Consider the following 57096-nt stretch of genomic DNA (forward strand, 5'->3'; position numbering starts at 1 on the left):
TTCCCCATCATTGTCTCTTCATCGTATACATCAATAGTGAAACTGTTATCATAATCGGCGCTATTAACAAGATGGTTTAAGATGGATATTCCAGAAAATCCCCCGCCAATAATGGCTATTCTTCGCTGTTGTTTCATTCTCATATTCTCTCCAGTTATAAGTGTATGATAACATTATAAAGGTATCGCTTAGAATTTGCATAAGACCAGATTATATTGTCGGAGGGAATAGTTTGAAAAAATATATCTGCATATCACTTGGAGCCATGGTGGGTGCCTCTCTCCGGTTTGCCATCTCCATGGCAGCTGCTTCTCTCATGATCCCTTTTTTCATCGGAACGTTCGCTGTGAATATGGTGGGTGCTTTTGCTGCTGGCACACTGTTCGCCATGCTCCATGGACAGAAGGGGCATGTACGGGATTTTCTCATCACCGGTCTGCTTGGCAGTTTTACCACCTTTTCACTATTGACCTATGAGCAGTACGTGCTGCTGTCCAACGGAGAATATTTTACTTTCATCTTATATGGTGCATTGAACATGTTCGGTGGACTATGCTTTGTACTGATGGGATGGAAGGCAGGTGGATCCAGAATATGATGAACATCATACTCATATCTTTCGGTGCAGCAATCGGCGCATCGCTGAGAGGATTCATCACTTCACTGAAGATTTTCGATCGTTTCAGTCTGCCCTATGCGGTATTTGCAGTGAATGTTACAGGGGCCCTGCTCATGGGAGTTGCCATGCCACTGGTCGTACAAAGCGGTCTGCTCTATTTCATGATCATTTTCGGTTTTCTTGGCGGCTTTACAACATACTCGGCATTCTCCATCGAACAGCTTCAGCTATTCCAACAGCGCGAATTCAAGAAACTGATCAAGTACACCTTCATGATGATTTTCTTCTGTCTCGTTTCACTTGCGCTCGGACTGCTGATCGGCGTATCCATAGCGACATGACAAAAGGGCCGCAACTGAAGTTGCGGCCCTTTTGTTCGATACTATATTCTCATTGAGGTGATCTTTGTTTCCAGATAAGGCTCGATTCCTTCCGGTCCGCCTTCACGGCCCATGCCGCTTTCTTTCAGGCCTCCGAATGGAATATGTGCTGCACTTGGCTTGCCATTGTTCCAGCCGAGTACACCGAAGTTGAGTCCTTCCTGCAATCTGATGCCGTCACGATAGCTTTCAGTAAAGAAGTAGGCTGCGAGACCATATTCCGTATCATTCGCCTTTTCTATCGCATCATCAATGTCCGTAAATGTCTGGATCGGTGCGACAGGGCCGAATGTCTCTTCATTCATGATGATCATGTCATCAGTAGCACCTGTAATGACAGTCGGTTCGATGAAGTACCCGGAATCCTTGTTGCCGTCGCCCCCTGCTATGATACGGCCACCTTTATCCTTCGCATCATTGATATGCTTGAGAACCTTATCGTAGCCTTCTTCGTTGATCATCGGTCCGACTTTGACATCTTCATCCATGCCATTGCCGACTTTCAATGTCTTCACCTGTTCTGAGAACTTCTCACTGAATGCTTCCGCAATGTCTTCGTGTACGTAGAACCGGTTGGCACAGACGCATGTCTGACCGGAATTTCTGAACTTGGCTGCAATGGCATGTTCCACTGCAACATCAAGGTCTGCATCCTTATGGACGACCAGTGGTGCATGGCCGCCGAGCTCCATCGTAATATTCTTTACAGTCGAAGCCGCACCTTCCATCAATGTCTTGCCGACGGCAGTCGATCCGGTGAATGTCAGTTTCATGACTTTTTCAGATTTGGAGAACACTTCTCCTGCTTCTTTCCCTGAAGCCGTAACATACTGGATGACACCTTCTTCAAATCCTGCTTCAAGTGCAAGGTCCAGAAACTTGATCGCTGATAATGGTGTTTCACTTGCCGGTTTGACCAGGAAAGTACAGCCCGCAGCAACTGCTGGCGCTGCCTTTCTTGCCATCATGGCCACAGGGAAGTTCCACGGTGTTATGGCCGCCACTACGCCGATCGGCTGCTTTGTTACAACGAGACGGACATCATCTTCGTGCTGGGGTATTGTACGTCCATATACTCTTTTGCCTTCCTCGGCATAGTAGTCGATATAGCTGCATGCATACTCCACTTCTCCCGCAGCTTCCTTGAGCGGCTTACCATTTTCCTTTGTAATCAGCTCTGCAATTTCATCCTTGTTCTCGCGGATGAGCGCTGCCCATCTGACCATCAGTGCACTGCGGTCATGTGCATTCTTCTTTTTGTAATGCTTGAACATTTCATGTGCCTTGTCGATCTTATTTTCGATATCCTCTTTACTATCTTTACTGATCCTGTCGACCTCTTCGCCGGTTGCCGGATTGAGTACTACAATTTCTTCAGACATCATGACGCCTCCTTTGAATAGATAAAAAGCCCTATAAAAAAATTATAGGACTTTTTCAGATTCAAAACAAAGAATAAGATTATGGATTCAGTTGGAAGATCGCTTCTGCAATTTCATCCAGATCTTTGACAGTATACTGGAAGCGGCCATGGAAAACATACTTCATGAAGAAGTTTTCGAGCTCCTCTTCCCCGACCAGCACTTTTATGGATGGGTCTGTAGAATAGTTGGAGATCGAATAGTTGCCATTATCCTGTGGGTTGAAATAGATCATCGGGACAACATCATACTGCAGTTTGAAGATATTCTTCAGTTTCTCAGCAGAGACTTTGGTTTCTTCAATCGTATCGTTATAGTAGTTCACTGAAACATTCTTGTCATCCGATTTCTCAAAAATCAGGGTCTGTTCCTGGGACTTGTCCAATTCAAGAAGATCGAAGAAGGACTCGATATAAGGCAGCGCCTCGAAGTTACTTTCGTTCACTCCATGAAGGATGTGCCCTTTCCAGTACTTGGAATCGATCAGGTAGATGCCAGTACGCGTGAGTACCAGATGATCAATCTTCCGTGTATTTGTATAGTTTCTAGATGGCAGATAGACGTTGGACAGAATGTACATGTCCGTCTCCCGTATCTTCTCATTTCGGACGAGACGGTCCTTAAGCTGGATCAGGGACAGGTCCGTAAGATACTCTCCTTTGTCCACCGTAAACTGACGGAGACTGGAGAGCTTATTGTTCAGCAAGGTAGTCTCGTTATGATATTTCTCATTCAGCGTGGATACTTCTTTTTTATGTTCCAGGCGCTGCGCTTCATTATCCGACTCATACTTTTCAACAAGATTGTCTTTTTCTTTTGTATAGTCCTTCTGAATCGCATTCACCTTATTCCTATGCTTCAGGTAATAGACCAGGAAAGCAATGGCGATGATAAGCAGCAGTGCAGCCAGTGCAATAAAAATCGGGTCTGTAAAGATTTCCGTATTCATGGCTTCATTTCAAATCCTTCCATATTAGAATAGCTGTTTTTGTTTCAAGCTTTGTTCATTATATCAAAATAATATACATTTACGGTCAAAAATAAATATTTTGATGGAAATATGATTCACCTTTTCCACTATTATATGAAAGCGATTTTTGGTATCACTTTCATTAATGCGAATTTTTTTGGATTTTTATAGATTTATTAGTTTCTCCATGTTTTATTATTACACGCATGGGTAATAAGTTATTAACTTGCTAGATAGAGAGAGAGAAATAGTGAGTGCCAGTAATTGACCTATAGTTAAAAAACTAGGAGGAATAATCATGGAACTTAAAAAGTATCTAATGGCAGGCGGTTTCGCTTCAGTTCTCGTACTCGGTGCATGTGGTGGAGGCGACTCCGGCGATGAAGAGACAATGGAAGAAGAAACGATGGAAGAGGAAACAACTGAAGAAATGACGATGGAAGAAGAGACGATGGAAGAAGAGACGATGGAAGAAGAGACATCTGAAGAATAAAGGAATAATTGCGTTCAAATATAAAGGCCCGGACAAATGTCCGGGCCTTTTTTATATCACTTCACCTTAAGACTCGATAGTGCTTCTTTCAATTGAGATACCTTATCCAGTCTCTCCCATGGGAAATCATGGTCTTCCCTGCCGAAGTGGCCGTAACTTGCCGTGTTCTTGTAGATCGGACGACGCAGGTCGAGCATCTCTATGATGCCATCCGGAGAAAGGTTGAATATTTTCCGGATGACGTTGACGATATCGGATTCTCCATAGTCGGAAGTTCCGAAAGTGTCCACGGAAATGGACACGGGCTCACTTACCCCGATAGCGTATGCCAGCTGAATTTCACATTTTGACGCAATACCGGCAGCAACAATATTTTTAGCAATATATCTTGCTGCATATGCTGCAGAACGGTCGACCTTGGTCGGATCCTTACCGCTGAATGCCCCGCCACCATGGCGTGCGTATCCACCATACGTATCCACAATGATCTTTCTGCCGGTGAGTCCTGCATCACCCTGCGGCCCGCCGATGACGAATCGACCCGTCGGGTTGATGATATAGCGCGTATCCTCATCAAGAAGTTCTGCCGGAACCACTTCCTGGATGACATGGGTGATCAGGTCCTCCTGTATCGTCTTTGTTTCAATCTCCTCATGGTGCTGTGATGAAATGACGATGGTGTCCACTCTTTTGACTGCATTGTTCTCATCATATTCCACAGTGACCTGTGTCTTCCCGTCCGGTCTCAAATATTCGATGGTACCGTCTTTTCTGACCTGCGTCAGGCGTCTGGATAATTTATGGGCCAATGATATCGGCAAAGGCATCAGTTCCTCGGTTTCATCGCATGCAAAGCCGAACATCAGCCCCTGGTCGCCGGCACCTGTGGAAATGGCATCCGTCTCCCTCGTCTCAACAGCATTATCGACACCTTGTGCAATATCGGAAGACTGCTCATCTATACCGGTCAATACAGACATCGTTTTGTAATCATAGCCGTATTTGGCACGAATGTATCCGATCTCCTTGACAGTCTCCCTGACTATTTTCGGGATGTCGACGTAAGTATTCGTACTTATTTCTCCGACAATCATTGCCATGCCGGTATTGACGACTGTTTCGCAGGCAACTCTGGCATTCTGATCCCCTTTTAGTATTTCATCCAGAATTGCATCGGATATCTGATCTGCAATCTTATCCGGATGTCCCTCCGTCACGGATTCGGAAGTGAAAAGTCTACGTTCTGCCATTGAATATTTCTCCTTTATGATTATTAGCTATCTCCCGTTACCAAAAAATAGAGCCTTTTCTCAATAATACGAGAAAAGGCTCCGCTCTTCCCCTTATCGATCAGAATAACTTCTGCATCCTTTAGCACCTTTCTTTATAGAAAAGAGGTTGCTGGGCTTCGTCGGGTATGTTCCCTCCACCGGCTCTTGATAAGAGATAACTTAACCTATAATATACTAGATGATCGCTCCCAAATCAAGGTAATAATATTTTGTAAATATTATGTTACGTCATTTATCAATGTGTTATACTAATTCGTGAAAGTATCATCGACTTTGAAAAATACATAAATTGGGGGCAATAATCATGACAAACCATTCAGAAAGTATACAGAATCTGGTGGCCAGGGAAACTTCGCATTTCCAGCTTTCCACATCCCAGCTTGTTGAGAAATCCTTGAAAAGAAAAGAAGGTAAACTTACAGAAACAGGTGCTTTGCGTGCTGAAACTGGCAAGTATACTGGTCGCAGCCCCAAGGACCGCTTCATCGTCAAAGATTCGATTTCCGAGAACAAAGTGGACTGGGGAGACGTCAACCAGCCGATTTCACAGGAAATTTTCGATAACTTGTTCGACAAGGTCATCGATCATCTCGGATCCAAGGAAGAAATCTTTGTTTTCAATGGCTACGCAGGTGCGGATGAAAAAACACGCCTCGACCTCAGTGTCATAAACGAGTTCAGCTGGCACAACATGTTTGCACGTACAATGTTCATCCGACCTGAAACCACTGAAGAAGCACTTGATATCGAGCCGCAGTTCACCATCGTATCTGCTCCGACTTTCAAAGCGGATCCCTCAACAGATGGTACAGGATCAGAAGCTTTCATCATCGTATCATTTGAAAAAGGCATCATTCTGATCGGGGGAACTGAATATGCTGGTGAAATGAAGAAATCCATCTTCTCCATCATGAACTACCTGCTGCCTGAGCAAGGCGTGATGAGCATGCACTGCTCTGCCAATGTCGGGGAGAACAAGGATGTCGCCCTGTTCTTTGGTCTTTCCGGTACAGGCAAGACGACACTCTCGGCCGATTCCCAGAGGGAACTCATCGGTGATGATGAGCACGGCTGGAATGAAGATGGCGTCTTCAATATCGAAGGCGGATGCTATGCGAAAACAATCAATCTTTCTCCTGAAAAAGAACCTGAAATCTTCAAGGCCATCAAATTCGGCTCTGTACTTGAAAATGTCGTTCTGGATGAAACAGGAGTACCGGACTATGATGATGGTACACTGACAGAGAATACACGTGCAGCCTATCCGATCGACCATATAGATAATGCTCGTGTTCCATCGGTAGCCGGACAACCGACAACGATCATCTTCCTGACTGCAGATGCGTTCGGTGTACTCCCACCGATTTCCAAGCTGACTAAAGAGCAGGCCATGTACCACTTCCTGAGTGGCTTCACATCAAAACTCGCCGGCACAGAACGCGGTGTAACATCACCACAGCCCGTATTCTCAACATGCTTCGGTTCACCTTTCCTGCCACTGCATGCAACGACCTATGCAAACATGCTTGGTGATCTGATTGATGAACATGGCGTGGATGTATACCTGGTCAACACCGGTTGGAGCGGTGGTGAGTATGGTGTCGGCAAGCGAATGGATCTTAAATATACACGCTCCATGGTAAGAAGAGCCATCAGTGGAGAACTTTCCCTCAACGCATTCGAAGAGGATTCCACGTTCGGATTGAGCATCCCAGCTTTCGTCACGGGTGTACCAAAAGAAATCCTGAACCCCCGCAATACATGGGTTTCAGAAGAAGCATACGATGAGAAAGCCTATAAGCTGAAACAATCCTTCATAGAAAACTTCAAGAAGTTCGGATCTGAATCTGAGAGCATCGCTGAAGCTGGTGGCTTCAGACTATAGAAGAATATAAAATGAATGCGCCGGATATCCAACAAGGTATCCGGCGCATTCATTTGAAAAACGCATCATTTCTGCTCATCTGATACAGGTAGTCTATGCAAGCATCATCCAATAGAAAGCTCCTTTGGTCTTCCGGAATCTCCTCTAACGTATTAAAGGTGACCGGTCCATGCGTTTCACTGTATTCGCATATGAAGAATAAATCCTTCACTTCGGCAAAAAAGACACCTTTGACAAATGGCTTTGCATCATGCACAGTATACGCGCCGATATATGCTACTTCCGCAAGGCTGGCCCCCGTCTCCTCGAATACTTCCCTGCGTAGTGCTTCTTCGGCGCTTTCCCCTGCTTCGATCTTCCCACCCGGGAATTCTATGCCGCGCAATCTATGATCGGTCAAAAGATACTTTCCATCCATCCTGCAGATGCCAAGTACGTGATCGAGCGGGCCATCGGAACCAAGTTCGAGCGTGACCGTCCTATTTTTATGGTCTTTGAATTCGAGCATCGTATCATCTCCAAATTTGCTTAAATCCAGTGTACCCTATATCATGGTAGTATTAAATGCTGGAGCGGTGATTATATGAAAACAATGCTTCTATGGATGATGCGCTTCTATCAGAAAGCAATTTCCCCCATGTTTCCGCCGAGCTGCCGGTTCTACCCGACATGCTCCAACTACGGTATGGAAGCTGTACAGGAACATGGCGCATTCAAGGGAAGCTACCTTGCGATCAAGCGTATTCTGAAATGCCATCCTTTCCATCCTGGCGGGTTCGATCCAGTGCCTCTCAATTCTGATAACTATAAAAAGAAGCCGTGATCAATGGATCACTGCTTCTTTTTTGCATCATAGACTTTCTGATTCTGTACTCTTGAGACTTTACCGGTGGAAGTCATAATGATGTGTGCCATCCTATGGATTTCTTTAGGCAGTTTATATCTTGCAAGCCGCCCATCCAGATGATTCATGATCTCATCATCTCCAATTTCCATTCCGGCCTTCTCTTCCACAAGCAGGATAGGCACTTCACCCCACTTCGCGTCCTTCCTTTTGACAACCGCCGCATTCGCAACTTCCGGAATCGTAATGACTACATCTTCGATCTCTTTCGGGTAGACATTCTCTCCCCCACTGATGATCAGATCCTTGCGCCGGTCGAGTATGTAGAGATAGCCATTCTCATCGATATACCCCATATCACCGGTTCTGAAGTAGCCATCGGACATTTCAATCTCTGCATTCAGATAACCTTGTGTCACCGGTGCACCGCGTACGAGTAGCTCTCCATCATTGCTCTCATCAATCCGAAGCTCGATGTTGCCGAGCGGCTGTCCTACCGTACCCTCAAGAATATTTGGATCATCATGTGCAATGGATACAACCTGGGAGCATGTTTCAGTCATTCCGAATGAATTGTATACCGGCAGCCCTGCATCGAGCGCACGACTTAGAACTTCCCTGGTTACACCGGCACCACCAAGCAGTACACCTTCAAGCTCATGAGCCGGCAGAGGCTGATCCAGCAGCCGACCCAGCATGACCGGCACCATACTTGTATGCGTCACCTTATATTCGGTTATTGTATCCCATACTGCATTTTCCTCAAACTTCTCCACCAGTACCATCGTACATCCTCTGATCACCGATCTTAAAAGTACTGAAAAACCGGAAATATGATAGACGGGGTTTACGTTCATCCATATGCTTTCCTCCGAATAGCCGAAACGTTCCTCACACCCCAGGGCAGAGGCATGATGGTTTCTGAACGTCTGAGGCACAGCTTTCGCCCTGCCGGTTGTCCCTGATGTAAACATGATTGATAGTACACTATCCCCTGAGAGAGATGACTGCTGATCGGGCACAGCAATTTTGTTCCAAAGATCTTTGATCCCGTGAACATCGTATCCTTCCAATTCAAGCGGTTCTGTAGCCACCACAGTATCTACGCCGATATCATCAAGCTGCTGGCCGATTTCACGGGCTGTCAGTCGTGTATTGATCAGCACGACCTCAATATTGGCCAGTATGGCTGCATGGATGATATGAACCGCATCCATGGTATTTCCGATGAAAAGGCCGATGCGTCTTCTATTCAAGGATGCCATGTGGCCTTTTAGGTCCAAGGATTTACTATATAGTTGTGAAAAAGTCACCGTTTCTCCGTCAAAAATGACAGCCGGCTTGTCCGGCAGATGCTGTGCCTGGACTTGCAACCAATTATACATAGTCTACGCCACCTTTAAAAAAGCCCATCTTCCGATGGGCTGATAAATGCTTATGGGAATCTCGGGAACTGGCCGAAATCAGGCTTCCTTTTTTCCTTGAATGCCTCTCTGCCCTCTTTTGCTTCGTCTGTCGTGTAATAGAGCAGCGTTGCGTCTCCCGCCATCTGCTGAAGACCTGCCAGGCCATCCGTATCGGCATTCATGCCTGCTTTCAACAGACGCAGCGCAGTCGGAGAGTGTTCCATCATCTCTTCACACCATTTGACTGTTTCATCTTCAAGCTCTTCAAGTGGAACAACAGTGTTCACGAGACCCATATCCAGCGCTTCCTCGGCATTGTACTGTCTGCACAAGTACCAGATTTCACGCGCCTTCTTATGTCCGACAATGCGTGCCAGATAGCCTGCACCGTAGCCTGCATCAAAAGAGCCGACTTTAGGACCGGTCTGACCGAACCTTGCATTGTCTGCAGCAATCGTCAGGTCGCATACAACGTGAAGCACATGCCCACCACCGATGGCATAGCCGGACACCATCGCTACAACAGGTTTTGGAATGACCCGGATCAGTCTTTGCAGATCAAGTACATTCAGGCGTGGAATATTGTCCTCGCCTACGTAGCCGCCATGGCCACGCACTTTCTGGTCTCCACCGGAACAGAAGGCCATATCACCTTCACCTGCCAGAACGATGACCGCGACATTCTGATCATCTCTTGCTCTCATGAATGCATCTATCATCTCAGTAACGGTCTGCGGCGTAAATGCATTGCGCACTTCCGGACGATTGATCGTCACCTTGGCGATCCCATTATGGAATTCATATTTAATTTCTTTATATTCTTTAAGCGTCTGCCATTCTCTTGACATACTTCATCCTCCTAATAAGAAATCTATCATTATTGTACCAAACTTTTCTGGAGATTCCATATGGACGTTATGCCCGGCACCTTCAATAATTTCAAATCGTGCATCCGGCAGCATTTCAGCCATTCTGGAATTTATAGAGATGAACTTTGAATCGTTTTCTCCCGCTATAAGCAGCACGGGCATCTTGATGGTGTGCAGCCTGTCCCAGTAAGCAGTCTGCACACCAGTACCATACTTCAGCAGGCTATCCGCCACTTCTTTCGGCACTTGAGCAAGGCGGTTGGCGCGCTGCCCGGCACGCATTGATCCGGGCAACCGCTTCTGACTGCCAAAAAGTGGCATCTGTTCCCACTCATCAATAAAAGATCTGTAATCGGCGTTTATACGGTCTGCCCTTTTCCTATCGAGCAGCAGTCGACTCTCCCTGTCCGAGGGAGAGTCGATTCCCGGGGAACTGCTCTCGAGTATGGCACGTCCGACCGACTCGGGATGATTGATGATAAAGGACAACGCAGCCCTGCCGCCCATGGAGTATCCCAGAATATCCACTTTACGGAGGCCGAGTTCGGTAAGGATGGACTGTATACCGTGTGCAATCGTATCCATCGTATAATCGAGACCAGTACTCCGGGTGCCGCCGAATCCGGGGAGATCAAGCCTAAGAATATTGAAATATGGTACAGCAGTATCAGAAATCTGCGCCATGCTCTCCATGTCTGAAATAAAGCCATGGAGCAGCAGAATGGTCCGTTCCTTCTCATTATTGCTGAAATGATAATTAAATTTCAACGGATTTCACCACATCTTCAATCTGCCTGCGCAATTTTTGATGAGAATTGACGTTAACAGCTCTATCCGTTTTTATTTCGATAATATTTCTGCCACCCTGATTCATCAGTACATCAGTCACATCCTGAACCATATCCGTACTTGCATAATTGAAGCCGTATAGGTCGGCGACATGCTTGAAGTCGAGATCGAGCGGTGTACCGAAGAGTCGTTCAAAGTAATCCTTATTCTCACTCTGGGGCAGGAAACTGAATATGCCTCCGCCATTGTTGTTGAAGACAATGATATTGATATCTATATCTTCGAGCTTGGACATGATCAGTCCGTTCATATCATGATAGAGCGCAATATCTCCGATGATCAGGGTGAGTGGCGTCTTTTTCGCCATGCCAAGGGCGGTCGAGACCACACCATCAATCCCGTTTGCACCCCTGTTCGCATATATTTTCTGCGTATTATCAAGATCATACCGCTCGCCGTCTCTGATCGGCATGCTGTTGGATAGGAACAGTGCCCGTTCCGGATTGGTATGTCTGATGATTTCATACATGAAGCGTCCTTCGTCTTCATAGTCCGTGACATATCTCTCAATACGGCTGCTGATGCGTTGGTCGAGCTCGGTCAGCCAGGACTTCGGCCCTCTACCATTCATTGTGAAGTGAGTATTCCTGAGCAGTGCACTGACCGGTCCGACATAGGCAGCCTGTGGTGTCGTAGGGAAGGGTTTCAACTGCTGGTATTCACTGAGCAGATACTGGGGAATGCTTGTTTTCGCCAGGAACTGGTTGGTCACTTTTGAAGTGAGCGGTTCTCCGATCCTTATGATGAAGTCGACTTCCGTTTCAAGACGCTTCAGCTGGCCGCTATTCAGGTTGCTGAAGATCAGGTCATGATGTGTAATCACATTCGGAAGCATACGCCTGATATGCTGGCGCGGGTCGGCAATCACTGTAAGGTTTTCCCTATCAAGAATTGAAGACACACTTTCCAGATCATCAGCCGTTTCACCGATGAATACCAGTCCATGACCTTCAAAGCGGAGATCCGATGTCAGCGTCGCACTGTATTCAGACAAAGCCTTCGGTGTTCTGTGGAAGAAATCCGTGCGGGTCATATCGGGCATGAGCGGCTCCCTTATCGGTATATTGATATGGACCGGCCCACGATCCACGCCCCTGAAATACTGTGCGCACTGCAGAATTTTCGCTTCGAGCATATCCGAATGTGACGGGTGGGCATCTGCAATCGGCAGTTCCGTATAGTACCTTACATAATTATTGTACATGTTCTGCTGATTGATCGCCTGCGGCGCACCTACATTCCTCAGTTCATGAGGGCGGTCCGCAGTCAACGCTACAAGCGGAACATGACTGAGGTCGGCTTCTGCCATTGCCGGCAGGTAATTTGCTGCTGCAGTGCCTGAAGTACAGATCAGACCAATCGGTGAACGATCATCTTTAGAAAGTCCCAGCGCAAAGAAAGCTGCACTCCGCTCATCCGGATGAATATACGTCCGGATATCGGGATGCAGTTCCGCTGCCAGGGCAATTGGCGTTGAACGTGACCCCGGACTGATGACAACCTCCTGCATGCCATGGGACTGCAGAAGGTCTATTAGTGTAAACACCTGATATGTCAATGTTTCCTGATGATCGAACGGCATCATCTTGATCCAACCCCCAGTACATTCAGCATCGGTGTGAATTTGACGCGTGTTTCCTCAAATTCCTTCTCACTCGAGGACCCTTTGACAACACCGCATCCTGCAAACAAAGTTGCACTGTTTGCATGAAGCAGCATGGATCTTATGGCGACGACAAACTCACTTTCATTATCTTCATGAATAATTCCAATGGGTGCAGCGTAAAGTCCTCTTGTTCCGTGTTCTTCCTGCATGATGTACTCCCTTGCACGGTCTTTCGGCATGCCACCGACTGCCGGTGTCGGATGAATGGCATCAAGGAGTTCGAATATGCTTGTCTCTCCGGTCAACTCTGCGCTGATTGGTGTATGGAGATGATATATATACTTGTTCTCCAGTACACTCGGTTCGGGTGCAAACTCCACCCAGTCGGTATAGGGTTCAAGGTCATCCACGATGGATTCCCTGACAAGCTCGTGTTCATAGCGGTTTTTTTCATCTTTCAGAAGGAAAGCTTTCTGATTCTCATCTTTTGCTGCTTCACCAGTACGTTCCGAGGAACCTGCAATCGCATTGGTTCTTAAAGTGTTGTCCTGGATATCAAACAGCTTCTCGGGTGATTTGGAAATGAACAGAGACTTCCCTTTTTCATAGTAGATTGTATAGGTGTCAGCTTCATCATTCAGCCTTTTCAGCAGGAAAAGGGGATCCACCTGGGATTTGAAGGTCAGAAGACGCTGTCTGGCAAGCACCACTTTCCTGAAGTCCCTATCATCCAATATATCCACAGCCTGATCTACGAGAGCCTTCCATTCTTCAGGAAAGATGTCTTTTTCCATGTTGATCTGCGGCGCTTCGAACGTACGCGTCGTAATTGCTGAAATATTTTCGAGCTCTCTGGATACTTCTGTAAGAACGGAAGTGATGTCTACAGTTTCAAGCGGAACTGAATAGAAGAGCTCCTTATTGGCGAGGTCGAACTGCCACTTCGGAAAATGGAAATCAACCATCGCGAAATCATTCCACTCATCTGATGTATCCTTGCTGTCAAAGCGTGTACCTCCGAACAGGCTGAGTGAGGACTGCATGTCCGCTTCAAGCGGTACTTGCTGGATCTTCTCATATAATGAAGATTTCTGGACGGAGAGTGCCTTTGCAGAGTACTTGTCCCTTCTGATGCTTTCCAGATATTCTATACCGATTGTATTGTATCGGTCATCTTTCGAACGGAACCAGTACCTCGCACCCTGAGATTCATGAAAATATGAGAAAATCTTCTGTTCATCCAGATCATATCCATGAGTAGGCAGCTGCAGACTGAGATACGTGCTTTCAGAATCCAGCCTGACATCATCCAGAATATTTTGATATGCTTCCAAGTTCATTAATACACACTTCTTTCTGCATAATTAATGCTATTTTATCATTTATTCATTTAGCTGTGTATGATATATGATCAAATGTGCTAAAATTGTTTCATCATTAATTGAAAAGGAAGATGGACATGCAAGGAACAGATATACATACCGGTATCAGAAAATATATCAGTCTGACCAGACCCCATACACTGACGGCAGGCTTCATACCGGTGCTGGTCGGAACAGCCAGCGTACTTTTGTTTTCATCAATCAGATGGGATATGTTTTTCGCAATGCTCATTGCAACATTGCTCATCCAATCTGCAACCAATATGTTCAACGAATATTTCGATTATAAAAAAGGGCTCGACAGTGCTGAATCGGTAGGCATCGCAGGTGCAATCGTCAGAAACGGCATGTCGCCGAAAGCCGTGATGAGCATTGCAGTAACCTTTTATATACTCGCTGGGCTGATCGGCATCTATATTACCTTGGGCAGTTCCTTTTGGGTGATTGTTGTCGGTGCGATATCAATGGCAGTCGGCTACCTCTATACAGGCGGTCCCTATCCGATATCATGGACTCCTTTTGGGGAGATTTTTGCAGGATTCTTCATGGGTACGGTCATTATAATGATCACATTTTTCATCCATACGGGCGCACTCCACTACTTCCCCCTGATGATGTCCGTTCCGGTCGCCATCACTATCGGCCTGCTCAATATGGCGAATAATATCAGGGACAGGAAAAAGGATAAGGAAAGTGGAAGGAAGACGTTCGTCATACTCGTTGGAAAACCGATCGCAGTCATGACTACAACTGTACTGTTGGCATTCGCCTATGGTTTCATCGGGTGGATCGCCCTATTCAAACCTTACGGATCCATATTCCTGCTGCTTGTATTCTTATCCCTTCCCATCTTCATAAAGACGGTTAAATTGATGTGGAGAGGCAGTACCCCTCAGGAGCTGATACCGGCAATGGCTTCGATGGGCAAGCTCAATACCATTTTCGGCATACTGCTGACAATCGGACTCATACTCAATGGACTTACGGGCATATAAATACCTTGGCGATATTTCGCCAAGGTATTTTTAGATCATCTTGTTCTGCACTACATTTGAATGAAAGTCACGGAAGCACTGGAAATGGTTCGGGTTCAGATTGCGAAAGGTGCGGTTGCGTATCGCTCCTCTTTCATTCAGGACTTTCAGAAATAGAATGCCTGTCTCGAAGTCGGAGATGCTTGTAGTCTCCTGATCAAAATCCAGTTCCTTGATGTCCTTCAGATGGAACTGGGTAGTCTGCCAGTCTGCTTCATCACTGAACCCTTTTATGATGGATGTATGTACACCGATAATTTCTTCATCCAGCAGAAAATACATTCCTGTCCGTGTCAGGTTGATCTTGCAGCAGCCGATGCAATGCACTTCTTTGAAACGATAGGTTTCGAGATCTATACTGTTTTCCAGATGATGTTTGGCGTCGCTCAGGAACTTCAATTCTTTGCCTTCAAGTTCATACTCGATCGTCAGTATTTCTTCAATACTCTTCGGCAATTCCATGGCATCCAGATACTCATTTACTTCATGATAGGCTATCATATGCATTCTCCGTACTATATCGATATTTTTTGGTACCTCCATTATACAGCAAAAAAGAAAAAAATCGATTATTTCAAGAATCGTAATAATATTGATTATTCGTGAAATTATATTATAATTAACATGTATCTATAATTTTAGGGGGAAATTTGTATGAGTCTAAGAAAATACCTGCTTGCAGGCGGGCTTTCATCAGCTCTGCTTTTGGGAGCATGTAATGGAAATGGTGATTCCGAAGAGGAATCTACTGATGAAGAGACTACTGAAGAAGAAACAGTAGAGGGAGAGTCGACTGAAGAAGAGACAACCGAGGAAGAATCTACCGATGGTTCGACTGAATCGGACGAAGTTGCATTTTCAGGGGAATATGGCGACTATAGTATAACTGAATTCGGTCAGTACACTATGGAACCAGAAGCTTCCGAAGAAGAGGAAGAGACAGAAGAAGGTGCCGAAGAGGCAGGACCGACTGAGCTTGTAACAATTGAATTTGAATTCACAAATAATTCCGATGTTGCAACTTCTCCTCAGGAAGCGTTTGGTCTCGACCTTGCAGTAAGACAGATCATGGAGGGTGGAGAAACAACACTAGAAAACCTGACAATGGATCTCCCTGAAGACTTCGAAAAGAGCGAGGAAGCTGCTGCATCATCTGAACGGATCGATTCCGGCGAAACAGTAACTGCTCTCGTTGCCTATGGTCCAGTCGATACTGAACTCGAAACTGTACTTCAGAGCCGGGAAAATCCAATGGCTGAAGAAGAAATCGAACCACTTGATCATACGATTGAAATGAGTGGATCCGAAAGTACAGAAGAAGAGACTACGGAAGAAGAAACTACAGAAGACTCCGAGGAGTAGTCTGACAGACTCTGATGTAGCATCAAAAAAGATGACCCTGGCCACTGCGGCCAGGGTCATCTTGATTAAGGAGCAGCCCATGATAGTAACAACAGGCGGAAGAACTGACAGCAGCACAATCGAATACGCCAGAAAAATTGCAGGTTCATATGGATGCACATACGTCGAACGCAATAAAAAATCGATTAGTATGCTTAAAAGTATACATCGCCAGGATATTACTGTGGTGAGCAGAAAAGGTATTTCCGTCACCCCTCTTGATGAGGAAACCTCAATGTCCTTCCACCCGAATATGGCCATGGTCCGTGCCCGGAGGCTCCTGAACAATGAAGAAGATGCCTTCATTTCAGCAGCAGAACTGGAACCGGGCATGCGCCTGCTCGACTGCACGATGGGACTTGCTTCGGATAGCATCATCGCAAGCCTGGTGACAGGCAGTAGCGGCGAGGTCACCGCAGTGGAAGCAGACCCCCTGCTCCACATGGTTGTTTCAGAAGGATTAAAGATCTATGAGTCGAGTATTGATGAGATGAATGAAGCCATGCGCAGAATCACTACCATCCATAGTGACCATCATTCCTATTTGAAGACACTCCCCGATGATGCATTTGACGTCGTTTACTTCGATCCGATGTTCCATGAAAGCATTGAAGCGTCCAATGGGATTCAGAGCATCCATTCACAGGCGCATCAGGCGGAACTGACAAAAGAGATCATCGACGAAGCACGGCGCGTCGCTGCAAGACGTATCGTACTGAAGGACCATTTTAAGAGCAGTCGATTCAGCCAATTGGGGTTCAGCCAGCTGAAAAGAAGGACCAGCCTGTTCCACTACGGCTACATGGATGTTTAGTTCGAACCATAATGGGAATCAGAAATGTATATGAGTCAAAATATATCTAGGAGTGATTATTTATGGCACACGAACAGCACCAGCAACTGATCAGCACTTTACACGAATGCATGGCAGCCTGCAACCACTGCTTCGACGCCTGCCTGAAAGAAGAAGACGTTAAAATGATGGCGGAATGCATCCGCCTGGACAGAGAATGTGCAGACATATGCAATTATCTCGAACAGGCAATTGCGAGAAACTCCCCCTTCGTCAAAGAGCTCGCCCACGTATGTGCAACCATCTGTGAAGCTTGCGGTAAAGAATGTGAAAAGCATGACCATGACCACTGCCAGAAATGTGCTGAAGCATGCTTCAAATGCGCAGAAGCATGCAGAAACGTAGCGTAATATACTGATGTCAGTACGAGAGGAGATTGTATTCAATCTCCTCTCTTTTCATTTTATATATGTTCTCTTAAATAAAATGATATATATATAGGGTGTCATTCTAAAGATTTTTGCTCATCTCCACGTAAAAAGAGACGTTCAAGTTTTAGCACTTGAACGTCTCTTTAATATATTAATAAAATGTAACGGACAGTGAGGGATTCGAACCCTCGATACGGGGTTGCCGTATACACGCGTTCCAGGCGTGCGCCTTAAGCCGCTCGGCCAACTGTCCATGATTTAAAACAGAAGTGAGCTGGCTCACTTCTGAGGTATGACCCGTACGGGACTCGAACCCGTGTTACCGCCGTGAAAGGGCGGTGTCTTAACCGCTTGACCAACGGGCCATGGCTCCACAGGTAGGACTCGAACCTACGACCGATCGGTTAACAGCCGATAGCTCTACCACTGAGCTACTGTGGAATCATAAAAATGGAGCGGGTGATCGGAATCGAACCGACGACATCAGCTTGGAAGGCTGGGGTTATACCATTTAACTACACCCGCATTTAATTAAAATAAGGGCGGCTGATGGGGCTCGAACCCACGCATGCCGGAACCACAATCCGGTGTGTTAACCACTTCACCACAACCGCCACAATAATAAATGGTTCAGGACGGAATCGAACCGCCGACACTGTGAGCTTCAATCACATGCTCTACCGACTGAGCTACTGAACCTAATTTGTAAATATGTAATAATCAAAAATGGCGGTCCCGACGGGAATCGAACCCGCGATCTCCTGCGTGACAGGCAGGCATGTTAACCGCTACACCACGGGACCTTTTATGTAAAAAAATTGCGGGAGGTGGATTTGAACCACCGACCTCCGGGTTATGAGCCCGACGAGCTTCCAGACTGCTCTATCCCGCGCTAATATTATTTGCGTCTTTTTCAACGCCTGATATATATACTATACTTTCCGGCATACATTTTCAAGCGCTTTTGCTGATTTTATTGCGTAAAATTTACACTTTCATTAATTTTATAGTTTTTAAGTATACTTATTACATTTGGGGTAAAGGAGATAAACAACTCAAGGAGGATTGCTTAATGAGTGAATTCAAACACGACAATATTTCCATATGGTCCGATACTGTAGAACTTCCTTCCTACCCAAAACTTGAAAATGATATTGAAACCGAGGTTCTTGTCGTCGGGGCCGGCATAACCGGTCTGATGAACGCCTACCAGCTTGCCATGAAAGGCTACAAAGTCACTGTCATTGATACAGATTATATACTCGGTGGCACAACCGCCAACACGACAGCACGCATCATGGCCCAGCAGGGACTGCTCTACAGTCAGATCATGAAGCAGAAAGATAAGGAAACGGCACGCCTCTACTATGATTCCCAGATGGATGCTATTGATGAAATGGAGGCTATCGGCAAAAAGCACAATATAGATGGTGACTTCAGGAGAGTTGATGGTGTCATATATGTCGAGGAGGAAGCGTCAGTCAGTGCGCTTGAAAAGGAAGCTGAAGCCTATCAGGAACTCGGCATAGATGGTACTCTATTGAAGAAAGAACTGGATTTTCCTTTTGAAACCTCAGCTGAACTCGTTATGCGCAATCAGGCGGAATTCCATCCCCTCAAGTATTTGAAGGGCATCCTGGAAGTGCTCGAGGAAAAAGGTGTCAAGATATATGAACATACACGGGGGAAATCTCTGGATGGGGATACTTTGACAACGAATGACGGGGACAATATATACTTCAAGCAACTCATCATTGCTACCCACTTCCCCTTCCTTGACTACCAAGGGTTCTATTTCAACAGCTTCAAGATTAATCGATCCTATGGTCTGGTGGTCACCACTTCCACACCCCCGCCTGAAAACGTATCTCTTAGCGGCCACGATGGACCAAGTCTGACGACAAGGCATATAATGGGTGCAGATAATGAACTGCCCACCCTCCTTTTCGGTGGTATGGGACACATGTCCTACATGGAAAAGGATATGATCGATCAGCTTGAAAAGCTGAGACTCTATGCCGACCAGAAGACCAGCAACCACGAACGCCTCTATGCATACAGAGCACAGGATCTGATGACGGCAGATTCAATGCCATTCATCGGGTATTTTGATAAGGACCACGATAACAGATTTGTAGCAGCCGGGTTCAACAAGTACGGCATGACAAATGGCGTGCTCTCCTCCATGATCATCTCCGATCTGATTGAAGGAAAGGATAACCGCTATCATGATATCGTCAGCCCTCAAAGAAGCAAAGGTGTATTCCAGCAGCTTAAACAGCACGCAACGACACCAATGGAAAGTATGAGTATCGAAACGAAGAATATGCTGAAGAACTATCCGAGTGCTGATGAAGTGGACCTTTCAGCCGGTGAAGGCGCAGTCGTAAGGGATGGAATGATGAAGAAAGGCCTTTATAGGGATGAGAACAGCAATGAGTACTACGTCGTCGACAACCGCTGTACACACATGGGATGCAGCCTCAGCTGGAACCAGCCCGACAAGACATGGGACTGTCCTTGCCACGGTTCCCGCTTCAACTTCAAGGGCAATGTGATTGAAGGACCAGCAACCACCGACCTTGATGTCGAGGTGAAAAAAACGAATGACTAGTCCTGTCTCTCCCTGGTGATATAATCTAGGAAATCCTCTACCGATACTGAAATCCGGACCAAACAGATAGCGGGTGGGATCTTTTAAAGATCCCACCCGCTATCACTCTATTATAAGCAAAGGTATTCCGGTCTAAGGACCGGTCTACTCTCTAGTCGATTTTGACCCATTCCTCTGCCCATTTTTCAATATCTCTTAACACCGGTTCGAGAGAACGCCCTCTTTCTGTTAGAGAATACTCTATAACTACAGGCGTCTCCGGATAGACATCCCTTTTTATGAGATCTTCCTGTTCCATATCTTTAAGTCTGTCGGAAAGTACTTTGCCGCTTATACCAATTGCAGCCTGTATTTCACCAAAACGCTGAGGTGCCTCGAGCATCTGATAGATGACCAGTGCCGTCCATCTCTGGCTCAGCATCGTCACAGCCTTTTCAAACTTTGGACAAAGAATTGATTTTTTCAAAATATATCACATCCTTACATGCATATTGTATCACATTTCACTACTATACATAAAGATACTTTTTTACTTTACATATCGTTATTACTAATATATAGTTTGTTACAAATGATTAACGATAAGGAGAAAAAAATGACTTTCCATACACCACCTGCAATATATGTTTCCCACGTGAAAATAAATGTATCGGATATGGAATCCGCACTCGCCTTCTATACCCGCCTGCTCGGTTTTTCAATACTTGAGCAGAATGACAGGGAAGTCCATCTGACAGCAGATGGGAAGACCTGCTTTCTTACATTGAATGTACCGGATCACCCCGTTGAAAAGAAGAAGACGACCGGTCTGTACCATTTTGCAATACTGCTGTCCGAAAGATCGGACTTGGCAGCACTAGTCATCCACCTCGCCAGGAATAATGTCGCATTGGGTGCTGCCGACCATAGCGTGAGTGAGGCCATCTATCTGAACGATCCGGATGGAAATGGAATTGAAGTCTACGTTGACCGCCCTTCTGAGACCTGGCTTTGGCGCGGAGACAATGTGCAGATGACTACGGAACCACTTGATTTCGAAGAGATGTCGAAGACACTTCGGCCTGATCAGAAGTGGGAGAAGATGCCGGAGTCTGCAATCATGGGACATCTTCATCTCCATGTTTCCGATTTGTCTCCGGCCGTTATCTTCTACACCACAGGCCTTGGTCTTGAGATTGTCAGCGAATTCATGGGCAGTGCGGTCTTCATGTCGACCAGTCGATACCACCATCATGTCGCTGTCAATGCATGGAATGGCACCGGCGTACCACAGCCTGAACCAGGAAGTGTCGGTCTTGATACCTTCACCTTGGCCTACCCTGATCAGGACGCACTCGATGCCGCTGTGAAGCGTCTCAGTAGCCTGGGGTATGATGTTTCCGATGAAGATCACTCGATGATCTCGGTGGATCCTTCAGGCAACAAAGTAAAGATGGTTACCCGCTGAATATGAATAGATTGAACAGTACCCTGCAAATTCATATTGCAGGGTTTTTAGTTTGATTTTTCATCTGAAGGGAATAACCATCTATCTAATAATGGAGGTCATTACACATGTATAAAAATCAATACAAACCATTCAAAACGATTGAAGATGCAAAAATCTATCTCGAGAACTACATCGACCTGAAAAACTATACTGTCATTTCCAAAACTGACCTGTCGGAACTTAAAAACGATTTCTCGGATATCAACATCATCGATCAGCACTCGGACAACGCCGATCGTGATATAGAAAAACTGGATTACGATGAAGGCAGCAGAAAAGATCTGATGACACATTATGAAAACGGTGCAATCATCATCTTCGAAGGTCTGAACACGGAAGACACAGACTCCCCTGAGATGGACGCTGTAGGAGAAAAATCCACTAATGTAGTTCCCAGGGATGAGTATGACACCGAAGTGTTGGATGTAAACAGCGGTGAAAGAACCATGGTGAGTGTAGAAGATAACAATCCTGACATGATAACGGAAGATGAAGAGGAATACTTCAAGAAGCATGATGATGAAGAGGAGCAATTTATCAATAGGTAAGCGAACTGGTTCTCTTTTCAATACGCTAGGGATTATATTTATCTAAAAGGGAGGATTAAAACCTCCCCTTTTTATTTCCTGATTCTATTGACATTTCCTCCGGTATGAGTCTATCCTACGTCTGCACAATTTTAAGCTGTATTTTCGAATGGCTTAATGTATTTATTGCAAGTAAGTTCAATAATCGAGATGCCTGATGCAATTAATATCTAATATGATGATTTAAATACTGTTTGAAAGCATGGTGTATTTATGAGAAAAATGAAACAATGGCAAAGGGGAGACTATTACGTTCAAGAAATCCAAGATAAAAGAGACATTCACGAATTCAACGTAATATTGAATAATGAAGTGATTGTAACTATAATGCCAGATGATATAACTGAAATGAACGAAACGATTCGTAAGTTGGATGAGAACGAATCCATGATTAATGTAAAAGATAAGAATGGAGAGAGTTTCAACCTATGACATTCACTTCTTAATCATGATATAATCGTGAAATCGTTTAGAATCTTTAATATGGCTGGTGTAGTAATCCCGATCAAGTAAAGCATGTGAGATTAACTTCTTGTTAGGAATAGAAACCACAATACTTGCCTGTTAAAAATCAACGAACTACAATCACGTTTGATACCATTCAACAATAAAAAGCAGAAAACTGGAAACTCAGTGAACATATATAGGTATGGCACTGCACAATAAAAGGATGTGTATTGATACTTTAGGAGATGAAAGCATGACAGAACCATTGGACCACCAATCAACAGGATATTTTGTTGAAGAGTACGAATCTGTCGAAAAATTGTTGTGTGAACGGGGATGGACACTGGAAGAATGTCTTGAAAGAATCAATGATCCACAACATATCATTAAGGATTTTCCTGTCGTTGTCTATGAGAATCCAGATCTCTCGATATTTAAACTAGGATATTTAGAAGAAGGACTGACACCCTTGAACGTACTCGATGGTTTAAAAAGAAGTATCATTTAAAAACGAACTTGATGTTCGTTTTTTTATTTTTCTAGTCTTTTTGTCGTGTGGGTGATATTAATTGAAGTCTATAAATCAAAAAAATTTTCTGCAACATTCAGGGGTATGCTATTATCAATAACTTAGGGGGATATAATATGGCTTCATTTAAAGAAAGAGCGAATCACTCAAGGTACACAAAAATTTTAGGATCGATCTTTGTTCTACCTATCATTGCCCTGTTGGGATTTCTTGACGTCATCCCAGTATCGACTGAAGTAGCCTGGATTGCTCTAGCTGCTTTTGCAGTTGGGGTCGTTGTCCTTATTGTAAAGTTCAAAGGGAAAAATCCTGCTGACCAAATGGATTGAATCCATTCTTAAGATGCATGAGGGGTATGCATTAAAAATAGTTACCTTGATGCATTAATCAAGTATGTAGTGATACTACCCGCTTGTAAACAGAAGAATACAATAAATTCAGATATACTGAAGATATCAATGTTCAGTCCGGAACTTCAAACCGCTAGCGAAGGCAGGCCGCCTCTCCTGTTCATGCCTATCAATCTCCTCTTTAGGCACGAACAGGGTATCTTCGCAGACCAAAAGTGGATTGCACTTTTTGGTTCTCAATCACGCACCCAATGTTTTGTACCATTCGCCACAGTAACAAATTGCTGACACATGATCATCGCACTCCCCTTAGCGAGCATTACAATCCAGCAGCCCCATTGGTTTCTTTCTATGAGATTGAAACGCCGTCACCATCCACCTGAAAAGAATACTCAGATGCACGATATCATTGAATTTTTAAATAAAACAAACGTATTGAGTAACAGAGAAAAATCGAAGTAAATAAGATTGAACTGCAAGTGTTTTCTTTTTCCCGTGCTATAATGGGTATAGGCTGTTTCCAGGAGGATTAATAATGGTCGATAAAAGCATAGAAATGCAATATAAGATCAATGAAGTCAGAGAGAAATATGCTGCTTTAATTGACTATGAAGAAGTCAAATTAACAGCCCCCAATCTCGCAGAAAACAAACGCGAAAAATTAGCGATGGACATTATACAGTTAGAAAAGGCAGAGGTGCTCGAAATTGAGCGAATATATAATAGATATAACCATGCTCACAAACGGTAGATGCATCCATATAGAGGAGATCAGAGAGATGCACAATAAAGAAGAGATCGAAGGAATCGGAACAGGATACTTCGTTGAAAGATATGACTCGTTTGAGAAATTATTATGCGAGCGTGGCTGGACACTCGAAGAATATATAGAACGGATTAACGATTCAAGTCATAGACTGATTCAAAACCTGCCTGTCATTGTTTATGAGAATCCTGAACTTTCACTTTTTAAAGTAGGATACCTTGAAGAAGATGCGACTCCAATGAAAGTTCTTGATACATTGAAAGGAACCATATAGTTTTTATCAGCGGACTCTGTGTCCGCTTTTTTTATACACTTTTAAATGGACACCAAGACTGCAAAAAGGATGCATCCCATGCTGAAATAACTACACTAGAGAATATATTAGAAGCATATGATCTTTCGAATCAAAAAATAATTGAAGTTATAAACAACTAAAAGATACTTGAAAGCGTATGCTTCAAGGTTTACAGAGGACGCTTGGGGTCAATATGGGGCCAAAAAGGGGACAGACAAAATAAAAACCCAGTAACCACGGGGGTTACTGGGTTTGTAGCGGAGATGGAGGGATTTGAACCCTCGCGCCGCAGAACGACCTACACCCTTAGCAGGGGCGCCTCTTCAGCCACTTGAGTACATCTCCATGGCTCCACAGGTAGGACTCGAACCTACGACCGATCGGTTAACAGCCGATAGCTCTACCACTGAGCTACTGTGGAACAATGTTATTTTTCAATCGAACATTTACAATTATAACAATTCCACACGTTTTTTCAACCGTTATTTAACATTTTTTAATTTAAATTTACACCCTGTCCCTGATTTGCAGCCCATTTATGTAGTTGATGTACGAATGATAGATGGATTCATTGATCTGGGCGACTTCTCCCCTGCCCGCCATGGGGTACTGAAAGTGCATATTCATCTCTTTCTTTTGATACTTTTCCTTCTGCTGGTTGAATTTATAATGAAGTTTCAGTGCATTCAGATACTGGTTATTGAAAGAAGCGTAGGATATATCGATGATCCGCTCTTCATTATTTGAAAACTGCACACGTGTCATCCCTTCGTCATTCGAATAGGATTGAATGTGCTTGATATTGAACCAGTTGTTCTCACTGACCCTGTCGGAATGTGTGCAGAAGTAGATGTATGATCCAAACAGGTCGACTATGATCGGCACTTTGCTTGTGATGCCGGTAAGCGTTTTACTCAAGTCCTTACGCGCTGCATAGTTCTGTGAATGGTTTCTACAGTTACGTTCAATCAGCTTATTCGGTGTAAGCCTGCAGTCGATGCCTTCCCCATATGCTTCCCCAACTCTGCTTTCAATGTAGCTCCCGTTAACGACCGGCACAATGTACATCGTTTCCTCATGTATCTGATAATGTAATCTGTTCATCATGATCCCCTTTTTCAAATATTCCAACATCTTCATGATATCACATAAGTTTATAAATGTTAACTAAATATAATAATGATGTTAAATATTTACTTCATGTAGTAAAATTACAATAATAAATAATCTAAATATTCAAAACTTAGTTTGACCAAACCTATTTCGTGTTATATAATTTGTAACAACCAAATGATGAAGGGGGATTTAGGGATGAATAAACAAGTATACCCGGTTAACCAGTTGCGTGTCTTCATCAATACAATCAACGACCTGTCCGCTGAACTGCTGCTCCAGGAAGCTATGGATGACTACAATCGCAATAGATACAATGAAAAGATTGAAGAGGCACTCATAGAGAAGGATCAGGAGAAGTTCATGACCTATACATCACTGCTGAAGGAATTGACAAATGAAGATGAAGACGACGCTCAATAGACAAGAAAAAAGCTGACTTTCAATTTGTACAATGTACATATTATTGAGAGCCAGCTTATTTTTTTATGCGATGAGATTTAAAAACTCTTCCCGTGTAATTCTGCCTAGATAGAAACTGATATCCAGATCGTCAAGCGCACGATCGATTGCTTCCTTGTTATGCTCTACACCGACAAGCTTCTCTTCAATGACATCCACTTCCCCTACTCCGAAGAAATCACCGAAAATTTTAGCCTGTTCAATTCTGCCTTTTCTGACATCCAATCTGACATCCAGCAGACCTGCATCGAACTTGTGGGAAGCGTTGAAGTTGTACTTCGGATTTCTGCCGTAGTTCCAGTCCCATGTCTGATACTTTTCCTCGGCCAGCTTTCTGATCTTTTCCCAATCTTCTTCTGTCAGTACATATTCTTCGATATTGTCTTTGCCGTTAAAAATATACTCTAGAATCTTCTCTTTGAATACCTCGATATCAAGTTTATCTTCCATATAATCATTGATATTGGCAACTCGGGATCGGACTGATTTTATACCTTTTGATTCGATTTTCTTAGGGTTCACCTTCAAGGCATTCTGCACTTCGGAAATATCACTATCAAGCATGAGTGTGCCATGCGAGAACATCCTGCCCTTCAGGCTGAACATTGCGTTGCCGGAAACTTTCTTGCCGTCGATCTCAAGGTCGTTTCTGCCGGAAAGCTCTGCGTCTACTCCCATATCCTGCAGTACATCAACAATCGGCTGGGTGAACTTTCTGAAGTTGTGGAAACTTTCACCATCATCTTCAGTGATGAAGCTGAAATTCAAGTTACCTTCATCGTGATAGACTGCACCGCCTCCGGATACGCGGCGAACGACTTTAATACCATTCTCCTGGATATATGACTCATTGATCTCCTCGATGGTATTCTGATTCTTGCCGATGATGATTGATGGCTGATTGACATAGAATAGGAAATACGAATCATCTGTCGGAATTTCTCGCAGTACGTATTCCTCCATGGCCAGATTGATCATCGGATCTGTAATATTGTTGTTTGATATGAACTTCATTGAATCTGCCTCCTTAAGAAAATGCCCTGATATTATACATGATAACATCCAGGGCATTTCTTGCCATCTTATTAGTCCAGTGATTCCACCGCTTCTTTTGCCTGCCTGATGCAGTCCGGCAGTCCGACACCGCTATGGGAAGCGCCTGTCAGCACCACTCCCGGATAATGTTCAGCCATATAGTCATGAATACCGCTGATCATTTCCTTATGCCCTACCTTGTACTGTGGCATGGAGTGCTTCAGTCTGGTCACGATTGTGAATTCCGGTTCTCCGTTGATTGTCATTACATTATCGAGATCCTTGCGTGCCAGACGCACAATATCTTCATCATCCTTCTCATCGACGATGTAGTCGCCGGGACGACCGACATATGCTCTCAGCAATGTCTTGCCCTGTGGCGCGGCATGCGCCCACTTCTTGTTCGTCCATGTACATGCAGTGATGGCAGTATCCATTTTTCTGCTGACTACAAACCCTGTCCCATCGATATCATTCTCCACCTGCTGGTCTTCAAACGCCATGACAACTGTCGCCACGCTTGTCGCTTTCATATGCTTGAAGTATTCGAACGGCAGGTCTTGGAACCATCTCTTATACTGGAAATGAGGCGTCGTCACAATGATGTTGTCATAGGATTTTGCTTCTCCATTGACTTGCATCGTGTAGCCTGAACCATCCCGTGCAATCGATTCAACATCATGTTCAAAGAAAGTGGAGACTCCGTTTTCTTCTATGAAAAAAAGCAGCTCGTCAATAAAGGACTGGAGTCCATGCTTGAACTGCAGAAATTGGCCCTGCTTCTTGCCTTCAGTTTTAGGAGCATTCTTTTTCTGATTGTACATCCCTTTGATCAGGCTGCCATGTGTCTCTTCCATTTCCTTGAAGTTCGGGAATGTAGACATCAGACTCAGCTCATCGATATTAGTGGCGTATATTCCTGATAACAGTGGTTCAATGACATTTTCGAGCATTTCGTCGCCAACTCTATTTCTAAAAAACCTGCCGACAGATATATCAGTATATATCGGCAGCGGCTTCTTCAGGAAATCAAACCCTGTTCTCAGTTTGGCACGGGCTGACACGAGGTCTGTCGTCAGAAATGGGGCCAGCTCGGTCGGTATACCGAGCACTGCACCTTTTGGCATTGACGACAGCTTGTTATTTACATAGATATATGAAGTGCCCGTCTGATTGCGGACAAGATCATCACCAAGGCCGATCTCTTCAGCCAGTTCAGTCATTATCTGCTTTCTGGCCAGATACGATTCAGGACCGAGCTCGATTGTATATCCATCCTGACGGTGGGTTCTGATCTTTCCGCCCGCCCGATCGCTCTTTTCGAAAAGATCCACTTCAACATCATCATGCTTCGACAAATAATGTGCCGCCGACAATCCTGTAATACCGGCACCTATAACTGCTACTTTTCTCACTATAATCAGCCTTCTTTACTACAGTTTATTGATTTCGTTGATCATCGCCTGGATGTAGCGCTCGTCGGTATTCGGCATCTTCGGTCTATGATAGCCGGCACCGACTTCATCACATACATCCTTGCATTCCACATCATTATCGAAAAGGACTTCCAGGTGTTCACAGACGAAGCCTACAGGAAGATAGACGAAATGCTTGTATCCGTGTTCTTCATGCAGTGCTTTTGTCAGATCCTGTACATCCGGCCCGAGCCATGGATCCGGCGTATTGCCTTCCGACTGCCAGCCGACATGGACATTCTTAAGGTCAGCACTGTTCTTGATGAGTGCTGCCGTCTCTTCGAGCTGGTCCGGATACGGATCGTTCTGCTCCTTGATCTTTTCTGGCAGACTGTGTGCACTGATAACGATGGCTGTATCTGCCAGTTCGGATTCAGGCACTTCTTCAAGTGAGGATTTGACCGCTTCTGTCCAGAAGTCGATGAATGGCTGCTGGTGATAGTAGGACTCAACAGATTTGATTGAGATGCCGTACTTTTCAGCTTCTTCCCGAGCCCTCTTATTATAGGAGCCGACAGAAAAGTTGGAGTAGTGCGGTGCAAGTACTACAGATACCGCTTCTGTAATTCCATGATCATGCATGGATTCCACAGCTTCTTCAATGAATGGATCGATGTGCTTGAGACCGATGAAAAGTTCATACTCTACTTGATCCTGAGAGTCATTCAACTGACGGTGAAGCGCTTCTGCCTGTCTTTTTGTCGTATCAGCCAGTGGAGAGATGCCACCGATTGCCTCATAGCGATCCTTCAGATCCTGCAGCGCTTCCTCCGATGGTTTTCTGCCACGACGGATATGAGTGTAGTATGGCTCAATATCCTCTTCTTTGTACGGGGTGCCATATGCCATTACCAGCAAACCTTTTTTCTGTTTCATTTCAATCACTGTCCTTTACTGTATTCATGTACAAATGTTGTGAGTTTCTTCAGTGTTTCGGGATCGACTTCAGGGAATACGCCGTGGCCCAGATTGAATATGTGCCCGTTATTTCCACCCTGGTCTAGAATAGCCTTTGTTTGTTTCTCAATGACATTCCAATCCGCAAGCAAAAGTGCAGGATCGAGATTGCCCTGGAGCGCCTTCTTTATGCCGGCAGCTCTCGCCTGATCGATTGAAGTTCTCCAGTCGAGTCCGATGACGTCGGTCTCGAGACTGTCCCACTCGTTAAGCAGGTGGGAGGCACCGATGCCGAAGATGATGACCGGGGTACCCGTCTCCTTGACACTGCTGACAATCCTTTTCATTGCAGGTGAGAGATAGTATGCATAGTCTTCGCTGTTCAGTGCCCCGCCCCATGAATCGAAGATCTGGATCATGCTTGCGCCCGACTCGATCTGCGCTCTAAGATAGCGGATGTTCATATCGGCAAGCTTGTCCATCAGCTTGAACCATGTTTCCGGCTGGTTGTACATGAGCTGCTTCGTCTTATGATAATTTTTTGAAGGACCACCTTCTATCATGTAGCTTGCGACTGTAAAAGGTGCGCCACAGAAGCCGATAAGTGGCACATTGAGCTTTTCCTTCGTCAGAATTTCGATGGTTTTATAAATATAGTCGAGATCTTTATAGGGATCGAGTTCCCCGAGTTTCTCCACGTCTTTGATGTCGCGGATCGGATTCTGTATGACCGGCCCGACCCCAGGTTTGATGTCGACATCTATACCGATGGGTGCCAGAGGAGAAACGATATCTTTATATAGCACGGCCGCATCCACATTATAGTTTTCAACGGGTGTCGCAGTAAGATACGCGGTCAGTTCCGGCTGGCGGGTAATTTCCAGCAGGGAATACTTTTCTTTGACTTTGTTATACTCCGGCTGACTGCGTCCGACCTGTCTCATGAACCAGACAGGCGTATAATCCGTCTTTTCTCCTTTAGCTGCTTTAATTATCGTATCATTGAACACAGTTTTTTCCTCCAATTTTTATATATCCATCAATATTCTAACACACTGATGATAATTATTATTAATTAGTACATGAATGTCAAAAATTCGATTTATTTTTTTCAGGTTTATCTCCATCTGTATTAAGGGTATAGTCGAAATAAGACTATTTATGAGGTGAACGTAATGATACTACACGTGACAACAGGAACAATTACCTACATGCAGAATCTCAAAGCAAAACATGCGGACGTCAATCTTGCAGCCATGGGGCAGGATGCCGTTCTTTATTACGAAAATGACAGTAGCGACAGTATCTTCAGCTCAAGGCAATCCTATGAAATTGACAATACATCCGGAGAACTGCAGGAGGATAGACCCACCTCCATCCATTTCATTCCGGTCCCTGGAAACAGAAAGGAACCGATGTACGGTCACCTCGCGGATATCAATGAGATCATGGAAAATACAAACGGCGTCATGTCATACCGTATCGGGGAGTCACTGTCGGAAGATGGATTCATCGTACTCATCCAATGGGCAAGAACTTCGACATACAATGATTTCAAGCAGACGAACAGCTACAAGAATTATCTCACCGCCGAAGCACTTGGCAAGTACCGGACGGCGGAGTCACTATTCCATAAGTCGGTCTCTTCAAAACTCTATCTGCCACTGAAAGACAATGAAGCCGACACTGAAGACGAATTTTAAGCGACTGATATGATCAGTCGCTTAATTCTTTTTCTTTTTTATATACAGTTCTGCTCAAGCTTCTGTTGATGATGTAGCCCCATAACGGAAACAGTGCAATAAGGAAGAAATATTCATAATGGATTCCGAGGAATATAAGGCTGAAAAGAATGCTGATTGCAAGAACAAGCTTATGCGAATAGACTACATAGCTTCTCTGGATGAATCCACGATCCACCGGCCAGACTTTCGGCCACAGCAGATAGGCCTGGGCTGTATAGATCTGGGACATCTGAAGTACAATGATATAGATGCCGAACAGCACAATGATGATGGAGAGATAAAGATTGCCGATCCAGACCATGACAATGCCGAACAGCAGAATCAGCCGTAGTATGATCATCGGCAGATCATGACTTCGTGCAAACGTTCTGTAGAATAGGTACTCATACATTTTTTCCTTGCTGAAGGCACGGCCTTTAGGCTGCCACAGGAAAGGATCCAGGTATTTTCTTCTTTTGAACTGCTTGTCGATATGGCTGACATTGGTAAACAGGGCAACATTCCGGTAATAGCTGTTGAGCTTTGATGTCTCATAGTCTATCATGGCGTTCCAGTCAAGGCGTGGGTGGCTTCTGTGCCTGGCATATACAAGCCCACCGCAGTACACTAGACTAGCAGGCAGCAGCCATAATGGACTTTGCAGAATCAGCAATAGGAAAATAAAGCTCACACCGATGAGACTTGCGAGCATCACTGGATTCGACAAGCTGGAGTTTATGACAGCCTTCTTGATATGGAAGTTCAGTATATAGAAGATGATGGCTCCGGCGATGAAAGAGACGATTTCAGCCAGGCTATGCCCCACTGTCAGAAGAAACACAGCAATAGCGCCGCCAACAAGCGGCTTGATGATGCCGAGAGTCAATGAGTATCTATCGGCAGCCGACAGGTACTTGCCGAACTTCGCCTCATAGGGCAGCAGAAAAATGCCGTCCGCCTCTTTCAGCAATGTCCGGTAGGTCGGAATGAGCAGGGTGCTGACCAGAAATGCAGCAATTACATCCAGCCATGCGGACGGTTCGAGGGTCTCCAGCAGACTGAGCAGGGAATAGAGGAAGAATCCGGCTGTAATCGTCAGAAAGATAAGGAAATGACTGTTGAATATGAATTTCCCATAATAGCTTCTTCTCGCTATGTCCTCATTCATCCTGCCTCTGAATAGTTGATCAGACATCCGCAATGCCGCCCCCTGTTATTCTCAAGTACACTTCATCCAGAGTGGCACCGGGCATATTGAATTCCAACCGCAGTGATTCCAGGCTCCCAAGAGCAATCAGACGGCCCTCATCTATGATTGCGAAACGGTCGCAGTATCTTTCCGCTGTCGCGAGGATATGCGTACTCATCAGTATCGAACGCCCTTTATGCTTCTCTTCAACCATCAGATTTATGAGGGACTCTATACCGAGCGGATCCAGCCCAAGAAACGGTTCATCTATGATATATAAGTTTGGATGCGACAGGAATGCACATATCAGCATCACTTTCTGCTTCATCCCTTTTGAGAAATGTGTTGGAAACATATCCACTTTCGTCTCCAGCCTGAATATTTCAAGCAGACGCCCTGAACGTTCCAGTGCAGTGCCTTCATCTATGCCATATGCCATTGCAGTCATCTGGATATGCTCTCTAAGCGTCAGTTCCTCATAGAGCACCGGGGATTCCGGAATGTAGGCAAGCTGTCTGCGGTAGGCTTCTATATCCGTTTCGGCGGTCAAGCCCCCTACTTTGATTTCACCAGAGTGTGGTCTCAGAAGCCCCAGTATATGCTTGATGGTGGTACTCTTTCCGGCACCGTTCAGACCGATGAGTCCGACAATCTCACCCTCCTCTATATTGAAGGAGATATCCTGTATTACCGGTGTCTTCGAATAGCCACCCGTCAGTTGATTTATTTGAAGTACCATATTCGACTTCCTTTTAATTAATATATATTATTTGTATACTTATACTAAACAAATATATCACAACTGAACAATGGAGGTACAACGAATGAGCAAAACTATTTTTGAACAGATTGCAGCTGGTGAAATTCCTGCCAACATCGTCTACGAAGATGAAGTCTGCATTGCATTCACGGACGCTTTCCCACTATCGAAAGGACATACGCTCGTCGTGCCGAGACAGCCGGTGGAAAATATCTACGACCTGGATGAAGAAACAGGCGCCCACCTGATGAAAGTCATCACAAAAGTCGCCAACGCCATCAGAAGTGCTTTTTCGCCGGATGGTCTCAACGTAGTACAGAATAATGGCTCCTATGCATCCCAATCCGTATTCCACATCCATTTCCACCTGATTCCACGGTACAAGGAGGAGTATGATGGATTCGGCTATCAGTGGGAACAGGATCCGAATAAACGGACAGATGAGGAAAAATCCGAAATAGAAAACACTATACGCACCCATTTGAATGCTTAACTCTTCAGGAGTCAGGGTATGTGTAAGAAAAAAAGGACGTGACACTACTATGAAATTCAAAAATATTGCGATCGGTTTTCTCGTAGGTGCAACCGGCGGAACTCTGATTGCAGTACTGAACGCACCAAAGTCCGGAAGTGAACTGCAGTCTTCATTGAAATCTAATTCGGGAAATCTTAAAACACAGATGGACCAGCTTAAAATAGAAGCAAATGAAGTGAAATCATCATTCCTGAAAACCAAGCATGAATCCCAGGAAGTGTTCAATACACTCGGTGACGAAATCAAAGCGATGATCAGCAACTACCAGGCCGACATCAACCCGAATATAGAACATATAAAAGGCGATGTGGAGAATCTCCAGAACAGAGCTGAAGAAGTTCAAGATACGTTCACAAAAAAATAGTGCTCAGGAAGTGGCGGTTGTACAATCATTTGTACGCCGCCACTTTATTGTGCTATATTAATTTCTGTAGCCATAATTAAAGGAGATTTGCAGATGAAGAAGAAATTAGCGCCGATCGTCGTAGGCCTTGGACTTGTAGGGCTTGCCGGCTGTGGGAATGACAACAGCAGCGATAATGCAGCAGAGAATGAAAACGAATTCGGCAACGTACTCGCTACCAGTGATGCTGGCGATGTCACGACCGACGATATACTTAATGAACTTGGAACCGATAATATTGCGAACCGTACATTCCAGCTGACATTGGATAGTATACTGCAGGATAAATACTCTGAAGCAGTCGACCGCGAAGAAATCGAAACCCAGATCAATGAGGAGATTGAAGCAATGGGCGGAGAGGAACAGTTCGCCATGGTACTTCAGCAGCAGCAGCCGGGTATGACTGTCGAAACCTACAAGGAGCAGCGTATCAATAATGCATACCACGATGCGTTCTTCGCCGAGAAATTTGAAGTGACAGATGAAGAAGCAATGGAATCCGTACGGGAAGCGTCACATATCCTTATCCAGACTTCTGATGAAGAAGATGGGCTGAGTGATTCAGAAGCGAAAGAAAAAGCGGAGTCCCTGCTCCAGGAAATAAATGATGGAAGAGACTTCGGGGAAGTTGCCACCGAGGAATCTGATGATACAGGCAGTGCCCAGAATAATGGTGAACTCGGCTATGTACAGCAGGGCCAGATGGTAGAACCATTTGAAAATGCTCTGTTTGAACTTGAAAAAGGTGAAGTATCCGACGTTGTGGAGTCTGAATTCGGATACCATATCATCAAGAGGCATGAGGAAGAAAATATAGACGAAGAACTGGATACGATCAAACCTCAGATTGTCTCCCAGAAAATCCAGGAGAATCAGGAACAGGTTCTCGGATTCTATAGCGACCTGCTCGAAGAATACAATGCAGAGTTTGAAAATGAAGACATCCGTACGTATATTGAAGAAACATACTTGAATGCAGACAGCGAAGCATCCACTGAAGAAGGTTCTGCCGAAGAGTCGACAGAGGAAGCCTCTTCTGAAGAAGCGACGACTGAAGAAGCTTCTACTGAGGAGTCCACTGAGGAAACTTCATCTGAAGAATAAAAAAAGAACGCGGGACATATATATGTCCCGCGTTCTTTGTCGTTCTAGTCGAGCGTTTCCGGCCGATAGAAGAAACGGTTCTCAAGCGGGAAAACCCGCTCTGTAAACTGTCCTTTTTCGGCCTTTTCCACATGCTTGTCCATCATCATCATACGTGCATCGATATTGTCGATAAAATGCAGAATTTCTGCTTCTTTCAGCATCGGCGGCTTCGGAGACCCGTATTCGAGCTTGCCGTGGTGGCTCAGTATCATATGCTTGAGCAGCATGACTTCTTCGCCGTCGATGTTCATGTCTTCCGCCACTCTGGAAATTTCTTCACTGGCAATGACAATATGCCCAATTAGATTTCCTTCAACCGTATACGTCGTCCCCACCGGTCCTGACAGCTCTTTGACTTTTCCAATATCATGAAGGATGATACTGCTGTAGAGCAGACTCCGATTCAAGGATGGATAGATGTCACATAATGCTTCTGCAGTTCTCAGCATATAGTGTACATGATAGGCAAGACCGGAGACGAAATCATGATGATTCGTCATGGCTGCCGGAAAACTCAGGAATTCTTTCCTATACTTACTCAAAATCTGTCGTACAATCCGCTGCAGGCTGCCGTTTTCTATCTTTATTACATAGTCCATGATGCTTTCATACAAAGTATCTTCATCAATCGGCGCCTTTTCCACAAAATCTTTAGGATTCAGGTCATCCGCTTCAGTGGCTGTTCTGAATGCAGCGATCTTCATCTGCTTCTTATTCCGATAGTCGATGACGTCCCCTTTGACCTTGATGAGTGTCTCCGGTTGCAGGACCTCCATGTCTTCACGGGAGACCGACCATAGCTTCGCTTCGATATCACCTGTACGATCCTGAAGGAAAAGTGTCATATACGGCTTGCCCTGGGATGTGACACCTTGCTGGCTCCTCTTTATCAGGTAGAATGATTCAACCGTATCGCCTGGTTTCAATTTGGATATACTATTCAAATTCAGCACCTCATTTTACTCTTTCTTTAAGTTTGACCGTCTGGGAGGAAGAAATGGCATTGTCCAGGTTGCATGTAAAGTACAGCACCTGATCCTTAACTTCACTGCGCAGATAGTCCATGATAATTTTTTTGCGCTCCTTGTCGAAATGGACGAAAGCATCGTCGATGATGAGCGGCAGCTGATAGTACCCTTTCAATGCCTTGATCAGGCTGAGTCTCAGGCTGATATAGAGCATCTCCTTGGTCGACTGTGACAGTTCAAGCGGATGGAAAAGCTGTCCATTGACATGTCTTACCTTGATGCCGTCCTCATCATAGATGACGTTGATATAGCGTCCCCGTGTCACTTTCTCGAAAATGCTCCGCGCTTCCTCGATGACTACAGGCAGTCTTTCATCCTTGATTGCCTTGATATGTGTTTCTATAAGGATCCGGATATAGTTCAGGGACATGTATTCCTGTGACAGGTTCTGGATGAAAGTCTTCTTCATTTCAAACTGGTGATTGACCTCACTCAGCTTGCCGTCGCTCTCCAGGTTGCTGATTTCAGAATTCAATTCTGCAAGGATTTTCTGTTCATCCTGGACCTTCTGGTTGAACTCTTCTATCTGTCCTGAAATGTTATCTTCCTCTTCCTTCAGATCAGCAAGAAGGAATTTCGACAGTTCATTCCTCGTATCATAATCGAAATGCTCCTCTTCAAGCTTTTCACTCAGTTCCCTGAATCGTTCAATGTTGCTGTGGTATTCCTGATACTTCCTAGCGAAATAATAGTACTCTTCTTCATCCTCTGCATCAACATAGTCGAAGAGCTGGACAATCTCCGCACTGCCTGCACTATTCCTTTCGGAAAGTACTTTGATTTCATTCTCAAGCAGGCCGATCTGATCTTTGAGTCTATTATGGTGGTTTTCATCCTTGTACATTTTTGAAACCATGCTTTTAATATCGTAGAAAATGGTACTGTCATCATAATGGATATCGAACTTCAGGAGCTCGTCTTTGACTGATCTTTTAAATTCCTTCAGCTCGCGATTGATATTTTCCATTTCCACATTGTGCCTGTTGATCTGATTTCTCTTCTGCTTGATCTCCCTGATGGTATGAATGGCATCGACAATGGTCTTGTTCTCGATATCCGGATTCACTTTCAGATCCTGCTTGATTGCGGCAAGGTCAGTATTCAGTGAATCATGATTGGTTTCCTTCAGTGCCAGCGTTTCCTTCATTTCTTCCAATCTGACATTGGAAGAAATTCTCTTTGTCTTCTGTGTCTTCAGATCCATCTTCAGATCCCTGGCATCATTGAGGTCGAAATCAACATTATTGTTTCTTTTTATTGTTTCAATGACCGCCTTGAGTTCCTTGACTTCGTCTTCATAGTCGTTCCTCAAGGAATCATCTTCCTTCTGGTTCGTCAAAACAAGAAGCAGCATTGTGACGGCACCGATTGCTGCAAAGATGCCACCCATCAGCCAATTTGAATTGAAGAGATAGAATATGCCGGTAATGAGTGCGATGATGCTGATACCGATGATGAGTCCCGACTGTCCCCGCTTGATCCGGTTGCGTTCTTTCTTTTCCCGCTCATAGTCCTTTTCGATGAGCCTGAACATCTTTTCCTTCTCTTTCAGCTCGAACTCCCGATCAGTCACTTCCTTCTTGATGCGGATGCGATCATCGCTGATCTGCTCTTCTTCAAGACGTTCTATATCATGATTCAACTGTTTGACATCCGACTTCAGGTGGTCGATCTCCCGCACAAGGAACTGCTCCTCAAGAGCGACCTCATCAATTTTTGAGAGTACTGTCTGGACAGACTCCTTGACGATGTTCGAATCATCCACTTCATGGTGTTCTTGATTCCAGCCGATATCACGTCTGAGTTGCAGAATTTCTTCCTCCAGTGTTTCAATTGCTGAAGTGAGCCGTGCGTATTCAAGATTCTTCTGCTTGATATCCGGCTCCTTCTTCTGGATGCTTTCCAAATAGGACAATTGGGTCTTATCCGGCAATAGGATGCCTGCCATCTCGTTTTTCAGCACTTTGAGCTTCTCTGACCTGAGCGCGATATCCTGTTTGGTCTGCTGGACCTGGTTTTTCAAAGCTTCATAGCGTTCCAGGCCCTGCTCAGGAAAGATGACGGGATCTATATTCAGCTTGTCCTCAAGTGATTTCCACTCTTTGATGTCCTTATGATACATGACTTCCTTCATCTTCTGCTTGCGCACCGTATCCAGCTGATACAGTGCATTCTTCTTGGCATTGAGACTTTCTTCAGTCTTGATTCTTTCATTGACCAGATGCTTATACTGCTCCTCGGTCTGTTCCAATACTTTGATTCTGCTGGTGATATCAGACATCTCTTCCATTTCCCTATTCAGTTCCGGATTGACGCCATTCTTCTTGTATATGGATTTCATTTCGTTATCGATGGCGCTGAGCATCTCATCATATTCATGGGAGCCGAGTGCACCGGCACGGAGCAGATATTCCTGCAGCTTATCTTCGGTCATGTTCTTATGGATGTCCTGAAGACCGAGTACATCAAATGAGAATATTGAGCGGTACGTCTTCTTGTCGATGAAGTTCAGCTTCTTGATCAGCCAGTCCTCACCTCTCACCGTACCATCATTGAAGTAGACCTTCACATCTCCCTGTACCTTGCCTTTGATACGCTCGATTTCGATGGGACCATCCTCATCCGGGAACTCCACGGTAATCTTGCCGCCATACAGATTATGCATGCGTGGTTCCCTTCTCGGTTCCTGCTCCTTACGTGTCGGAAAACCGAACAGGATCGAATGGATAAATGACTGCATTGTTGATTTTCCGGCTTCGTTTTCTCCGAAAAATTGGATGAAATGCTGATTTGTGTTTATTTCCGTTTCCGTAATCTTTCCATAGCCATATATATTCAGTCCAATAATTTTCATATATCCACTACTTCCTCATCAGCATTTTAAGGCGTTCTTCGCCTTCTTTCAGCAGTTCTTCCTGTTCAATGTCCTGTACGGGCCCGAGGTGCCTGTTGAGTCGCGGGTCCATATAAAGTGCATTCACTGCTTCCTTGAACAGTTCGCTGTTGGAAGAATAGCTCGTTTTTATATCATTGAGCAAGGCAATATTGTCCTGGTTCATGTATTTGAGATGCAGCTCATCGATCCATATGAACTGTCGGATCTCCCTTTCATCCTCCTTCAGGAGTTCGATGACTTCAGTGAAGTCTGCGTCGGAGATTGTCTCTTCGCCATCATATACAAGGTTGAGCTGGATGATATGGCGGCCCTTCTCCCTCAGTCGATGTTTGAATTCGACAATGGTCTGGTATACATCCTGTTTATTCAAGGAATCGATTTCCAGCTGGTATTCTGCAAAGATGAGCTCCTGGACAGGAACAAAGCGTGTATCCAGATAGACATCGTCCCCTTCAACAAGCAGAAAACCTTTCTCTCCATACTCATTCTTATGGCGTCCCTGTATATTACCCGAGTAATGGATGGGAGGAAGATCACTGAGCTGGTCGCGCTGATGGATGTGACCGAGCGCCCAGTAGTGGTACAGTTTATCGTTCAGCACTTCAAGGTTGAATTCCGTATACCTCTCCTGGCTGTAGCGGCTCTTGGCGTACGTCCCGTGAAGTATGCCTATATGTATACCCTGGTTCATTGTGTTGACCGGATAGTCATCCAGTTTGTTCTCATAGGAATCATCGAGATAGTAGCTGAAACCATGCAGGGATACCCGCTCTCCTTTGGCACTGACCATTTCAAACGTCTCCACGTTTTCTTTGAAGACTGTTACATTATCCGGCCAGGAGGTTTTGAAACCATCTGTCAGCGGATCGTGGTTACCATGTATGACATACGCGAAAATACCTGATTCCTTCAATCTTTCAAACTGGCGTTTCATGAATATTTCGGATTTCAGAGTCCGGTTCGCCTGATCGAATACATCGCCGGCGATGATAATGAAATCGACTTTCTCTTCAATCGCAAAATCCATCATTCTTGTAACACTGTTATATGTACTTTCCATCAGTACTTCAAATAGACTGGATGGCATTTTGGAACGTGACTTGAAAGGACTATCAAGATGAAGATCTGCGCTGTGAATGAATTTAACCATATATTTCACCTGACTTTTCATGGGCATTATATTTTAATTATACCAAAAAAAATAAAAGAAAGAGGCCTATAGCAGACCTCTTCATAAATTAATTCTCGTTATTCAGTCCATAGAGTTCTTCTATAGGTTTCATGATTACACGATTCAGATCCTGGATGAGTTCGCTCATTTTCTGTTCTGCTTCCATCAGTGATTTGATATTTTCATCTTTTTCAATATCTTCTGCTGATTTCTGTGCCTGCTGTACTTCCTCTTCAAGGATTTCTTCACCCTGCATCTGTTTCTGCTGCAGATTCATCTGAACCTGTCTGAAGTCATCGAAGAGCTGTTTGGATTCCGGGTTGGAATTCACTTTGCCGTACAGGTCCTTCATATTTTGAAACTCATCTGATTGGCGCAGTGCATCTTCCAATGCATTGGCCTGATCGTATACATTAACTGCCATTGATTAAAAACTCCCTTTAATAAAGATATCTATACTGTAACATAAAACGGCGGCTTATAAAAACACAACGATGAGACCCTGGATGATTCCGATAAGCCCGCCAAGAAAGAAGCCGAGCAATGTGATCATCCGGAATTCCTTACTTGAAATCTCCATTACAAGTTCTTCTATATGACTGAGTTCGAAACTGTCGATCTGTTTCTTGATGACTTCTGCAAGCTGGAGTTTTTCGACAATCCTGCCTGTATTTTTCTGCATGTATTCTATAATGTTATCACGCAGCTGGTATTTGCCGCGTTCTTTGAAAGACTCGAACATTTCACGGTTGAATTCCGCAATCGGATAATCCAGTATCCCTTCTATGTCAATCTGTTTTCTAAGTACATCGTAGACACTATGGACGAGCTTTTCACGATCACTATCGGAAATCAGTTCATCCACCCTGCTGTTTTTGATCTTTTCATATTCATCATTGATGATGCGCACCTGGATACCGCTCATCTTGGGGTGGTGGATCAGCTTGTTCAGCTCATTCCGTATATTGTCGACGATTGTTTCCTTGGACATCAGGTATTTGAGTGACCGGGCCAGTCTGCCTCGGTTTTCAACGAATTCATCGGTCATGGTATAGAGGTCCCGATACCCTTTCTCCGAATTGATATATTCTTCCACCTTCGCAGTAATTTGGGGCTGCAGGTCACTGATCTTGCCATCCAGCGTCGTCATGGCGTCCTCCGGCATCAGTGTGTCAATCCTACGGCCATAGAGATTCACGCCTTCTTCATCGACTTTCTCTCTGAGCTTGTCGTTGAAGCCCTCCACAACCTTGTCCGCCAGTCCATCATTAAGGCGGTTCATGAAGTATCTCAGCGTCAGTTTCTCGGATTCAATCGTTTCTATCTGTCGATCAATGAACAGCATGATGAAATTCTGTGTCTCACGACTCCCAAGCTTCTCTATGAAAGCATCCGGCGTCAGCAGATGCTTCGTAATGATCTGACCCATTTTGACAGATGCTTCCTCGCGTCTGCGCGGAATGACACCCGGTGTCAGAGGAAGACGTCTGCCAAAGAGGTATTTTGCTTCATAGGGTCTGAACAGCATACGGATCGCCAGCATGTTGGTCAAACCGCCGATCAGTGCGCCCAGCACTGTCATAATTATGATCTGAAAACCATCATTCAAGGAATAGCCCTCCTTCTCTTGCCATAATCCTACACGAAACCAAAACAAAAAGCACCTCCCGGTGCTTTCGAATGATCAGACAGGCTGCAGATCCGTCTGTCTCATGAAATATGTTTTGATTTCTCTTTCAATATATGAGGCATGAACCGGCTGGTTCATGGTGTTTAGAACTCTATATATCTTATTGTTTTTATTGTATTGCAGACGGAAACCGTTCTTTCTGTCCAGGTCGTCCCAATATAGTGCTTCACCTTCGTAATTCGGATAGACACAGTGACCTCTTGATATCACTTGCGCCAGTTCCAGTGGATCTCCTCCGAAAGAATTGGTCAGGACTTCACTATCCCTGAAGAGTGCACAAAGCGAGATGCATGTCGTCCAGTTGGGAAGGATACGTTCTTTTTCGATCTGTACGAGCGTCTTTTTGGAGAGCCCGATTGTCTGACTCATGGAATCCTGCGTATAGCCGGCTTCTGTCCTGACAATTTTAAACTTGGACTGGAGCATCTCCGTAAAAGTCTGTTTATCCATTCTTTTCTTCCTTTCACTCATATCGGATATTGTAAAATTTCCATTCTATAATAATACACTTTTAATATAATAATATATTTCACGATAAATTAAAAGAGCATATATTGAAATTCACTAAGTGTTCAATATATGCTCCTATTTAATTTTACCATCTAAAGTTCTATGCTTTGCTTTCGGCAGCCTCTTCGCGTCTTGTCTGCTGCTCATTGATGACCAGTGCAATCGCTGCATCTCCAGTCACATTGACCATGGTACGCGTCATATCGAGCAGCCTGTCAATACCGATGATGATACCGATTGCTGCCGGGTCAAGCCCGACTGCCGTCAGAACCATTGCCAGCATGACGAGACCAACTCCAGGGACGCCGGCTGTACCGATACTGGCAACAGTCGCAATGATGACTACTGTCACCATCTGCATGATCGTCAGATCAATTCCAGAGAGCTGGGCGATGAAGACCGTGGCCACACCCTGCATGATGGCTGTGCCATCCATGTTGATTGTAGAGCCGAGCGGCTGTACAAAACTGGATATGCTTTTACGGATCTTCAGATTTTTCTGCGCAGTTTCAAGTGAGATCGGCAATACAGCACTTGAGGACGAAGTACTGAATGCTACACCCATTGCCGGAGCAAAGTTTTTGACGAACCAGATGAAACTTTTTTTCGCAAGAAACTGGACGGCTGATCCGTAGACAACCACAAAATGGATCAGGAGTGCAAGCAGTACGCATAAGAAGTACATGCCGAGCTGCTGGATTGCCCCGAAACCTGCCTGTACGAAAGCTGTGGCTACGAGCCCGAACGCCCCAATTGCTGCAAAGTATTTCATGATGGCCAGAACGATCCACATGACGACATCATTCGCCTGTTCGAACAATGAAACCAGGCCGGTAGTCTTATCCTTGATGGCAATCATTGCAATACCGATGAAGATGGCGAATGTGATGATCTGCAGCATACTCTGTGTACCCATCGCCTCGATGACATTGGTCGGTATCAGATTGATCAGTGTCTGGTCGAACCCTTGCTGTATTGCTTCACCTGTGGCACCACCTTCAAGCTCAGTTTCACGGTATTCCGATACTTCTTCGGAATCAAGCAGCGGGGATTGTCCTTCCCCCGGGTTCAGGAGGTTGGCGACAGTCATGGCAATGGTGATTGCCAATGCTGTACTCACCAGGTAGAAGGCCAGTGTCTTGATGCCGATACCACCAAGCATCTTTGGATCACCGACGTTGACTACTCCGAGAACAATCGAAATGAATACGACAGGGACAACCATCATGAATATCATATTCAGAAACAGCTGGCCCAGCACGTTGAATATGTACTGGTCGATCCACTGTACCCATGCCTGGTCGGCCATCAGGTTGAATACCGATCCAACAATGATGCCGAGAATAAGGGCGATGACAATCTGTATTGTCAGTTTATTTCCTACTTTCATATTAACCCTCCAAATCTTGAAACTCTTATTCTGATTATACTGTCTTGTACCAGCGCTTGCAAACTGAAAGTGTAAACGTTTCCTTATCCTTTACGACGGGGACGGTCACAGCTCAACAATATTATATTTGATGGCATAGATGACAGCCTGTGTCCGATCGGAAACTTCAAGTTTATTCAGTATATGACTGACATGTGTCTTCACAGTCTTTTCGCTTACATAGAGCGCCTCGCCAATCTCCTTGTTCGATTTTCCTTTGACGATTTCTCGCAGCACTTCTATCTCACGGGCAGATAGCGCATTTTTCTCATGGGGCATATCCCCTTCCCGGTCGATGACTTCAAGAATATTCGGATGGATCACCTTCTCCCCTTCGATCACCTTTATGATCGAATCGATCAGTTCCTCAGCTTCCATCTCCTTGATGATATACCCATCTGCATGGGCTGCAAATACAGGACGTATATATTCTTCACTTGTATAGCTGGATAGGACCAGCACCTTGATGCCCGGGTAGTGGCTCTTGATGGTACGTGTCGCTTCGATTCCATCCATTTCCGGCATGACCAGATCCAGCAGTATCAGATCGGTCTGTGCATGATTGGCCTTCAAGTATTCCAGTACTTCCTGGCCTGTGCTGAAGTCATCCAGCACATTGATGTCTTCAGTGGTGGACAGCAGGAACTTCATCCCCTCCCTGACGATATGGTGGTCATCCACCAGGATGATATTATACATCTACTCACTCCTTCGAGGGGACGCTGATGATGATGCGCGTCCCTTTATCTGTTTCCGATATGATTTCAAACGTGCCGTCAAGCTTATGGATTCTCTCCTTCATATTTGACAGACCATAGCTGAATTTCTTCTGCTCAAGCGCATCAAATCCCCGGCCGTCATCTTCAATGATGACCCGAAGCGCCTTTTGACCTGCATTCATTCTGATGGATGCAGAATCGGCACCGGAGTGCTTTCTGATATTGTTGAGACTTTCCTGAATCACCCTGTAGAGTCCGATTTCCACCCGGTCGGACACATCATAGAAGCCATCGACCTGGACTTCGATATCAAGATCAAGAAGCTCTGCGTATTTTTCCACAGCGTCGATGATGCCATTTTCAAGACCGATCGGCTTCAGCTGCCAGATCAGTGCCTTCATCTCCTTCATCGCATGCTTTGAAGTATGCTCGATTGAATCGAATGCACTCCTGAGCTTATCCTCATCCTTCATGCTTTTGGCTGCATGCGAGGTGATACCGATCGAGAATAGCATCTGATTGACGGAATCGTGCAGATCGCGCGCAAGCCGCTGCCTTTCCCGGATGATCATGTTCTCCTGCTCCTGGGCAGTCAGCTCGATCCGTTTCAGTGTTGAACCGATCTGGAATGCGACGGATTCAAGCAGATCAAGTTCATCCTGGCTGAACTCTTCCCTGTGCGGACTCGCAACATTCAGAAGACCGAAAGATTCATCACCGGAAATCAGTGGTACTGTAGCGTGATGGGTGATGCCGTTATTCTCCTCCGGATAGTCGATCCGTGCCTTCTCAAGGCGTGAGCAGACGAATATATTGGTCGCGGTTCTGAGTTCCTTATTGTTGTACTTGTTGACACACCAGCACTTGCCTTCACACAGGTGCTGATGACCAGCCTTCTCCAATGAGGGTGGCAGCCGGTAGTGGGCACTCAGCTCGTGCTGCCCTTCTTCATTTATGAAGAACAGCCACCCTGTATCGAATTCGGAATGGTCGATCAGCATTTTCAATGCACCATGAATCATGATGCTGCGATCGGTCTCTTCGTTCAGAAATTCAGCAATATCCTTGAGCAGCTGGAGCTTGCTTTTCATCGTAACACCCCTTCTACGTCCAAATGTTAATAACTTTGTAAATATATCATTCCCACTCTTACAACGATATCACTTATAATGATATAGTATGAACTTGAATTAAAACAGCAAACAGGAGGAATAGCGTGACCAATAATAGACTCTATATGCAGCTGATCTTCTTCACTTCGCTGATTGCCACTCTCGGCTCTCTTTATTTCAGTGAAATCAGACAGTATGTACCTTGCGAATTCTGCTGGTACCAGCGTATTCTCATGTACCCGATTGTCATCATATCCATCATCGGCATCATCCGGGAGGACATGGGTGCAAAATACTATATCCGTATAATGAGCGGCATCGGCCTGCTCCTTGCAGCCTATCACTATGGACTGCAGAAGCTCAGCTTCCTTGGGGATAACCTTGCAGCATGTGCAGGTGTGTCATGTACCGTCCAATACATCAACTGGTTCGGCTTCATCACAATACCTCTCCTCTCATTCATTGCTTTTACCCTCATCTTTATATTATCATTTATGATAAAAAGAAAATAAAAAGGAGTTCAAAACATGGGAAATAAAATATTTTATGGCATCATCGCCATTGTCATCGTCGGTTTCGCCGCTGTATTCATCTTCATGAACAGCGCTTCAGACAATCCTGAAGATGGATACTATCCGTACACCGACCTCGAATCTGAGCAGCTCAGCGGCGCCACAATCGATAAGCTTGAGGACGAGAACTACCACTACAACAAGACACTGGATGAAACAAAAGAGATCATCGACGCTGGTGAAGGTGAGTTCGTCTACTTCTGGAGTCCGACGTGTATGCATTGTGCTGCCGCGACACCATTCCTGATGGATGCGTTCGAACAGACCGGTGAAGAAGTGACTCAATTGAATGTGCTGGAATACGAACAGGCGTGGACAGATTACGCAATCGAGGCCACACCGACACTTATCTACTTTGAAAATGGTGAAGAAGTGGACCGTTTCACAGGCAATCCAGGCAATGCAGATGAATATGCTGCGTTCATCAATACCATGACTGGAGCAGAATAGATGAAATTCAATATTAATCCGAAGTTTGATGGGATGACCCTTGAAGCGGTACTGCAGACGCTGCACGTTCCAAAGAAAGAGCTCCACTTCCTGCGCATGTCAAAAGATATCACCGTCAACGGTGAGATTGCACCCCTGAACAAAGCAGTGGCTGCCGATGACCTTGTCATCCTGCCCGACACAGGAGCACGCAGCCAGTATAAGCCGAGCTACCGCAACTGTGATGTCATGTATGAAGACCGCTATCTCGCGGTGCTGTTCAAGCCGCGCGGCGTCAAGACCCACCCGAATCAGATGAATGAAACAAACACACTGATGAATCACGCAATCTATACACTGGAAGCGGACTATCTTGAACCCATCCATCGGCTCGACCAGGAGACAAAAGGTGTGCTGCTTGTTGCGAAAAATCCGCTTGTCAAAAAGATGCTCGATCACATGCTGAGCGAGCGTGACATCAAGCGCACGTATATTGCCAGAATAGATACGAAGAAGCGTCTCGAACCCCAGACGATCAATGCCCCTATTGCCAAGGATCCGAGGGAGCGCAACAAGTATCATGTGACCACAAAAGGCAAGGAAGCCATCACGCATATCATCGGTTCCAAGGTCAATACGGAGTACTGTGAACTGGAAATAGAGCTCGAGACCGGCCGGACGCACCAGATCCGTGTACACTTGGCGCATGCCGGCTTTCCTGTCATCGGTGATCCACTTTATGGAAACTCGACACTCAGGGATCTTCAGCTCTTCAGTTATAAGATAGAATTCATCCACCCGATACTGCAGAAGACAGTCAGTGTACAGCTGGATAAGGACGCCCTATAGGAAGGAAAAACACCTTTGAAACTTTTATTGTTTCAAAGGTGTTTTCTTATGCTTGCAGAACTTCTGCACAACGTTTTTGATCAGTCGTCTGCCTTCTGCAGAACCGATGGACTCGGGGTGGAACTGTACGCCCTCGATTGGCAGTGTGCTGTGTCTGATGCCGGCAATTTCACCGAGCTCTGATTTTGCTGTGACGATGAAGCAGTCGGGCAAGGTATCCTTATCGACGATAAGCGAATGATAGTTCATCACTTCTGAAGACTGTGACATGCCCTCATAGATGCCGGTTCCTTCGTGATACAGGAGTGAAGTCTTACCATGCATCAGCCTGCTCGTGCGCCCGACAGTCCCCCCGAACACGTGAGCGATAGTCTGGTGGCCGAGACACACGCCGAATATGGGAATCGTCTCTTTATAATGTTCTATGACATCCATGGTCATCCCCGTATCTTCCGGCCGCTTTGCCCCTGGAGAGAGGAATAGGAGGTCCGGGGACAGCCTGTCGATCTCCTCGAATGTCACTTCATCGTTTCTTCTGACAACGATTTCTTCGCCCATTTCCCCAAGAGCCTGGACAATATTGAAGGTAAAAGAATCGTAGTGATCAATCATATATATCATAATAGCCCTCCTATACCTTCATTGTATTTCTGTTGCCGAAAATGTTTTCAGTCAGACGTACGGTGTGCTCCAGTGCACTCGCCTTGCTGATGGTCTCCTGATACTCAGCTTCAGGATCGGAATCGGCCACCACTCCGGCGCCTGCCTGGATATAGAGGTCTTCATCGACCAGTGTCATGGTCCGTATCGTGATGCAGGAATCGATATTCCCATCAAATCCGAGATAGAGGATACTTCCCCCATATAGATTCCTCGCTGTAGGTTCGAGTTCCCGGAGGATCTGCATGGCACGCACTTTTGGCGCACCGGATAGTGTCCCAGCAGGGAATGAGGAGATGAATGCATCGATTGGTGATATGCCGCGCTTCAATCTGCCCTGGACTTTGCTTACGATATGCATGACTTTTGAGAATCTGCCGATCACCATATACTCACTCACATCTACAGATCCATACTCGGCTACTCTACCGATGTCATTTCTGGCCAGATCGACCAGCATGCGGTGCTCCGCACGCTCCTTTTCATCACCAAGCAATTCTTCAGCGAGCATTTCATCCTCTGCCTCGGTCACACCTCTTCTTCTTGTACCGGCAATAGGATGTATTTCCAAATTGCCATCCTGCACTTCAAGCTGACGCTCCGGGGAGCTGCCGATGACTTCGACACCGTCGAACTTCAAATAGTACATGTAAGGGGAAGGATTCACTTTTCTCAGAACACGATAGAGCTCAAAGCCGCTTCTTTCCGTCTTTTTATGGAAACGCTGTGAGAGTACGGCCTGCAGTATATCCCCGGCTTCTATATAGTCTTTTATTTTACCGACATCATGCAGAAAATCATGTTTCTCATAGTTGCTGTCGAGCTCGAATCCCTCCGCTTTCGGCAGAACCGTTGGCAGGAGCAGATCTGACAATCTGCTGCCCTGCATCAGAGAGGACCTGATATGTTCGATTGCAGCAATGGCAGCGTAGTAGACTTCTTCAGTATCCTGTTCAACATCGACCCTGGCAAAATGGATGATGCTCAGCTCTTTTGAGTGGTGATCATATACAAGAAGTGAACGGCAGAACAGCAGATGATAGTTTGACAGCCGCTCTTTTTCCACTGGTGCCACCGGTACAGGTTCATAGTCGCTGATGGCATCATAGCTGATATAGCCGACACCTCCACCTTTGAATGGGATATCCACATCCGGAATTTTCACCTGCAGCCGCTCGACTGTCGTCTCGAATGCCGCTTTGAAGGAAGGCGCTGCAGACTGATGTCCCCTCTCCAGATCACGGATGGTGAACTTATGTTCTGATTCTTTTATTTCCATCATTGGGTCGAGACCGATAAAGGAGAAGTTGGACCATGAGGAATCAGGCTCCTGACTTTCCAGCATATATACAGCCTCATCCTTCAGCGAATGAAACATCTGTACCGGCGTCAGCAGATCAGTGCTGAACGACTCAATCACCGGCACAGTACGGTAGTTACGGGCGTTCTTAAGAAAATCCTCATACGTGGTCATGTCTTCACCTCTTCTTCTTTATTATATCTAGCCAGTCTATATAATTTTCAGAATAAAGTCAATATACAATACTACATAAAAAGGCCAGGGATGGATTCCCCGGCCTTCTGCCATTCTAGTTTCTACGTCTGAATCGGTTTCTGACTTTCATCAGCAGCTGGTTTTCCTTTTGGACCAGCTGCTCCCTGCCATGCCTTTCAGCACGCCTCATCAGTTCGACCTGGGCACTGATCGGTTCGAATTCGTTTTCGACATACTCATAGGAACCATCTTCCTTCTGGATGCGTGCTTTGAGGTTATCCTGCAAGTACAGCCGACTGATGGATCTGATCTCTTCGGTAATCAACGGATCTTTGATCGGGAAGAGGATTTCCACACGCTTGATCATGTTTCGTGTCATCATATCCGCCGAGGAGAGGAACATCTTCTCTTCTCCGTTGTGATTGAAATAGTAGATTCTTGAATGCTCCAGGAATCTGCCGACAATACTGATGACCCTGATGTTGTCGCTGACGCCTTCGATCCCCGGCTTCAGACAGCAGATGCCCCGTATGACGAGATCCACTTTAATCCCTTCCTGGGAAGCCTGAAGCAGCTTATTGATGATCTTCTTATCTGTCAGGGAATTCATTTTGGCAAAAATATACCCTTTGCCGTTCTCCTTGTGGAATTCTATTTCCTTATCGATGTATTCGGCAAATAGATCCCGTATTTCAAATGGCGCCACATGGAGTGCCCTGTAATCAGGTTTCAGGGAATACCCACTGAGATAGTTGAAGAAATTGATGGCATCATTGCCGATATCCTCGTCTGTAGTGATGATGCCCATATCCGTATAGAGTTTTGCTGTGGAGTCATTATAGTTTCCTGTGCCGAGATGGACGTAGCGTACCAGCTTGTCTCCTACACGTTTGACCACCAGGGTGATCTTGCTATGCGTCTTCAGATAGTTCATGCCATAGATGACATGGCACCCGGCGTCCTCCAGCTCCTTCGCCCACTGGACATTATTCTCTTCATCGAATCTTGCCTTCAGTTCGACGAGAACAGTCACCTGTTTGCCATTCTCTGCAGCGTTCTTCAGAGCTTCGATGATCGGTGAATCACTTGAAACGCGATAGAGGGTCTGTTTGATTGCCAGTACATTGGGATCTTCAGCTGCCTCACGCATGAAATCGACAATCGGATGAAAACTCTCGAACGGATGGTGGAAGAATATATCCTTCTCAAGCGCCCGGTCGTATATATTCTTGCCTGAGAGCAGCGCCGGTTCCTGAGGTGTAAATGGCGGGTACGCCAGATGCGGGAATCTGTCCTTCAGATCGGATGTCAATCCAAAAAGAAAAGTCAGATCCAGCGGCGCATCGAATTTATAGACATCCTGTTCCGACAGGCCCAGTTCACTACGCAGAAATGAGCCCTTGGTGCTGTCATTTTTACTGATATCTATTTCCAGCCTGACTGCAGCCCCTTTTGTACGCTCTTTGAGGAACCTTTCAATTTCAATCAGAAGATCCGCCGCACCTTCCTCGTGTATCGTCAAGTCTGCGTTCCTTGTAATTCTGAACGGGAAGGTCCGTTCGATTTCGTATCCTCCGAAAAGCTTGCTGATATGCTTTTCTATAATATCCTCTGCCAATACAAAATAAGTGTTCCTTCCGTCTGTCAGTTCGAAATAACGACGAATAACAGTAGGCACCTGCACAATGGCAGTCTGTTCTCCAAGCTTGTTGGATAGGTTTACGAATATGTTAATCTTTTTATTCATCAGCTTCGGAAACGGCCGATAGGCGTCGATACCGAGAGGAGTAAGAGACGGAAAAATCTCCGTGTCAAAAATGGATTCAACTTCATTTTGAAGATCTTCCGGCAATTCATCGGGACGCTTCAGATAGATATCATACTCTTCCAGTTCGCGCATCAGACGATGATAATATTCGTATTGTATCGTGCTGTTCTGCCGGTTCAGTCTGCTGATGCCCTCAAGCTGTTCTTGTGGTGTCATCTGTGTTTTTGTATCCGGCTCATGATAGTTCATTTTGACCTGGTCCTTGAGGCCAGCTACCCGGACCATGAAAAATTCATCGAGATTCGAGCTGGTGATTGCCAGAAACTTCAGTTTTTCAAGAAGCGGATTATTGACGTCTGCCGCCTCTTCAATGACCCTGTAGTTGAATCTGAGCCAGCTCAATTCTCGATTGTTATAATACGCCTTATCATTCAATCGATATGTCATCACTATTCTCCTACTCCCTTGATTTAAAGATAGCTATCAGGCTTCCACGAACCTGATTTCCAGGTCCTTGTCCATAATTTTTTCAATGTGCTTCTTCTGTCTTACCGTCTGATACTCTTCGGCAATCGGATCACCCTTATACTTTACAGTCAGAAGCATGCCATCGCCGGTCTTTTCCAGATAGAGATCCTGGACGATATTGGTGTGCGAGACATTCAGTGCATTGGCGAATTTCAGTATACTGCCGAGCGACTGGAGGCTATCAAGATCGTCTGTACCAAACCATCCTGTCTCCTCGGCGAAGAAATGCAGCAACGTCTTGTTCTTGAAGCTTGCCAGAAGTGCCAGACGTACCCGATCCTGGTGCACTATGCCATTGATATTACTGTTTGAAATCAGATAGTAAGTATGCTGACTTGAAGCATCCCTGTCTATGAAGGAGCCCAGGGAGAAGATGTGGGCTGCATTCTTCATCAAGTATTTTTCATGCTTATCAAGGGAGATGAAATCGAATTTTTCAAGCTCATGGGAAACGCGCTCTGCAATCTGCTGGCGCTTTTCCCCCTCCTCCATCTGGATGTGGAAATCATTCGACAGCTCTATGAGCGAATCCCTGAAAATATGATACTTGTTGAAGGCGGCAGGATGACCTTCCGATATGATGGACATGGCCAGCCCCTCTCTGAGTCCTTTACGGCTGAATTTGAACTCCTCCGCCTTGACGATATCATAAAGGGACTTGAAAACAACCGAGCTCGGCAGAATGATATCACTGCGATCCTTGCTCAGGCCATCGATATCATCCAGATCATCCGCCTTAGTACCTTCAAGCAGATCGTAGACATCCTGAAGATCATTGCGATCCATGGAATATCCATGAACACCTGCAATCGGGTAGTTTATCGACGACTGGTGGATGCGTGCAATGTTCCGCGCACTACCACCAATTGCCACTATGGGCACTTTGCGCTTCGACAGCCATTTGACCGATTTGAGCTGCTCCTTGACGTATTTTTCCGTCTTCTCAAGCGCTTCTTCATCATTGTGTTCCTTACCCTGGAAGAACATCGTGTTCAGTGTAACGACACCAAAAGGCAGACTGACCGAATGGATCAGCTCCTTATTTTCGAAAAATGTCAGCTCGGTACTGCCTCCACCGATATCGATGGTGACAGCATCCATATTGCTGATTGTATGGACGACGGCATGGTAGCCGTAGTAGGCTTCTTCCTTGCCTGTGATCACTTTGATCTCCATGCCGATTTCCGATTTTGCCCGTTTCAGAATATCTTCCACATTGACTGACTGTCGGATGGCTGCCGTAGCCACGGGATGAATCTCTTCGACACCATACTTGCTGCTGATCTGCTGGAAGCTGCTCAGGATGGATAGGAGATTGTTGATGCCTTCTTCGGCCATGACATTATCCTTATCAAGAAACCTTGCAAGCCTTGCAGGTGTTTTGATATTCTGCAGTTCCTTAAGCCCCGTCTCACTGGTATATTCGAACAGTACGAGACGTACCGTATTGGAACCGATATCGATGAGTCCGATTCTTTTCATAAGCAAGCTCCTAACTCTTTGATTGAATCATATCTGCCGGATTGATCCACTCGTCAAACTGGGCTTCAGTAAGATGGCCGGACTCTACTGCAGATTCTTTCAGTGTGATACCTTTTTCGTGGGCATTTTTTGCAATTTTTGCTGCGTTTTCATACCCTATATGCGGATTGAGTGCTGTAACCAGCATCAATGAATTATTCAGGAACCGCTCTATATTTTCTTCTACAGGCTCTATTCCCACAGCACACTTGTCATTAAACGTCTTCATGCCATCCGATAGCAGATAGATCGACTGCAGCGCGTTATAGAGGATGACCGGCTTGAACACATTCAGTTCAAAATTACCCTGGGAAGCGGCAAAACCGACTGCTGCGTCATTTCCGAACACCTGGGTGGCCACCATGGTAAGCATTTCGGACTGGGTCGGATTGACTTTGCCCGGCATGATGGAGGAGCCAGGTTCATTGGCTGGAATTTCAATTTCAGCTATGCCCGCTCTTGGTCCTGAGGAAAGCCATCTGACGTCATTGGCAATCTTCATGAGATCCGCCGCCAATGCTTTCAGCGCGCCGTGGAGGTATACCACTTCGTCATGGGAAGTGAGCGCATGAAACTTATTCGGTGAGGACACAAATTGATATCCTGTCTGATTCGAGATCTCTTGTGCGACCCTGTCGCCGAACTCAGGGTGGGCGTTGATGCCCGTACCGACAGCTGTGCCCCCGATTGCCAGGTTTTTGAGCTGCTGTTTGGACTCATTGACAAGCGTTTCGCACTTTTCAAGCATATATCTCCAGCCGCTGATTTCCTGACCCAGTGTCAGAGGTGTCGCATCCTGAAGATGGGTACGGCCGATCTTGATGATATCCTTGAACTCGGCTTCCTTTTGTTCAAATGTCGATCTCAGTACGGCAAGAGCAGGAATGAGCTGTGCTTCAACAGCCTGATAGAGTGCAACATGCATGGCTGTAGGATAAGTATCATTGGAGCTTTGGGATTTATTGACGTCGTCATTCGGATGGACTTTTTCTTCACTGCCCTGGTTGGTGAGATATTCGTTTGCTACGTAGCTGACAACCTCATTGACATTCATATTGCTCTGGGTACCACTGCCGGTCTGCCAGACAACGAGCGGGAAATGCTCATCCAGTTCACGTGCTATGATCCGGTTGCATGCATGGACAATGGCCGCTTTCTTATCATCCGATAATTTGCCGAGTGCATGATTAGCCACTGCAGCAGCCTTCTTCAGATGTGCAAAGGCAACAATGACTTCAAGAGGCATCTTTTCCTTGCCAACAGGGAAGTTCTGCCTGCTTCTTTCCGTCTGTGCCGCCCAGTATTTATCGCTCGGAACTTCAATTTCACCGATCGTATCCTTCTCTATTCTATATGACAATCAAAAAACCTCCTGAATAATTAGTATACATAAAATATTTTATACTAATTTTCAGAAGGATTCATCTGTTTCATAACATTTAGTTGTTATCGGGGCCCAATCCATGCGACTCATCATCGGAAGAATCGATTGGATAGTCTTCATTCTGCGACAACTGCTCCATTTCTTTCCCGAGTGCTTTCACATCTTCCATGTCCTGGGTCATCTCGTTCTCTTCAGGCTCGATATCCGTCCTGTAGTCGATCTCCTTATCCTTTTTCATACTATTCCTCATTTCTAAGCAAACTCGGAAGTGTAGTATTCAACGATATCCTGATCCAGACGTGAAGCGGCTTCCGTGTCCATCACGACTGTCACCATGCGGTGCTTTTTGATCTTGCCGAAATCATCATCATTGTTCTCGACTGCGTCATACAGGCTTCTGATTGCTTCGGCCTTGTCACTTCCGGTAGCGACAAGCATCAGTTCCCTGGAATCAAACAGCTGGTCATTGTCACCGGATTCTGTATATCCGAGATTTTTATTGGCTCCGATGGAAAGTACTGTAAGATTCGCCTGATCCTTGTCATCAAGCACCTTCTTCATTGTATCGGCAGAGCCATCGAGTTTAAGCTGGTCATCCGGTATATCAAGTTTCTCGAATATTTCACTGTCTCCATCCCGATTGATGGCAACAAGATAGATCTGTGAGAAATCTGCCGGATGCTGCTTGGATTCACCTACAAATTTCTTATAGGTCCAGTCCAACTCCTCATTCAATTCAAGACCTATTACGCTTGTCGGGTTGTTGTGGACCTGTTTTCTGATAATATCGGCCATATAGATGCTGACCAGTTCTTTATCCTGGAAAATTTTAAAATTCATTGCCATGTTGATTCCCCCTAGATTTCTCAATGTCTTTCTTATTCTACCCTTATCACAGGGATCTCTAACAAAACTTTTATGGCTTTTCAGCTTTTTTCTTTATCAGATATCGTTTATAATGATGTTATGTATGGAAAATTAGGAGGCGCGAATCATGAAAGCATTTCTAATACTGATGGTCAGCATATCCTTCATTGCTTCTATTCTGGCATCCAGCCGTGAGTCAGAGTGGGGCTACAGGGATAACGGCGAAGAGAAAATATAATATCAATAAAAATAAGCCATGCATATGCATGGCTTATTTTTATTGGCCGAGGAAGCCCTGGCCCTTCACTACACCATCAACATCAAGACGCTGCTTCTGTCCGAGCATGCCGATGACCTGGTCGCTCCAAGTATCACGGCGCCTGCCCTCAGTGCGGTCGCTGTAGTAGTCGCTTATGCGTGCATCATAGTCATCGATGACGTCTTTCAGTTCGCCGACCGGCTGATACGTATTTTCATGGTATACCGCTTCAAACGGCAGTCTTTCCTTCTTGCTGCCTGAATGATCCGGATGGCCTGCGACCATTCCGAAAAGCGGCACCACACCTTTTGGGAGTTCGAGAATTTCTATGACGCGGGCCATATCATTTCTCAAGGAACCGATATAGCAGATGCCGAGTTCCATGCTTTCAGCCGCCACTGCCAGATTCTGTGCAGCCAGTGCAGCATCAACTGTTCCGACGATCAGCTGTTCAGTCTTATCGAAGGCAATCGGCTCCCCTTTATCTTTAGACAGTTCGACGTGACGGTTGTAGTCGATCAGGAAGACGAAAAGGTGACCATTATGCTCCACATAGGGCTGGGTGCTGATTTCTCTGAGAGCGGCTTTCTTATCCTTATCCGTGACACCCATGATGCTGTACGCCTGCACATAGCTCGATGTACTTGCAGACTGGGCAGCAGTGACAAGCGTCCGGACTGTTTCCTTGTCCAGTGCCTCGTCCTTGAATTTCCTGATG

The 57096-nt window shown here is 45.4% G+C and carries 61 protein-coding genes, 10 tRNA genes and 1 riboswitch (2 of these 72 only partly in view); of the genes, 25 read left to right on the plus strand and 46 right to left on the minus strand.

Annotation, left to right across the window (positions count from 1 at the left end):
- A protein-coding gene (locus GQ671_RS04335; protein ID WP_160653199.1) for an FAD/NAD(P)-binding protein crosses the window boundary here: on the minus strand, positions 1 to 137 show its beginning. It extends 1306 nt beyond the left edge of the window; only the first 137 of its 1443 coding nucleotides appear in the window; its start codon is at positions 135 to 137; the stop codon falls past the left edge of the window.
- Between the two features lie 95 nt (positions 138 to 232).
- On the opposite strand from GQ671_RS04335, the gene GQ671_RS04340 reads away from it, so the two are divergent.
- Positions 233 to 598, plus strand: coding sequence for a fluoride efflux transporter FluC (locus tag GQ671_RS04340; RefSeq protein ID WP_160653202.1), 366 nt, complete (start codon positions 233 to 235; stop codon positions 596 to 598).
- Positions 595 to 960, plus strand: a complete 366-nt coding sequence (locus tag GQ671_RS04345) for a fluoride efflux transporter FluC (RefSeq protein ID WP_160653205.1) — start codon at positions 595 to 597, stop codon at positions 958 to 960. Before GQ671_RS04340 ends, GQ671_RS04345 begins: the two co-directional genes overlap by 4 nt.
- Positions 961 to 1001: 41 nt before the next feature.
- On the opposite strand, the gene GQ671_RS04350 is transcribed toward GQ671_RS04345, so the two are convergent.
- Together GQ671_RS04350 and GQ671_RS04355 are read right to left on the minus strand one after the other, a co-directional pair.
- Complete coding sequence (locus tag GQ671_RS04350) at positions 1002 to 2381, minus strand: NAD-dependent succinate-semialdehyde dehydrogenase (RefSeq protein ID WP_160653208.1); 1380 nt, start codon at positions 2379 to 2381, stop codon at positions 1002 to 1004.
- 79 nt (positions 2382 to 2460) lie between these two features.
- Positions 2461 to 3369: a nuclease-related domain-containing protein gene (locus GQ671_RS04355; RefSeq protein WP_160653211.1), complete on the minus strand. Its 909-nt coding sequence runs from the start codon at positions 3367 to 3369 to the stop codon at positions 2461 to 2463.
- Between the two features lie 319 nt (positions 3370 to 3688).
- Here GQ671_RS04355 and GQ671_RS04360 point away from each other — a divergent pair, with 319 nt between their 5' ends.
- The gene (locus tag GQ671_RS04360; RefSeq protein WP_160653214.1) at positions 3689 to 3883 is read left to right on the plus strand and encodes a hypothetical protein; all 195 of its coding nucleotides are present in this window, start codon (positions 3689 to 3691) and stop codon (positions 3881 to 3883) included.
- Between the two features lie 56 nt (positions 3884 to 3939).
- Here the strand turns inward: GQ671_RS04360 and metK are convergent, their stop codons facing one another.
- Entirely contained in the window at positions 3940 to 5133 is a 1194-nt protein-coding gene (gene metK / locus GQ671_RS04365; RefSeq protein ID WP_160653217.1) for a methionine adenosyltransferase, read from the minus strand.
- A gap of 90 nt (positions 5134 to 5223) precedes the next feature.
- A riboswitch (SAM riboswitch) is annotated at positions 5224 to 5329 on the minus strand.
- Between the two features lie 150 nt (positions 5330 to 5479).
- On the opposite strand from metK, the gene pckA reads away from it, so the two are divergent.
- Positions 5480 to 7060 carry a phosphoenolpyruvate carboxykinase (ATP) gene (pckA, locus tag GQ671_RS04370; protein ID WP_160653220.1) on the plus strand — a complete coding sequence of 527 codons (1581 nt, stop codon included), beginning with the start codon at positions 5480 to 5482 and terminating at the stop codon, positions 7058 to 7060.
- A 49-nt stretch (positions 7061 to 7109) separates the two neighbouring features.
- Here the strand turns inward: pckA and GQ671_RS04375 are convergent, their stop codons facing one another.
- Positions 7110 to 7568: an NUDIX domain-containing protein gene (locus tag GQ671_RS04375; protein WP_160653223.1), complete on the minus strand. Its 459-nt coding sequence runs from the start codon at positions 7566 to 7568 to the stop codon at positions 7110 to 7112.
- Positions 7569 to 7643: 75 nt separating this feature from the next.
- Between GQ671_RS04375 and yidD the strand changes: the two genes are divergently transcribed.
- Positions 7644 to 7883, plus strand: coding sequence for a membrane protein insertion efficiency factor YidD (gene yidD / locus GQ671_RS04380; RefSeq protein WP_160653226.1), 240 nt, complete (start codon positions 7644 to 7646; stop codon positions 7881 to 7883).
- 8 nt (positions 7884 to 7891) lie between these two features.
- On the opposite strand, the gene menE is transcribed toward yidD, so the two are convergent.
- Genes menE through GQ671_RS04405 form a run of 5 tightly spaced genes read right to left on the minus strand, consistent with a single transcriptional unit; the run spans position 7892 to position 13974 of the window.
- Positions 7892 to 9289 (minus strand): o-succinylbenzoate--CoA ligase, encoded by a 1398-nt coding sequence (gene menE / locus GQ671_RS04385; RefSeq protein ID WP_160653230.1) that lies wholly within the window; start codon positions 9287 to 9289, stop codon positions 7892 to 7894.
- Positions 9290 to 9339: 50 nt separating this feature from the next.
- A complete protein-coding gene (gene menB / locus GQ671_RS04390; RefSeq protein ID WP_160653233.1) occupies positions 9340 to 10158 on the minus strand; it encodes a 1,4-dihydroxy-2-naphthoyl-CoA synthase in 819 nt (272 codons plus the stop codon).
- Between the two features lie 3 nt (positions 10159 to 10161).
- Complete coding sequence (menH, locus tag GQ671_RS04395) at positions 10162 to 10947, minus strand: 2-succinyl-6-hydroxy-2,4-cyclohexadiene-1-carboxylate synthase (protein WP_160653236.1); 786 nt, start codon at positions 10945 to 10947, stop codon at positions 10162 to 10164.
- A complete protein-coding gene (menD, locus tag GQ671_RS04400; protein WP_246153154.1) occupies positions 10937 to 12613 on the minus strand; it encodes a 2-succinyl-5-enolpyruvyl-6-hydroxy-3-cyclohexene-1-carboxylic-acid synthase in 1677 nt (558 codons plus the stop codon). Before menD ends, menH begins: the two co-directional genes overlap by 11 nt.
- Complete coding sequence (locus GQ671_RS04405) at positions 12610 to 13974, minus strand: isochorismate synthase (protein WP_160653239.1); 1365 nt, start codon at positions 13972 to 13974, stop codon at positions 12610 to 12612. The genes menD and GQ671_RS04405 overlap by 4 nt, the downstream gene beginning before the upstream one ends.
- A 119-nt stretch (positions 13975 to 14093) precedes the next feature.
- Between GQ671_RS04405 and GQ671_RS04410 the strand changes: the two genes are divergently transcribed.
- Positions 14094 to 15011: a 1,4-dihydroxy-2-naphthoate polyprenyltransferase gene (locus tag GQ671_RS04410; protein ID WP_160653240.1), complete on the plus strand. Its 918-nt coding sequence runs from the start codon at positions 14094 to 14096 to the stop codon at positions 15009 to 15011.
- Between the two features lie 30 nt (positions 15012 to 15041).
- Here the strand turns inward: GQ671_RS04410 and GQ671_RS04415 are convergent, their stop codons facing one another.
- Positions 15042 to 15551, minus strand: coding sequence for a hypothetical protein (locus GQ671_RS04415; RefSeq protein ID WP_160653243.1), 510 nt, complete (start codon positions 15549 to 15551; stop codon positions 15042 to 15044).
- Between the two features lie 153 nt (positions 15552 to 15704).
- Here GQ671_RS04415 and GQ671_RS04420 point away from each other — a divergent pair, with 153 nt between their 5' ends.
- The 3 genes from GQ671_RS04420 to GQ671_RS04430 all read left to right on the plus strand — a co-directional run bounded on the left by GQ671_RS04420 (position 15705) and on the right by GQ671_RS04430 (position 17654).
- Positions 15705 to 16412: a DUF5067 domain-containing protein gene (locus GQ671_RS04420; RefSeq protein WP_160653246.1), complete on the plus strand. Its 708-nt coding sequence runs from the start codon at positions 15705 to 15707 to the stop codon at positions 16410 to 16412.
- 79 nt (positions 16413 to 16491) lie between these two features.
- Positions 16492 to 17265 carry a class I SAM-dependent methyltransferase gene (locus GQ671_RS04425; protein WP_160653249.1) on the plus strand — a complete coding sequence of 258 codons (774 nt, stop codon included), beginning with the start codon at positions 16492 to 16494 and terminating at the stop codon, positions 17263 to 17265.
- Positions 17266 to 17327: 62 nt separating this feature from the next.
- Positions 17328 to 17654, plus strand: coding sequence for a four-helix bundle copper-binding protein (locus GQ671_RS04430; RefSeq protein ID WP_160653252.1), 327 nt, complete (start codon positions 17328 to 17330; stop codon positions 17652 to 17654).
- Between the two features lie 186 nt (positions 17655 to 17840).
- Here the strand turns inward: GQ671_RS04430 and GQ671_RS04435 are convergent.
- From GQ671_RS04435 to GQ671_RS04470, 8 genes are all read right to left on the minus strand, one after another.
- Positions 17841 to 17928, minus strand: a tRNA-Ser gene (locus GQ671_RS04435).
- 40 nt (positions 17929 to 17968) lie between these two features.
- A tRNA-Glu gene (locus tag GQ671_RS04440) sits at positions 17969 to 18040 on the minus strand.
- Between the two features lies 1 nt (position 18041).
- Positions 18042 to 18116: transfer RNA gene (locus GQ671_RS04445), tRNA-Asn, on the minus strand.
- Positions 18117 to 18126: 10 nt separating this feature from the next.
- Positions 18127 to 18200: transfer RNA gene (locus GQ671_RS04450), tRNA-Gly, on the minus strand.
- 16 nt (positions 18201 to 18216) lie between these two features.
- Positions 18217 to 18289: transfer RNA gene (locus GQ671_RS04455), tRNA-His, on the minus strand.
- A gap of 12 nt (positions 18290 to 18301) precedes the next feature.
- Positions 18302 to 18374, minus strand: a tRNA-Phe gene (locus tag GQ671_RS04460).
- A 28-nt stretch (positions 18375 to 18402) separates the two neighbouring features.
- Positions 18403 to 18478, minus strand: a tRNA-Asp gene (locus GQ671_RS04465).
- Positions 18479 to 18493: 15 nt separating this feature from the next.
- Positions 18494 to 18567: transfer RNA gene (locus GQ671_RS04470), tRNA-Met, on the minus strand.
- 180 nt (positions 18568 to 18747) lie between these two features.
- Between GQ671_RS04470 and GQ671_RS04475 the strand changes: the two genes are divergently transcribed.
- A complete protein-coding gene (locus tag GQ671_RS04475) occupies positions 18748 to 20289 on the plus strand; it encodes an FAD-dependent oxidoreductase (protein WP_160653255.1) in 1542 nt (513 codons plus the stop codon).
- A gap of 151 nt (positions 20290 to 20440) precedes the next feature.
- On the opposite strand, the gene GQ671_RS04480 is transcribed toward GQ671_RS04475, so the two are convergent.
- Positions 20441 to 20755: a winged helix-turn-helix transcriptional regulator gene (locus tag GQ671_RS04480; protein WP_160653258.1), complete on the minus strand. Its 315-nt coding sequence runs from the start codon at positions 20753 to 20755 to the stop codon at positions 20441 to 20443.
- A 129-nt stretch (positions 20756 to 20884) separates the two neighbouring features.
- On the opposite strand from GQ671_RS04480, the gene GQ671_RS04485 reads away from it, so the two are divergent.
- The 7 genes from GQ671_RS04485 (at position 20885) to GQ671_RS04515 (ending at position 24731) form a co-directional block, all read left to right on the plus strand.
- Positions 20885 to 21736 (plus strand): VOC family protein, encoded by an 852-nt coding sequence (locus tag GQ671_RS04485; protein WP_160653261.1) that lies wholly within the window; start codon positions 20885 to 20887, stop codon positions 21734 to 21736.
- Positions 21737 to 21843: 107 nt separating this feature from the next.
- On the plus strand, positions 21844 to 22326 hold the full coding sequence (locus GQ671_RS04490) for a hypothetical protein (RefSeq protein ID WP_160653264.1): 483 nt from the start codon (positions 21844 to 21846) through the stop codon (positions 22324 to 22326).
- 252 nt (positions 22327 to 22578) lie between these two features.
- Positions 22579 to 22797 (plus strand): hypothetical protein, encoded by a 219-nt coding sequence (locus GQ671_RS04495; RefSeq protein ID WP_160653267.1) that lies wholly within the window; start codon positions 22579 to 22581, stop codon positions 22795 to 22797.
- A 268-nt stretch (positions 22798 to 23065) separates the two neighbouring features.
- Positions 23066 to 23320 (plus strand): hypothetical protein, encoded by a 255-nt coding sequence (locus tag GQ671_RS04500; RefSeq protein WP_160653271.1) that lies wholly within the window; start codon positions 23066 to 23068, stop codon positions 23318 to 23320.
- 137 nt (positions 23321 to 23457) lie between these two features.
- Entirely contained in the window at positions 23458 to 23670 is a 213-nt protein-coding gene (locus GQ671_RS04505; protein ID WP_160653274.1) for a hypothetical protein, read from the plus strand.
- Between the two features lie 556 nt (positions 23671 to 24226).
- Positions 24227 to 24442, plus strand: coding sequence for a hypothetical protein (locus tag GQ671_RS04510; protein WP_160653277.1), 216 nt, complete (start codon positions 24227 to 24229; stop codon positions 24440 to 24442).
- Complete coding sequence (locus GQ671_RS04515; protein ID WP_211364883.1) at positions 24399 to 24731, plus strand: hypothetical protein; 333 nt, start codon at positions 24399 to 24401, stop codon at positions 24729 to 24731. The genes GQ671_RS04510 and GQ671_RS04515 overlap by 44 nt, the downstream gene beginning before the upstream one ends.
- A 279-nt stretch (positions 24732 to 25010) precedes the next feature.
- Here GQ671_RS04515 and GQ671_RS04520 read toward each other — a convergent pair.
- The 3 genes from GQ671_RS04520 to GQ671_RS04530 form a co-directional block, all read right to left on the minus strand.
- Positions 25011 to 25097, minus strand: a tRNA-Ser gene (locus GQ671_RS04520).
- Position 25098: 1 nt separating this feature from the next.
- A tRNA-Asn gene (locus GQ671_RS04525) sits at positions 25099 to 25173 on the minus strand.
- 86 nt (positions 25174 to 25259) lie between these two features.
- Positions 25260 to 25856 (minus strand): competence protein ComK, encoded by a 597-nt coding sequence (locus GQ671_RS04530; RefSeq protein ID WP_160653284.1) that lies wholly within the window; start codon positions 25854 to 25856, stop codon positions 25260 to 25262.
- A gap of 207 nt (positions 25857 to 26063) precedes the next feature.
- Here GQ671_RS04530 and GQ671_RS04535 point away from each other — a divergent pair, with 207 nt between their 5' ends.
- A complete protein-coding gene (locus GQ671_RS04535; protein WP_160653287.1) occupies positions 26064 to 26288 on the plus strand; it encodes an IDEAL domain-containing protein in 225 nt (74 codons plus the stop codon).
- A gap of 63 nt (positions 26289 to 26351) precedes the next feature.
- Here GQ671_RS04535 and GQ671_RS04540 read toward each other — a convergent pair whose 3' ends face one another.
- From GQ671_RS04540 to hemE, 4 genes are all read right to left on the minus strand, one after another.
- On the minus strand, positions 26352 to 27341 hold the full coding sequence (locus GQ671_RS04540; protein WP_160653290.1) for a lipoate--protein ligase: 990 nt from the start codon (positions 27339 to 27341) through the stop codon (positions 26352 to 26354).
- Positions 27342 to 27412: 71 nt separating this feature from the next.
- Positions 27413 to 28780 carry a protoporphyrinogen oxidase gene (gene hemY / locus GQ671_RS04545; protein WP_160653574.1) on the minus strand — a complete coding sequence of 456 codons (1368 nt, stop codon included), beginning with the start codon at positions 28778 to 28780 and terminating at the stop codon, positions 27413 to 27415.
- Between the two features lie 15 nt (positions 28781 to 28795).
- Positions 28796 to 29713: a ferrochelatase gene (gene hemH, locus GQ671_RS04550; RefSeq protein ID WP_160653293.1), complete on the minus strand. Its 918-nt coding sequence runs from the start codon at positions 29711 to 29713 to the stop codon at positions 28796 to 28798.
- A gap of 5 nt (positions 29714 to 29718) precedes the next feature.
- Entirely contained in the window at positions 29719 to 30744 is a 1026-nt protein-coding gene (gene hemE, locus GQ671_RS04555; protein WP_160653296.1) for a uroporphyrinogen decarboxylase, read from the minus strand.
- A gap of 165 nt (positions 30745 to 30909) precedes the next feature.
- Here hemE and GQ671_RS04560 point away from each other — a divergent pair, with 165 nt between their 5' ends.
- Positions 30910 to 31437, plus strand: a complete 528-nt coding sequence (locus GQ671_RS04560) for a hypothetical protein (RefSeq protein WP_160653299.1) — start codon at positions 30910 to 30912, stop codon at positions 31435 to 31437.
- A 13-nt stretch (positions 31438 to 31450) separates the two neighbouring features.
- Here the strand turns inward: GQ671_RS04560 and GQ671_RS04565 are convergent, their stop codons facing one another.
- Together GQ671_RS04565 and GQ671_RS04570 are read right to left on the minus strand one after the other, a co-directional pair.
- Positions 31451 to 32653, minus strand: a complete 1203-nt coding sequence (locus tag GQ671_RS04565; protein WP_160653302.1) for an ABC transporter permease — start codon at positions 32651 to 32653, stop codon at positions 31451 to 31453.
- Complete coding sequence (locus tag GQ671_RS04570) at positions 32646 to 33386, minus strand: ABC transporter ATP-binding protein (RefSeq protein ID WP_160653308.1); 741 nt, start codon at positions 33384 to 33386, stop codon at positions 32646 to 32648. Before GQ671_RS04570 ends, GQ671_RS04565 begins: the two co-directional genes overlap by 8 nt.
- An 85-nt stretch (positions 33387 to 33471) precedes the next feature.
- Between GQ671_RS04570 and GQ671_RS04575 the strand changes: the two genes are divergently transcribed.
- From GQ671_RS04575 to GQ671_RS04585, 3 genes are all read left to right on the plus strand, one after another.
- Entirely contained in the window at positions 33472 to 33900 is a 429-nt protein-coding gene (locus tag GQ671_RS04575; RefSeq protein WP_160653311.1) for an HIT family protein, read from the plus strand.
- Positions 33901 to 33949: 49 nt separating this feature from the next.
- On the plus strand, positions 33950 to 34306 hold the full coding sequence (locus GQ671_RS04580) for a YtxH domain-containing protein (RefSeq protein ID WP_160653315.1): 357 nt from the start codon (positions 33950 to 33952) through the stop codon (positions 34304 to 34306).
- A gap of 93 nt (positions 34307 to 34399) precedes the next feature.
- Positions 34400 to 35449, plus strand: coding sequence for a foldase protein PrsA (locus tag GQ671_RS04585; RefSeq protein ID WP_160653318.1), 1050 nt, complete (start codon positions 34400 to 34402; stop codon positions 35447 to 35449).
- 44 nt (positions 35450 to 35493) lie between these two features.
- On the opposite strand, the gene yhaM is transcribed toward GQ671_RS04585, so the two are convergent.
- From yhaM to GQ671_RS04630, 9 genes are all read right to left on the minus strand, one after another.
- The gene (yhaM, locus tag GQ671_RS04590; protein WP_160653321.1) at positions 35494 to 36435 is read right to left on the minus strand and encodes a 3'-5' exoribonuclease YhaM; all 942 of its coding nucleotides are present in this window, start codon (positions 36433 to 36435) and stop codon (positions 35494 to 35496) included.
- A 10-nt stretch (positions 36436 to 36445) separates the two neighbouring features.
- Positions 36446 to 39373, minus strand: coding sequence for an ATP-binding protein (locus GQ671_RS04595; RefSeq protein ID WP_160653323.1), 2928 nt, complete (start codon positions 39371 to 39373; stop codon positions 36446 to 36448).
- Between the two features lie 7 nt (positions 39374 to 39380).
- Positions 39381 to 40565, minus strand: a complete 1185-nt coding sequence (locus GQ671_RS04600) for a metallophosphoesterase family protein (protein WP_160653326.1) — start codon at positions 40563 to 40565, stop codon at positions 39381 to 39383.
- An 88-nt stretch (positions 40566 to 40653) separates the two neighbouring features.
- The gene (locus GQ671_RS04605; RefSeq protein WP_160653329.1) at positions 40654 to 41010 is read right to left on the minus strand and encodes a YlbF family regulator; all 357 of its coding nucleotides are present in this window, start codon (positions 41008 to 41010) and stop codon (positions 40654 to 40656) included.
- A gap of 54 nt (positions 41011 to 41064) precedes the next feature.
- Entirely contained in the window at positions 41065 to 42195 is a 1131-nt protein-coding gene (locus GQ671_RS04610; protein WP_160653332.1) for a DUF445 domain-containing protein, read from the minus strand.
- A 75-nt stretch (positions 42196 to 42270) separates the two neighbouring features.
- Positions 42271 to 42726, minus strand: coding sequence for an XRE family transcriptional regulator XdrA (xdrA, locus tag GQ671_RS04615; RefSeq protein ID WP_160653335.1), 456 nt, complete (start codon positions 42724 to 42726; stop codon positions 42271 to 42273).
- Positions 42727 to 42886: 160 nt separating this feature from the next.
- Entirely contained in the window at positions 42887 to 44176 is a 1290-nt protein-coding gene (locus GQ671_RS04620; protein WP_160653338.1) for a dicarboxylate/amino acid:cation symporter, read from the minus strand.
- Positions 44177 to 44281: 105 nt separating this feature from the next.
- Entirely contained in the window at positions 44282 to 44914 is a 633-nt protein-coding gene (locus tag GQ671_RS04625; protein WP_160653341.1) for a response regulator, read from the minus strand.
- Between the two features lie 4 nt (positions 44915 to 44918).
- Positions 44919 to 46025 (minus strand): GAF domain-containing sensor histidine kinase, encoded by a 1107-nt coding sequence (locus GQ671_RS04630; protein ID WP_160653344.1) that lies wholly within the window; start codon positions 46023 to 46025, stop codon positions 44919 to 44921.
- A 146-nt stretch (positions 46026 to 46171) separates the two neighbouring features.
- Between GQ671_RS04630 and GQ671_RS04635 the strand changes: the two genes are divergently transcribed.
- The 3 genes from GQ671_RS04635 to GQ671_RS04645 are packed head-to-tail and all read left to right on the plus strand — an operon-like array spanning position 46172 to position 47896.
- Complete coding sequence (locus GQ671_RS04635) at positions 46172 to 46558, plus strand: disulfide oxidoreductase (protein WP_160653577.1); 387 nt, start codon at positions 46172 to 46174, stop codon at positions 46556 to 46558.
- 15 nt (positions 46559 to 46573) lie between these two features.
- The gene (locus GQ671_RS04640; RefSeq protein ID WP_160653347.1) at positions 46574 to 47068 is read left to right on the plus strand and encodes a thioredoxin family protein; all 495 of its coding nucleotides are present in this window, start codon (positions 46574 to 46576) and stop codon (positions 47066 to 47068) included.
- A complete protein-coding gene (locus GQ671_RS04645; RefSeq protein ID WP_160653350.1) occupies positions 47069 to 47896 on the plus strand; it encodes an RluA family pseudouridine synthase in 828 nt (275 codons plus the stop codon). It begins immediately after the preceding gene.
- A gap of 24 nt (positions 47897 to 47920) precedes the next feature.
- On the opposite strand, the gene GQ671_RS04650 is transcribed toward GQ671_RS04645, so the two are convergent.
- The 8 genes from GQ671_RS04650 to nfsA all read right to left on the minus strand — a co-directional run.
- On the minus strand, positions 47921 to 48517 hold the full coding sequence (locus GQ671_RS04650; RefSeq protein ID WP_160653353.1) for an anthranilate synthase component II: 597 nt from the start codon (positions 48515 to 48517) through the stop codon (positions 47921 to 47923).
- A gap of 10 nt (positions 48518 to 48527) precedes the next feature.
- Positions 48528 to 50030, minus strand: coding sequence for an anthranilate synthase component I (gene trpE, locus GQ671_RS04655; protein ID WP_160653356.1), 1503 nt, complete (start codon positions 50028 to 50030; stop codon positions 48528 to 48530).
- A gap of 115 nt (positions 50031 to 50145) precedes the next feature.
- On the minus strand, positions 50146 to 52266 hold the full coding sequence (locus tag GQ671_RS04660) for an RNA degradosome polyphosphate kinase (protein WP_160653359.1): 2121 nt from the start codon (positions 52264 to 52266) through the stop codon (positions 50146 to 50148).
- A gap of 36 nt (positions 52267 to 52302) precedes the next feature.
- The gene (ppx, locus tag GQ671_RS04665) at positions 52303 to 53829 is read right to left on the minus strand and encodes an exopolyphosphatase (RefSeq protein WP_160653363.1); all 1527 of its coding nucleotides are present in this window, start codon (positions 53827 to 53829) and stop codon (positions 52303 to 52305) included.
- Positions 53830 to 53839: 10 nt separating this feature from the next.
- The gene (gene fumC, locus GQ671_RS04670; RefSeq protein WP_160653366.1) at positions 53840 to 55228 is read right to left on the minus strand and encodes a class II fumarate hydratase; all 1389 of its coding nucleotides are present in this window, start codon (positions 55226 to 55228) and stop codon (positions 53840 to 53842) included.
- Positions 55229 to 55307: 79 nt separating this feature from the next.
- A complete protein-coding gene (locus tag GQ671_RS04675) occupies positions 55308 to 55490 on the minus strand; it encodes an SAS053 family DNA gyrase inhibitor (protein ID WP_160653369.1) in 183 nt (60 codons plus the stop codon).
- A gap of 14 nt (positions 55491 to 55504) precedes the next feature.
- Positions 55505 to 56098 (minus strand): sugar phosphate isomerase family, encoded by a 594-nt coding sequence (locus GQ671_RS04680; RefSeq protein WP_160653374.1) that lies wholly within the window; start codon positions 56096 to 56098, stop codon positions 55505 to 55507.
- 298 nt (positions 56099 to 56396) lie between these two features.
- Positions 56397 to 57096: the 3' portion of an oxygen-insensitive NADPH nitroreductase gene (gene nfsA, locus GQ671_RS04685; RefSeq protein ID WP_160653377.1), read on the minus strand. 38 nt of this gene lie beyond the right edge of the window; 700 of the gene's 738 nt are visible here — the last part of the coding sequence; the start codon falls outside the window, past its right edge; it ends in the stop codon at positions 56397 to 56399.

Source organism: Salinicoccus hispanicus (assembly GCF_009831115.1).
In the GTDB taxonomy this organism is placed as follows: Bacteria; Bacillota; Bacilli; order Staphylococcales; family Salinicoccaceae; genus Salinicoccus; species Salinicoccus hispanicus.

Coding starts and splice junctions, on each gene's coding strand:
- GQ671_RS04350 (WP_160653208.1), bottom strand. CDS start 2,381: ATGTCTGAAGAAATTGTAGTACTCAATCCGGCAACCGGCGAAGAGGTC.
- GQ671_RS04530 (WP_160653284.1), bottom strand. CDS start 25,856: ATGAACAGATTACATTATCAGATACATGAGGAAACGATGTACATTGTG.
- pckA (WP_160653220.1), top strand. CDS start 5,480: ATGACAAACCATTCAGAAAGTATACAGAATCTGGTGGCCAGGGAAACT.
- GQ671_RS04675 (WP_160653369.1), bottom strand. CDS start 55,490: ATGAAAAAGGATAAGGAGATCGACTACAGGACGGATATCGAGCCTGAA.
- GQ671_RS04630 (WP_160653344.1), bottom strand. CDS start 46,025: ATGAAAAGCAAGCTCCAGCTGCTCAAGGATATTGCTGAATTTCTGAAC.
- GQ671_RS04420 (WP_160653246.1), top strand. CDS start 15,705: ATGAGTCTAAGAAAATACCTGCTTGCAGGCGGGCTTTCATCAGCTCTG.
- GQ671_RS04605 (WP_160653329.1), bottom strand. CDS start 41,010: ATGGCAGTTAATGTATACGATCAGGCCAATGCATTGGAAGATGCACTG.
- GQ671_RS04635 (WP_160653577.1), top strand. CDS start 46,172: ATGCAGCTGATCTTCTTCACTTCGCTGATTGCCACTCTCGGCTCTCTT.
- ppx (WP_160653363.1), bottom strand. CDS start 53,829: ATGAAAAGAATCGGACTCATCGATATCGGTTCCAATACGGTACGTCTC.
- menE (WP_160653230.1), bottom strand. CDS start 9,289: ATGTATAATTGGTTGCAAGTCCAGGCACAGCATCTGCCGGACAAGCCG.
- GQ671_RS04600 (WP_160653326.1), bottom strand. CDS start 40,565: ATGGTTAAATTCATTCACAGCGCAGATCTTCATCTTGATAGTCCTTTC.
- GQ671_RS04660 (WP_160653359.1), bottom strand. CDS start 52,266: ATGACATATCGATTGAATGATAAGGCGTATTATAACAATCGAGAATTG.
- metK (WP_160653217.1), bottom strand. CDS start 5,133: ATGGCAGAACGTAGACTTTTCACTTCCGAATCCGTGACGGAGGGACAT.
- GQ671_RS04360 (WP_160653214.1), top strand. CDS start 3,689: ATGGAACTTAAAAAGTATCTAATGGCAGGCGGTTTCGCTTCAGTTCTC.
- GQ671_RS04510 (WP_160653277.1), top strand. CDS start 24,227: ATGGTCGATAAAAGCATAGAAATGCAATATAAGATCAATGAAGTCAGA.
- GQ671_RS04410 (WP_160653240.1), top strand. CDS start 14,094: ATGCAAGGAACAGATATACATACCGGTATCAGAAAATATATCAGTCTG.
- GQ671_RS04540 (WP_160653290.1), bottom strand. CDS start 27,341: ATGAAGTTCATATCAAACAACAATATTACAGATCCGATGATCAATCTG.
- menB (WP_160653233.1), bottom strand. CDS start 10,158: ATGTCAAGAGAATGGCAGACGCTTAAAGAATATAAAGAAATTAAATAT.
- GQ671_RS04495 (WP_160653267.1), top strand. CDS start 22,579: ATGAGAAAAATGAAACAATGGCAAAGGGGAGACTATTACGTTCAAGAA.
- GQ671_RS04535 (WP_160653287.1), top strand. CDS start 26,064: ATGAATAAACAAGTATACCCGGTTAACCAGTTGCGTGTCTTCATCAAT.
- GQ671_RS04345 (WP_160653205.1), top strand. CDS start 595: ATGATGAACATCATACTCATATCTTTCGGTGCAGCAATCGGCGCATCG.
- GQ671_RS04580 (WP_160653315.1), top strand. CDS start 33,950: ATGAAATTCAAAAATATTGCGATCGGTTTTCTCGTAGGTGCAACCGGC.
- yidD (WP_160653226.1), top strand. CDS start 7,644: ATGAAAACAATGCTTCTATGGATGATGCGCTTCTATCAGAAAGCAATT.
- GQ671_RS04565 (WP_160653302.1), bottom strand. CDS start 32,653: ATGTCTGATCAACTATTCAGAGGCAGGATGAATGAGGACATAGCGAGA.
- GQ671_RS04575 (WP_160653311.1), top strand. CDS start 33,472: ATGAGCAAAACTATTTTTGAACAGATTGCAGCTGGTGAAATTCCTGCC.
- GQ671_RS04620 (WP_160653338.1), bottom strand. CDS start 44,176: ATGAAAGTAGGAAATAAACTGACAATACAGATTGTCATCGCCCTTATT.
- GQ671_RS04505 (WP_160653274.1), top strand. CDS start 23,458: ATGGCTTCATTTAAAGAAAGAGCGAATCACTCAAGGTACACAAAAATT.
- GQ671_RS04485 (WP_160653261.1), top strand. CDS start 20,885: ATGACTTTCCATACACCACCTGCAATATATGTTTCCCACGTGAAAATA.
- GQ671_RS04405 (WP_160653239.1), bottom strand. CDS start 13,974: ATGAACTTGGAAGCATATCAAAATATTCTGGATGATGTCAGGCTGGAT.
- GQ671_RS04585 (WP_160653318.1), top strand. CDS start 34,400: ATGAAGAAGAAATTAGCGCCGATCGTCGTAGGCCTTGGACTTGTAGGG.
- trpE (WP_160653356.1), bottom strand. CDS start 50,030: ATGACCACGTATGAGGATTTTCTTAAGAACGCCCGTAACTACCGTACT.
- menD (WP_246153154.1), bottom strand. CDS start 12,613: ATGATGCCGTTCGATCATCAGGAAACATTGACATATCAGGTGTTTACA.
- GQ671_RS04625 (WP_160653341.1), bottom strand. CDS start 44,914: ATGTATAATATCATCCTGGTGGATGACCACCATATCGTCAGGGAGGGG.
- GQ671_RS04355 (WP_160653211.1), bottom strand. CDS start 3,369: ATGAATACGGAAATCTTTACAGACCCGATTTTTATTGCACTGGCTGCA.
- GQ671_RS04595 (WP_160653323.1), bottom strand. CDS start 39,373: ATGAAAATTATTGGACTGAATATATATGGCTATGGAAAGATTACGGAA.
- GQ671_RS04375 (WP_160653223.1), bottom strand. CDS start 7,568: ATGCTCGAATTCAAAGACCATAAAAATAGGACGGTCACGCTCGAACTT.
- GQ671_RS04640 (WP_160653347.1), top strand. CDS start 46,574: ATGGGAAATAAAATATTTTATGGCATCATCGCCATTGTCATCGTCGGT.
- GQ671_RS04425 (WP_160653249.1), top strand. CDS start 16,492: ATGATAGTAACAACAGGCGGAAGAACTGACAGCAGCACAATCGAATAC.
- GQ671_RS04500 (WP_160653271.1), top strand. CDS start 23,066: ATGACAGAACCATTGGACCACCAATCAACAGGATATTTTGTTGAAGAG.
- GQ671_RS04490 (WP_160653264.1), top strand. CDS start 21,844: ATGTATAAAAATCAATACAAACCATTCAAAACGATTGAAGATGCAAAA.
- GQ671_RS04415 (WP_160653243.1), bottom strand. CDS start 15,551: ATGATAGCCTATCATGAAGTAAATGAGTATCTGGATGCCATGGAATTG.
- GQ671_RS04560 (WP_160653299.1), top strand. CDS start 30,910: ATGATACTACACGTGACAACAGGAACAATTACCTACATGCAGAATCTC.
- xdrA (WP_160653335.1), bottom strand. CDS start 42,726: ATGGATAAACAGACTTTTACGGAGATGCTCCAGTCCAAGTTTAAAATT.
- GQ671_RS04680 (WP_160653374.1), bottom strand. CDS start 56,098: ATGGCAATGAATTTTAAAATTTTCCAGGATAAAGAACTGGTCAGCATC.
- GQ671_RS04570 (WP_160653308.1), bottom strand. CDS start 33,386: ATGGTACTTCAAATAAATCAACTGACGGGTGGCTATTCGAAGACACCG.
- GQ671_RS04650 (WP_160653353.1), bottom strand. CDS start 48,517: ATGATATATATGATTGATCACTACGATTCTTTTACCTTCAATATTGTC.
- GQ671_RS04430 (WP_160653252.1), top strand. CDS start 17,328: ATGGCACACGAACAGCACCAGCAACTGATCAGCACTTTACACGAATGC.
- GQ671_RS04645 (WP_160653350.1), top strand. CDS start 47,069: ATGAAATTCAATATTAATCCGAAGTTTGATGGGATGACCCTTGAAGCG.
- GQ671_RS04475 (WP_160653255.1), top strand. CDS start 18,748: ATGAGTGAATTCAAACACGACAATATTTCCATATGGTCCGATACTGTA.
- hemH (WP_160653293.1), bottom strand. CDS start 29,713: ATGAAACAGAAAAAAGGTTTGCTGGTAATGGCATATGGCACCCCGTAC.